Source organism: Paraburkholderia sp. CNPSo 3272 (assembly GCF_024206495.1).
Lineage (GTDB): Bacteria > Pseudomonadota > Gammaproteobacteria > Burkholderiales > Burkholderiaceae > Paraburkholderia.
Genome location: NZ_JAMBPQ010000033.1, coordinates 1 through 57,671 on the forward strand (window position 1 = coordinate 1; position 57,671 = coordinate 57,671).

Consider the following 57,671-nt stretch of genomic DNA (forward strand, 5'->3'; position numbering starts at 1 on the left):
CCGCCGGATAACCCAGATGGTGTCCAAGTTCGGCACCCAGCGCCCGCTCGATCAGCGCCTTCTTGAACGCGGCTGAAGCGGCGTGCACCGCTTCGGCGGTCATGGGTCCCTTCACGAACTGGTCGATCAGCTCCTTCGGAATGGACGGTAACGCTGTCTGCGCTTCGGTAGTTGTCTTGGGTTTGCGTGGCATACATGCTCCTTGAGCTACATGTTATGCCTTGAACACAAAATCTATGACAGACCCCCGCACGAGCCGTCATTGTGAAACATCAGTACGTGCGCTTTGGCCGTTTTGCCCTTCTTGAAGCGATCTACAAGCTTTCTGTATCCCTTCAGTGCTGCGCCCGACGAAAACAACGTCTCATCCGGGTGCCAGTTGTCGATATGTCCACCCCACCAGCATGTGTCGGCTTGGCCAATAAGCGCGACAAGCACGCGACGATTCGCTGCCACTTGCCTGGCATGGAGAATCGCCTCCTCCAATGGGAGCGCTACCTGCATTCTTTGCATCTGGCTCAGAAAAGTTTAGAGGGCTGAGGCACAGATTGCCGCATCCGCTGCTGGCAATCGGCCACCAAAAAAACCATTAATGGTGACACGATGTCTTGCCACCGATGCAAGGCGACGCGAAACATTGCACAACAATACGAATCCTCGTCATTGAGGCGTCCCGCAGTGGCCGCGAGGGTCGCTCGAACTGCCACGACGCTTAAGTCGGTTGGCTGTTCCGTTGCTCCCCGAACCCCGGGTATCGGGCCATGCGAGCTTCTGGCCTGCGCGCAGACCCGTGCCGGCGTCGGCAATCGTAAAGTCGGGATGCAGTCCCTGCCTCTGCAGGTCCAGCAGATGGATGGCCCAGTTATCGCCATCACGGTGGTCTTCGTCAGCCAGCAGATAGCAGTAGGTGGAAGCCGCATCGATGCCGGTAAGAACCGGCCGGGTCCCCTGAAAGATCTCGTCGTGCAGTCCCACCCGGATGGCCGACAGGTCGATGCTGTTGTTGATGGCCATCGCCCGCTGCGCGGCACGCTGGTGAACATTGTGCACGGTGCCCAGGCTGATGGACACGCCCAGCAGGTCGCTCATGAATTCGATGACGCCGCGCATCGAGGCGTGACCGATCATCGTCAGTGCGAGGATGACCTGCTCCAGCCATCGTCGGGTCACCCGCAGCGAGAACAGGACCTTGTCGGCGTCTTCGTCCATTTGCGTTGGCGAAAAGGCTTCATCCAGCGCGGCGCTCGCCTTGCGCATCTGGCGATAGACGAGTGGACGGCTGACACCGTGGCGGGCGGCCACGGCGCTGACGGGTTCAGCGCCCGCCAGGGCGCGAACGGCCATCATCTTGCGGTCGCAGCCAGCCGGTTTTACGGAAACAGGGCAGACGGATGAAGTCATGGGGACGCCAAAATTAAAGTGGGCCACATTACCCGCACTTTCATTTCTGCCCTGCCTGTGTAACGCCGGGATGAACCACGCCGGGTGTGGTGGATTTCAGGCAGCCCCTTTGCATCCGTTTCGATCGGCAGCATCTTCCATTGACACCCCATATAGAGCGCCTTCAGGACGTAGTTGAACATCCTCTGTAACGGCAACGTCGGCGGCGGGCCGCGCCGGCCCCGGCTCAGGTGCGGCAAGACAAGTTGCCCGAACTGCGCTTCACTCAATTTCGTGGGAATCGCCTGCCGGCCATGGTTTGCAGCCATTTTCGCATCCGCAAAGCCCTGACTTTAACCGCTCCCCCCTCGCCAGCTCCGAAAGCCATTCCCGGTGGGGCTCGCAGACAAATTCGGCCCCTTCGGAAAACCCGCAATCAGTTGAGCAAGGACTTCTACTCGACCAGCCCGCGACAATCGGCGCCGTCTCGTCTCGAATATCTCGCGATGCCGAACCCCGGTTACCGCGAGACGTAACAGTAAGTCATATCAAAGAGGCGACACGTACTTGCGAACGTTATTGATCCACGGAGCGCGTGCTGTCATCCACGCGGCCCGACGCAGGAGCGACAAGGAAGGATGGCTATCCCGTTTGCTGCAGCGACGCAATTCCAATGTGGCCGCCGTTGCGCTGGCCAACAAGAACGCGCGGATCGTGTGGGCTCTGCTGACTCACGAGCGAACGTCGCGACCCGACCATGAGTCCGCGATACCAAATATTTAGCCTCGAACGGCACGAAGTTCGTAGCGAACGGAGGGACACTTCCACCGATTGCCAAGGCAATCATGACGTGATGGCAAGACAGGTCAGACCGTGACGAGCCAAACCCAACACTGTCAAAGAGCACCAGGCTCGCCAAGTTGATCGGGACCTCGTCAGCATATTCCATCAGGGACAGCCGGCCTGCGCTCGGCACTGAAGTCCGGATGCATGGCTGCAATCACGACCTTTGAACCATCACAACGTGAAGCTTGGCAAACCGGGGGCGTCCATGCATGACAGTGCCATCGCGACACCTTATATCAAACGGTGTTGCGCTTCAGATTTGAGGCCGCCTGCGGGCGTCCGCAATGAGCCCCTCGAAATGCTCTTCAATATCGATAATTTGTATCCCATGGATCGACAACCAGTCTTGATTGAAAACCGTGTCCAGGTACTTGGTACCACTGTCACAGACTATTGTTACGATACGCGATCCAACCGGTGCGCGTCGAGCCACACTGAACGCCTCGTAGACCGCCCCCCCCGTTGATCCGCCAACCAGCAAACCGTGCCGCTGGGCGAGATAATGGCATGTCGAAAAGGCCATGCGGTCGCTCACTTTGCGGCCCGAATCTATTACGCCGTAGTCAATGGCCAGTCCCACTTCAGCACCTTCAGGCGTGCCAGTCCCCGATTGGAGGTAATCTAGACCCTCACCGCCGAAGATGATGCTTCCGGCGGGCTCAACCCCGATTACTTGGAGCTCAGGAATACGCGTCCGCAACTGGCGTGCAGAACCACATAGTGACCCGCCGGTACCGATTGCGCAAACAAGATGCGTAATTGTTGGGCCCAGGTCGTCAAGCAATTCTGCAGCGAGTCCAGCATAACCGGCTGCATTTGCGGGATTGTTGTGCTGTTCAGTCCAATAGGCGCCTTCTTCACAGGAAATTCTCATTGCCTCTCGGTCCCGTATATCAGTCGCTAAAACACCGTCTCCGCCGCCAACGATCTGGACATTGCTTCCGAACGCACGAACAGTAAGAATTTTATCAAGGCTTGCGTGAGAGTCCATGAGAGCTGTGAAGTTTATTCTTCGCACAGCTGAAATCATCGCCAATGCGCTAGCCGTATTCCCAGAAGAAGATTCGACTATATCAGAAGCATCTTTATTCAATGCACGTGGACGATGGTTTAGCATACTCAACGCCATCCGGTCCTTCATTGATCCAGACGGATTGAACATCTCCAGCTTGAGATAAAGGTTAACTTCCTCACCGCGCAAAGGAATTTTGAGCAGGGGCGTATGCCCGATGGTATCTAGTATGCTATTGACGATCATCTATCTACTCCCAATCTTGGTGAAGTTTCGCCTATCCCAGCGCTGTCATTCTCGACGGGCGCACGCTGCAGTCGGCCTGCGAGAGGGAACCTCGCGCAGGTTACGACGGTTACAAGCGGAAACAACGCAGCAAAGTTCACATGACAGTTGATACATTGGGACAGTTGCTTGCTGTGCATGTGACGCCGGCCAACGAACAGGAGCGCGCGCAGGTCGGGGAACTGGCGCGTCAGGTTTAGCAGGCCACGGGCCAGACGGTCAAGGTAGCGTTCGCCGATCAGGGATATACCGGTGAGGAGCCCGCGCAGGCAGCGCTTGATGAGGGAATCGAACTTCAGGTAATCGAGTTGGCGGAGGCGAAGAAAGCCTTTGTTCTGTTGCCACGACGCTGGGTAGTGGAGCCCAGCTTCGGCTGGCTGAACCGATTTCGGCAGCTTGCGCCAGACTACGAGCGCTTGCCCGAGACCCTCGCCGGGCTGCACTTTGTAGTCTTCTCCGTACTGATTCTGGTTCATTTCGTATACCTGATTAATAGAGCACCTAACACGCTAGAGATGCACGATGGGGCGATCGGTTGAACAATCTTTCGACTTCCTTCTACAGGCTCTATAACAATGCAAAGAGCATTCACCATCTCCGCGCCGAAATATCCTTCCAGTATTTTCCCGGTTCATGTCACGCAAAAATGCGTGCGGTGAGGAAAACGATCTCCGGCATCGACTACTCCCCGCCTCTTGGCTTCCCGCTTGTCCCCCTTGTCACAGCGCAATGAGGCCAGTCAACTTCATACCCTCAAGAAGGATCCGAATACGGAAGGCCTTTCAGTGAGGCAACGACTTGCGCGCTGGCTTTCGGCGCATTCCGCACAGTCAGATGAACGAATAGCACCTACGTGCCCCGCCACCCAAGCGGGACGATCAACAGCGACCTTATGCGCGTTATCCCGCCATTGAAGTTGGCTTGTCCTGACCTAGCAGGTTGCGGAAATACACCCTCGACGGATGCGGCCTTCCTCGATCTCCGCGGCCGCCGTCGCTAAATCTTTCGCATTGTGCAATTTCAACGCGAATCAACCTTTTTAAAGCGCTGTGAGGCCGACTTCTGGCCTCATTGGCGCCTTTTCCCGCCACTATGGACGGAACTGTGCCAGCGATCGCATGCGCACGAGGTTGTAGGCCGCCATGTTCAACACGAACATCTGGTCCACCTTCTTCAAGCCACGCACCATCACCTGGCGCATGCGCCCCACGGTCTTGGCCCAGCCGAAACCTTGTTCGACCAACTTACGCAGTGTTTGCGCAACGTGCGGCGTGACCTTCATCTGCTGGCACGCCTCGATGAATTCCTGTGCGTCGTAACCCTTGTCTGCACCCAGCGTGATTTCCGCGTCCGGATCCTCTGCCGCCTGCCGTGCGTCGTAGATCATGATCTTGGCCGCTTCACGCTCAGCATGCCCATCGGCGCGTGTCACGCGCGCGTTGACCACCAGGCCATGCCGGTTATCGGTCAGCGTATGGCCCATGTACCGCAATTCGCTGGCCGTTTTGCCTTCGCGATAGAGCTGCGCATCTGGGTCGGTTCTCGACTGATGTGTCTCGTTGCTGCGTTTCTCGCCCTTGAAATCGCCCGCACCGCCACCGTCGTTGTCCTGATCGTCGCCATTCTTGCGTACAAAGCTCTTGTGTCCGGCCCACGCCTGGATCAGCGTGCCGTCCACGCTGAAATGCTCACCCGAGAGCAGACACTTCTTCCCGGCGATGGCCACCACTTCGTTGAAGAATTCGATGATCGCATCGTGCTTGATCAGGCGCTCGCGGTTCTTCGTGAAGACCGTCGGTACCCACACCTCGTCGCCCATCGCCAGGCCGATGAACCAGCGAAACAGTAGGTTGTACTGCACCTGCTCCATCAGCTGACGCTCTGAGCGGATGCTGAAAAGCACCTGAATCAGCATGGCTCGCAGCAACTTCTCTGGCGCGATACTCGGCCGCCCACCTTTGATGTCCGCTTCGTACATCTGGGCGAACAGTCGATCCATCTTCGCCAGCGCTTCGTTCGCCATCACGCGGATCGAACGCAACGGATGCCACTTGGGGACGAAGTCGTCCAGCTTGCGCATGGAAAACAGACTCTCGGTGAATGTGTCGGCGCCGCGCATGATCTCCAGGGGACAAGTAGTGGTCCATCTATCAACGCCTCACGAGCTCTATGCGATGACGTGTTTAAGCGGTATTTCAGCGGCCTGCTAGTTGGTACGCACGGTAGTAAGTCCCGCTATGGACCTGTCTATCCCAGCCATAGTTCGAATCGACTATTCAGAAGATCGTGCACCAAATTTCTGAATAAAGATATTGCGTCCTCCAAGCCAAGGCTATGAAGTCTGGGACAGCGCATTATCTCAGGTCATTGAGCGCGATCGCACAATTCGGCAAAGTGCCATTCAACGCATGTCGAGTGGTCTTGAAACTCATCAAATTTCCAGAAAGACCAGCATGGATGATACGATCAATAACCACTGGCGCAGGATTATCCCAGTAGGTGACATTCAAGTTGGGATCATCATAAGAAAGCAAAATACACGGAACAAACGACAAGTCTAGCTCCTTGGCGCAGAAATAGCGATGATGGCCGTCCATAATAATGAAATGGCGGTGCTCTACCAGAATAGGTGTGGTCCACTGTCCAGTTTCCGCGATTAATTTACCTAGCGTCTGTGCGCGTGGCACGTTGATATTCTCACTTGGACGAAGTTGACTTACTGGCAGTATGTCGAGCGTGTAAGTTCCGATAGCTTTCGAGGATGACACGGGCTTCTCCTAATATCAGCGTTTCTCCCTAGATTAGGCAATGCATGTATCGTGCCATACGAAGAGGTCCATATAATTCAACCGGCGGTCCTTGATAGTAGTGTCGCGTGTCTGACATTGTCGGAAAACCGTCTTCTTTAAGGCAATGCTGATCAAGTCTACCGTTCACGACTGTCACGCGTTATAGCGTGAGCATGCAACGGCGAAAGCAAAAAACGATGAAGCAACTGACACTGGCGATGGCTGTCGATCAATGCGCGGGATTCGGGGCGCAGCGCAAACCTACGCGACGCGAAGTGTTTCTCGATGAGATGAACACGATCGTGCCGTGGGCGCAGCTGTGCGCGGTGGTGGAGCCGTTTTATCCGAAACGCGGCAATGGTCGCCCGCCGATTGCGCTGGAGCGCATGTTGCGAATCCATTTTGTGCAGCACTGGTTCAATCTCGCCGACCTTGCATGCGAAGAGGCGCTGTACGACAGCCTCAGCCTGCGCCGTTTCGTCGGCATTGACCTTGCTGTACGACCAGCAGTTGCCTATCCAGACATGCGTAACCGGTAACGGTTGGGTGTGAAGCTCTGGAGACAACGCGCCTCGCGACTGACGGTTCACCCCGGCGACGGGGGATAGATCGACACTGCCAGCCGCCGTGCGGTGTGAGGTGCCAGGCAAGTTCTGCATGCGCAACATAAGTGAACTGTTGATAAACCTCGTTAGTACGAATGGGCCAAAGCGGCTGTTAGGCCCTGACCAAAAGGTGTGCAGCCGGTTGCTTCCGTCTTGTCAGGGAGTACGTCGTCACAAGGGCTGCCGGGGGAGAGACAGGCGCTAGACAGACAGGGAACATTCGGGTCGGCAAGGATGGGAACGTGGTAAGCCCAATTGTCCGCCCACGCTAGTTTTTTTGGGGGGGCAAAGGCAGATGACTCGCAAGGGAAACTGTTGGACAAGTGGGTATGAGAACGCGGAAAAAGCGAAGGGTGGTCGGTAATAGGCCACATAGGGGTTCAAAATTTGCCCTGATCTGAAAGGATGCAGACTTCCGCGTGGTGCAGTTGTCGTAGGCCTACATTTGAGATTCCGCGCAGGGCAGCTTGTGAGTAGCCGGACATGTTCCAGGTTCAGCGCCCTTGCCCTCGGTAGCGAGGTGAATCAACGATGTGACGCGTACGAAGGTCGTATGCAGTGCCGGTGCGACCGGCGTCAGTACGACGCTTAATGCTGTGCTCGAGCCGTATGCGGGGAAAGCCCGCAAGTACGGTTCTTCGGGGGCCCCGCTGCCGAGAGGCAGGGGGCTACCCAATCATCCGCTGCCACAGTTGCTGCACGGTGAGGAGCAACGCGTCTACGGTGACAGCGCATACGCGAGCCAGAAAGCACTGATTCACAGCAAGGCTCCGAAGGCACGTGACTTCACCAACAAGCGCACGCGTCGCAAGGACGTCGTCGACGAAGTGGCGCGGCGCAAGAACCGCAACAAGTCGAAGATCCGTGCCCGGGTCGAGCATGTGTTTGCGGTCGTGAAGCGGCTGTGGGGCTTCACGAAGGTTCGTTATCGCGGGCTGTCGAAAAACGCCAATCGCGCCTTCGTTGCGCTCGCGCTGGCCAATCTTTACATGTGGCGAGGTCGCTCGACAGCACAGGTGCGCCCGTAGAGGGCCAAAGACGGGCGGCAAGCCCGTGCAGGGCCCCTCAAGGAGCCCAACATGAGCAGGAATGCTCGCTTTTACGGCTGTTATTCGCGATCTCAAAAGTTTTCACATGCCTTGGTCGCAACCCGTTGTGTTTACACGGCTTGATCAGCGTAGCCCTAATGCCGGCCTGCCCGAAAGACATGCTCCCGACGCCCCTATCCCGGAACCCGCACGATACGCCACTTATATGGTGCGTGCGCGCCGGGAGGCGCGCACGAAGAGCATGCCAGATAACAACATCGCGGAGAACGTGCCGCGTTGTGTAAGCCTGGGTCGGAAAATTTTTTATTCGCCGGCTCAGACAGCGGCGGCGAACGGGCAGCCGCGATGTTACGCACGGATTGGCACTTGCATACTCAATGACATCGATCCGCGTGCCTACCTCGACTATGTGCTGACCCATATCGCCGGTCACAAAATCAATCGCATCGACGAGCTCCTGCCTTGGCATGTCGCCGACAAGCTACACACGCCAGGCAGTCCGCCAGATGCCGCTACCTGACCGGCCGCTCCAGTACACCATCATGCTTTACGCGCTCGCGAAAGGGCGAACGGCCCAACTGAGCCGCTTACGGCGAGGACGCCCTGCAGCGCTGACATCCTGCACAGCGAGCGTCGGCGTCACGCCGAACAGACCAACCTATGCGCGCACCCGCTCTTCACGAACACGCCGCTCGAACATTGGCATCAACGTCGCTTCGATCCACCCCATGCCATCCGACTAGCCAGTACGGCCAGCGGGTGACGCAAATCGATCATCGCTGGAGGCGGCTGCGGAAGAAATCGGGCGTGCTCATCGGCAGTTCTCAAGCCCGGAAGATATGTCCATTCCATTTTGATTCTGGGAGTCTCGCAACCCCTGATCCACGCCCATTCCAACTCCCCGTCTGGCCCCACGCCATTCTGCAGACCGAGTACGTACACGCCTTTGGCAAGACGTCATGCTTCGATCGCAGCATGCCACTTCCGCACAAATCCAGTGTCGAGGCGGCGGCGCTAACGCGCAGGCAAGCTCTACCAGCGGCGGCGTGCAAAGCACGAATCCAAAGGTGCATCGGATCGCCGCCTTGCAGCGTGTATGGTTGATTCCATCTCTTGACTTTAAGCCCTTCCAAAAGAATTTGTTTTCGGAGTACAAGCTCACATTCAAGAATGTAGAAGCCATTGGCGCCAAAATGTTGAACTGACGAGTTCGACATTAAGACATTAAATTAATTTTCGACCCACTCATGCTTCTGTCCCAGCCGTCATCCAGAACGGAACCCGCAGTTGCGCGTAATCCGACTCGCTGCACCCAGTATCGCGCTGATCACATCTTTCAGATCGAGGTCGGGGCTGAAATGCATTGAGTATGCGACGCTGATCGCTGCCCGCACCTGTCCGCTGACGTCTCCGACGGGAGCGCCAACTGACGAGATGCCCTCGACCTGTTCGTCCTCAATCAACACATATCCGTCAGTCCGGATCCTGTGCAAAGACGCGACGAGTTGCTCCGGGTCAGTAATTGTCTTGGCCGTGCTCTGCTCCAGCGGTTCCGTTCGGAGCAGTTCCAGCGCCTTCTCGTCAGGAAAAGACGAAAGGATAGCCTTACCGATGGCCGTGTTGTGCAAACCAATTGGCGACCCGGGAAGCACCCTGACGGTGACCGGTCTCTTTCCGTCGATACAAAGCAAGTACATCGGGGTCTTGTCCTGGAGTACTCCCAGATAGCCGTCGATGCGCATGCTGTCCGCCAAGTGCTGGAGTTCTTTGCGGGCCTCGAGCAGCAGCGTGTCCCGAGCCATCAGCCCTGCGCCCATATTCAGGGTTTGATACCCAGTACTGTACTGCCTGGTCACAGGGTCGCGCCGCAAATAGTGCTTTTCCGTCAGCGTGTTGAGCAGACGTTGAACGATCGCCGGACTTAGCCCGAGCTGACGCGATATCTCACGGGTACCCAAGGGTTCCTGCGACGCATTGAGCAACTCCATTACGTCGAGGCCTCGTTCAAGTGACTGGATCTTCATTGAGATCTTGTCTATACGAAGGTTGATGGCCTGCAAACAGCCGGTGTGAGTCTGCTGATCCATTACTTTACCTGATAGAGCTCCCGCGATGAACAGGTCAGCAGTTCGTGCCCGTCGTCCGTAATGATAGCTGTATCTTCAACCATCATGCCGCCCCAACCGAGCTCGTAGTACGGAGTCTCTACGCAGAACACCATGCCGGACTCAAGCAGCACGTCGGAGCCGGGAGCGATCGACGGAAATTCATGGGATTGCAAGCCGATACCGTGTCCGCAGTGATTCCGCTGATATTCCGGCAAAGCGCCTTTGCGAACGGCATCAATAGCGATGTTGAAAATGTCGCTAACCAACGCTCCGGGTCGCAATGTAGCAATTTGTGCCTGTTCGCCCGCCAGCAACGCCGCGTAGCGCTGAGCCTGTTCGTGAGACGGCGCGCCGACAGTCAGCGTGCGCGCCATGTCTGAGCAATACCCATTTACTGTACAACCGATGTCCATGCGCACGAGATCCCCGGCTTCGAGGCGTTTGTTGCGAGCATAGGCGTCAACGCGGGAACTGCGCTCGCCTGAAGTCACCACGACGAAGCGCGGGATGCCTCCCCCTCGAACGATAGTACCGGTGATTTCGTGTGCAATATCGAGCTCGGTGACGCCAGCGCGGACCATCGGCACGACGGATTCGAGTGCCCTATCAGTAATGTGTGACGCGTGGCGAAGAAGGGCGAGCTCGGCTGGCAACTTCGTCGCGCGCGCGCGCTTCAGCGACGGTGCCCCGTTCTGGAAGGCTGCCTGTGGGAACTGCTGCCAGATTGCCCGCGTCAGCCTTTCGTCCCGCGTATCGAGGCCGGCTCGTACCCCACGGAGATCAAAGCTTCGCAAGGCGGACACCACCGTATCGACGTAATTTGCGCCTTGCGCGGGCATGTCCGCATAGCTCGCGACTCCCGCCGTTGCGCCCACATAGAAGGTGCCATATCGCCAGATGCAGGAGGCGTCATCCAATTGCTCGAGAGCGGCAGCTGCGTCGCTCGCGCCCGTAATCAGGACCACTCGATCGCGTGTGGCGATCGCTGCCTGCGCATACGGTCCGGCATCCTGGAGGATGCTTCGATAGCCTGTCAGGTAGCCCACGTGAACGGGGTCCATGGTGATGATCACGTCAAGCTCTGGCGCGGTCGAGAAGAATTTCACCCTGCAGGCAGCGGCCAGGTCGGCGGTTTGTTGCTCAAGAAGCGCCAGGTCGGTGTAGCTCATCGGTTCCTCCAGTTAAGGGCTTGATGCAAGCATGAGGGAATAAACTTCGGAGACACAATCCCCGAGGAGCATTAGCCCAATGAGGCTGATACTGAAGTCATGCCATACCAGCGCCAGCATCAAACTTTGCCTCCACTGAGAGCCAATGAAGGGCGACGCCACAACGAACATCTTTATTTTCGCCTTTCCCTAATCCCGTTCATTGACGGTGATCAATTCTCACGACCATTTTGCCAGGTACTATCGTCTCCGTCGTTCAATTTCCGTGAGCTTCAGGAAGATCCATCGCGAGATTCCACGCGTGCAAACCCAGCGACGCACGTCGCTTCGCCTTTGTCTCATATGCTAACCACTCGTTCTTCGGACAGACCTGCGTCGGCCTCACCGGATCGGCTTGCCAACGTCGCAGCCCTGTTCGGCTTACTGTCCATGCTTTGTGTGCAGTTTGGTGTCGCACTGTCCGTGCCGACGATGGATGCGTTCGGTACGTTCAGCACGATCTGGCTCAGGCTTGCATGGGCGGCCGTCATCCTAGCGCTCGTCGTGCGTCCAAAGCTGCATCGTTACTCCTGGAGACACTGGGTCGCAGCTGGCGCACTGGGCATTGCAATGGCCGGGATGACGTTGTGCTTGTTCTCGGCAATCGAGCGAATACCGATTGGCCTGACAGTTACGATCGCCTTCCTGGGCCCGCTGACGGTCGCCACGGCCAGCGCGCGGCGACTGCGGACCTTGGTCTGGTCGCTTCCCGCGGCTGCCGGCGTGCTGTTGCTTGCCCATGACTCCGCAGGGTGGATCGGCGACCCCATAGCCATGCTGCTCGCCGCAGGCGCCGGGGCCGGTTGGGGAAGCTACATCGTATTGGTGAAGAAAGCCGGCACGCTCTTCAACGGACTCGAAGGCCTGTCAGTATCGCTCATAGTGGCTGCCTTGGCGGTCACGCCGTTTGGGATCGCTGAGAATCGTTTGCATGTCCCTCCCCTGCAGTTGGCCACGACGGCTGGGCTCTCGCTACTTGTACCGCTACTGCCCTATGCATTGGAAATGGTGGCTCTAAGGCACATGCCCGCCGCTTCGTTTGGCATTCTGATGAGCCTAGAACCGGCGATCGGTACACTAGCGGGCTTCGTGGTGCTTGATCAGGCGATGACAGCACTGCAACTCGCGGGCACTGCGCTCGTCCTCAGCGCGAGCGTCGCCGTGACTGTTAGACGACCTCAAACTTGAAGTGGAACCGCCGAGGTAAAGTTCGCGACCAAGACTGAGATTGCTCTGCAACAGATGAAAACGCTGCTGGCCTCTGGCGCGCCCAGGTATTGCGTGTTAGCGGATGCCGGCTACGGGGTGGATAACGCGTTTCGCCAGCGTCTGAGCGATCTGGGCTTGCCCTACGTGGTCGGTATCACCTCGGCGGTCGTGGTCTGGCCGCCGGCGGTGCCGCGGCGCACGCGCAGTCGACAACCGGCGAACGTCAAGGACCTGGCGCATTCGCTGCCTTCTGCCGCCTTCCAGACGATCAGTTGGCGCGAAGGTTCGAACGCAACGCTCAGTGGACGTTTTGCAGCCGTGCGTGTGCGTCATGCCGGCGGCAATAGCGGCAAGGCGCGTCTGCGGCCCGAGCAGTGGCTGCTCATCGAGTGGCCACCTGGAGACGCTGACCCATTGAAGTACTTCCTGTCGACCCTTCCGGCTGACGTTGCACTGGAAGAACTCGTCGCCCAGGCACACATGCGCTGGCGTATCGAACGCGACTACCAGGATTTGAAGCAGGAGCTGGGGCTCGGGCATTACGAAGGCCGAGGATGGCGAGGCTTCCACCACCATGCCACGCTAAGTATCGCGGCGTACGGGTTCCTCGTCTCTGAACGACTTACTGCCGGCGCTTCCGTCAGCGCCAAAAAAACTTCGCTTCCCGCCAGGCGCCTTCGCTTCCTGCGGATTACATCCCACTGGGGAGCCCTGCGCGCACAGCGCCACGTGGCTGATTCGATCACCACGATTCGTCATCAACTCAGCTTCCTGTTGATCGCAAGACTCGCAATGTGTCCATACTGCCACCGACGAAATCAAAGGTTTATCTTATGACACAGTAAGATTTCTATGGGGCATTGGAAGTCAAGCCCTTTTACGATGTGCTTTCCTCGATTCGACGACCTCCGTTTGAGATTCTGAGATATCTGTTTCTGTTCGGATTCCTTTGTATGTGACTGCTCTTCAGCAAGTTAGAGGCCGGAGTGTCTGATATCCGGGCGGTCTGCCCGGTGTAACTTCTATCCGTGCCGGCATCAGGCCGGTCACCACATACCGCATGCGCAGAGCGCTGGGACCACTCCGTTACCAACGCACCCCATCTAAAACTACGGTTACCCGCCGGGCAACCCTCTTACTGTCCGGGTGCGCAAACCTGTCTGCCCTGTGTTCAATGACTGTCGTCGCTCAGGTTAAAGCTCCGCCGCTGCCACCAGTTTGAGCTTTGCCCCTGCCGGAATCTCGCCATGTTCGAGATAGCGCCATATTACGATTGCAAGACGGCGCGCAAGCGCGACAATGCCGATGCGTCGCGAACGCTTCCCCGCACCGCCAAAGCGCTGGTTGAACCATTTGCTCAGCTCGCTGGCCGGCTGGAAGCGTAGCCAGCTCCATGCAAGCTCCACCATCAGCCACCGCACCCGCTTGTTGCCCGCCTTGCTGATGCCCTGTTCGACTTCACTGGTGCCGCTTGCATAGGGCGTTGGCGCCAGGCCCAGGCAGCCGGCGCGCTCGCGGCGATTGGCAAACCGCCGCCATCCAAACAGTTCCTTCACGAGTGTCCACGCACTGCCGGTGCCAATGCCTGCCAGCCGTGCCAGCCCGGCAATGGCCGGTTGCCCGCCGTTGCGCACCTGACGGGCCTGCGTTGTCTCAAGCGTCCTGATCTGCCGGGCGACAAGAGCGAGTCGCTCGATCTCACGTTCAATCTCGGCGCGCAGGTCCGGCAGGAGTTGCGCAGCGTGCGGCCCACCAGCCTCCCCAGGTGCGTCCACCGATGTGTTCAGTGCGCAGGTTGTGCAGCACGAGCAGCGAGCGGACACGGTTGCTGTGCGCCGTGCGCTCCTGCCGAAGGCGGCCGAGTTCCCGATGCACGCGTCGCTCATCTTCCTGCTCAGGGCTCGGGATACGTGCGATCGCCCATAGCCGCCGCTCGCCTGCGTGGTAGCGCATCAGCATCGAGAGCAGCCGGTCGGCGTCGAGCCGGTCGGTCTTCGCGCGGCGTGCCCGCCGGCTTACCTCGATGCTGGCAGGGTCCACCACCAGGTTGGAGATCCCTTGCGCGCTCGCCCAGCGGTGCAGCCAGAAACCATCACGTCCGGCCTCGTAGCAGCTGCGAACCGGAGCGTCGTCGGGCAGGCGGCAGCGCACCTTCGCTCTCGCAATCGCCTTCAGGACTGCCGCGGTATCGCCGGCAGCCACCGTACACCGGCTCGGCGAGCGAACGCCGTCGCCAAGACAAAGCTTCCAGCTCCTGTCGCCCAACTCAAAGGCGACATACAACGAGCCGACCACCTTTGCATCCTGTCCATTACGGGCTGTCACGGGGCGGCGTAATCGAGCCGGGGATGGGCGGCGTAATGGAGCCAGCAGAAACGGGGGTAAAGCGCAGATTCGAACGGGCTCAAGAATGCGGTTTTTTGCCCGATTTGGCAACCGCGTTTTCACTGCTCGCCGGCATCGGTTTGGGCTTGCGGAAGCTCTCGCCCTCGATCACGACTCGATAGGCGCCGTGGCGTAGCCGGTCCGGCGTCGCGGCACCCAGGATGCGGTTGTCGGGGAACGCATCACCCCATTCACTCAGATCTAAATTCGACGTGACGATCGAAGCCGCGCGCTCATATCTGGCGGCGATCAGGTCGTGGAGGTCTTCGTCGTGCGGTGGGTGCAGCGGTTTGACGGCGAAGTCGTCGATGATGAGCAGCGGCACACGCACGAACTGCTGGAACTTGCGCTCGTACAGGCCCGTGGCGCGGGCCGCGTGCAGCTTCTTGAGCAGATCTGTCTGTGAGATGAACAGCACGTCACGCCCTTGCCGGGCCGCGCAGTGGCCCAGTGCCTGCGCCAGATGTGACTTGCCGACGCCTGTTCCGCCGACCAGCAAGACACAGACCTTCTCGTCGATGTAGCGGCCGGTAGCGAGATCGTGGATATAGATCCGGTTGAGCTTGGGCACCAGATCGAAGTTGAACGTCTCGAGCGTCTTGCCCATCGCGAAGCCGGCACGGGCAAGTCGTACGCCCAGCTTCTTCGTGTCGCGTCGCGCGATTTCATCGTGCAGCAGCATGGCGAGGAACTCGGTGTAGGCAAGCTGCCCGTCGATGACTTCGCGGTTTCGCTGTTCGAGCGAGTCGAGGATACCGGAGAGGCGCAGCTGCTTGAGGATAGTGTTCAGTTCGGGGCTCGGATTCATGGCCGGCTCAATGGATCAGAAGGGATTGAAGGTCGCGGCCGAAGCGGCCACCGTTCACGTAGGTGTCGGTGGGCGCCGCCGTGGTCGATGGCGTCGCAGCCTCGCTGTCGAGCCCCTTGTCGAGGATCGTCTTGATGGTGCGATACTGGGGGCTGGAGAACGCGAGCGCACGCTCGCACGCGGCGTTCAGGCGCACATCGCCAACCTGCTCGCGCAGCCTCACGATGCCCTGTGCGCCGCGCAGGTTCTCAAGCACCGTGTTGTTGAACATCGCGAGGATGACGGCATGGCAGGCAGGCCCGATATCCTTCGCACGCGCCAGGCACCACTGGGGATCGTGCTCGAGCCAGGCCTGTGGCTCGGGCGGCTGGTGGTCGCGCACGGTGTGGCGGTCCCCCGGCTTGCGTAGCCTTGGATGGGTTGCGACGAGCTCGTGCCGGTGGAACGCCTGCACGACCGTGTCGGTGGCCTTGAGCCATAGCTGCTTGCAGACCAGCGTGAAGGGCACTGAGTACAGCGCCTTCTTGTAGACAACGTGGCCGTCCGTATGCACCTTGACCTCGGACCACACGGCCAGTACTGGCGGCACCAGGCGCGTGAGCAGCGGCCGCTCGATCGCGAAACGCGTGAGCGGTTGCTCGTGTGTAGTGCCGTGATCGCGCACGCCGGCCTGCTGCAGGATCCTCTCGCGCAACTGACGGTTCGCATCGGCCAGATCGCGGAACTCGCGTAGTGGTACGATGGACTTCTTGACGTACTTGACTCCGGATTCAACGATTCCCTTCTTGGCTGGGTCGTGCGGCGGACATGGGTCGATGCGGAAACCATATGCTTCGGCGAGCCCCGCGTAGGAACGCTGGACTTCGGGGCTATGCATGCAGTGCCGGATGATTGTGCACTTGGCGTTGTCGATCGTCACCCGGGAAGGACAGCCCCCGAACCATTCAAAGGCGCGGCGATGACAGGCCAGCCACGTCTCGACGGTCTGGTCCAGTACAACCTCGGCGTACTGATGCCGGGACCAGCACAGGGTCATGACGAAGATCCACGTCTTGAGCGGGATACCGGACTCGTGCGTGAGCACGGGGCCGGCGCCGAAATCAACCTGGGCGGCTTCGGCGGGGGCGAACTCGAGGATCGTCGTCGCCTTGACGACGCGTTCGGCCGCAATCCGGCGCAGCATGCGTTTAACGGCGTCGTAACTGCCGGTATAGCCGTGATTACGCTGAAGGGCTGCATGGATTGTGGTGCCCTGGACGCCGGCGTCGAGCCACTCGCGAACCTGCTCGCGGTACGGCTCCACCGTGGGGATGCTACTGCGTGGCACCTGTCTCGGTACGCCGTTGAGGACGCTCGCGATCTCTGCGTCTTCCGGCATGGGCTGCGCCGGATCGAGCCAGCCTCGCGTCTGGGCTTCCTGCCGTAGTGCTGCGAGCTTGGCTCGGCCCATCAGGCGTCGCCGCGCGATGTCGCGGTCGGAATCACCGCGCCGCATGCGCACGAGGATGTGACGATATTCGAACAACTCAAACCTCCTGTTGGCCATAGGCGCTCCGTTCAAATGAACGAAGCGTACCGACTTGGAAAGTTCGAATTGCGCTTGTGCCCGCTACCGCTGGCTTCTACACGCCGCCCGATGGGTGGCTCCTTTACGCCGCCCATGAGGTGGCTCGATTACGCCGCCCCTGGACTGGCTCCATTACGCCGCCCATCAAGTGGCCCGATTACGCCGCCCCCGAATTGGCTCTATAACGCCGCCCGCTGACACGGGCCATGCCGGACGTGTCCATTTGCGTGCTCCCATGAAGAAAACGGTTTGCACATTCCGTTTTACTCCTCAGGCTTCGTTTCTGCTGCCCTCATAGACAGTATGACTTTCGCTGCGCACGAAGCTGACCGCCGCGCGGAGGTGAAGCGCGGGTTAGCAACGAATGCCAGAGCCGCAAGAGTATGGTCTAAGCCAATACTCAACAACCTGTTTCCGGCACGGAGGTCAGCGTGAAAAACGATAGCACGGTATTTGTCGGCCTGGACGTCCACAAGGATTCGATTATGGTCGCGTATTCGGCCGGATTAGGAGAGGTAGAAGTCCTTGGCAAAATTGGAACGCGAGCGGCTGATATCGATCGTTTGTGCAAACGCATGCAGTCAAAAGCGTCGAACGTCGTATTTGTCTACGAGGCCGGACCGTGCGGCTATGGCCTTCATCGCCAGTTGACCGCGAAGGGGTACCCCTGCATGGTCTGCGCGCCGTCACTGATTCCCCGCAAGCCCGGCGAGCGGGTCAAGACCGACCGCCGCGATGCGGCGAAACTGGTACGCGCACTTCGAGCTGGAGATCTGTCGCCCGTGCACGTGCCCACCGTCGAGGACGAAGCGTTTCGTGACCTGGTCCGCACCTGGGGCGCCGCCAAACAGGATCTGAAGCAGGCCAGGCAACGTCTCAAAGCCTTCCTGCTCGTCCACGATGTGCGCTATACCGGGCGCGCCGACTGGGGGCCGGCACACCGGCGCTGGATCAGCAGTTACTCGTTCGATTCGCACTGGCAGCAGCTTGCGTTCGAGGAGTATCGCCGGACCATTGAAGACCGCCTCGCGCAGTGCGAACGACTCGAGACGGCCTTGCGCGAGATGGCGCCACAATGGCGTTTCTATCCGGTGGTCAAAGCGCTCCAGGCGCTACGTGGCATTCAGTTCACCAGCGCCATCGGCTTGCTTGCCGAGCTCGGTGATCTGTCACGCTTCGATCACCCGCGGCAGCTCACTGCATGGCTTGGTCTGACGCCATCCGAACATTCCTCGGGCCAGAGACGCAGGCTGGGCAGCATCACGAAGGCCGGCAACGGCCATGCGCGTCACCTGCTGGTTGAAGCGGCATGGTCATACCGTCACCCGGCCAAGGTAAGCGCCGTCATCCAGCGACGCCATGAAGGACTGCCCAAGGCCATCATCGATCGCGCGTGGGATGCACAGTTGCGGCTGTGCAAGCGGTATCGCAGGCTGGTCGCACGTGGCAAGCATTCCAACGTCGCCGTAATCGCGATTGCACGCGAGCTGGCCGCATTCGTCTGGGAAATCGCGCGAATGACCTCAAATCCGCCCGAGTGGAAAACACAGGCGCACTGATAGCCGCACCAATGCGAATTCAAAATCCAACGGAAGGAACTGTCTGCTGAGGACGGCGCAGCACGGTCCGTGAACAATCCGCGAAGATACTACGAGACGGCCTCACGGCCAGACTCTCGGACATAGAGCGCGGCAGGTTCACAAGACGGCACCCTGTAATGTGGTAACCAACCCACGGATATCAGCCGGATCCACCGTCGACGTTACAGGCTGCGCCGCCCTCAGCGGATTCACCGAAAAGCGAAAAGACGCTCACAACAAAACCTTGTGGTACTTGACAGCAAAAGTCATATCAGTATCTAACAGCGGCTACCTCGGCATGGTAAGGCAGCTGCAGCACGTGAATTATCGCGACCGTTAGTCCCACTCGTACATGGACGCGTTGCCTGACTTTGATGCGCTCGCCCGCGCTTACGGGCACGTCGGCTTTCGCATCGAGCGACCGTGCGATGTCGAGCCGATCCTTCGCGAAGCTCTTTCCATGAAGCACCGTACCGTATTCATGGACTTTGCCGTCGATCCGTCCGAGAACGTCTGGCCTATGGTTCGAGCGGGCGCGGGACTGACGGACATGCTGATGAATTCGTGCGATGTCGACCGCTAGTTGAACATGGCCAGAATTTCCGGCACCGCGGTGCCTGCTGCCTGCTGCCTGTTCCGGCCTTGAGGCATTCATGAGACACACTACGAATCGATCGTTGCTCTCGCTTTGAAACGCGATTGAGAGATTACAGAAGTGCATGTAACAGAGATTAAGGTGCCTGACATCGGCGACTACAAGGGCGTCCCCGTCATCGAGGTGCTGGTTGCGCCGGGTGATGTAGTACGGGAAGAGCAATCGCTGGTTACGCTGGAGTCGGACAAGGCCACCATGGATGTGCCGAGTCCTTTTGGCGGCGTCGTTCGTGAAATAAAGCTCAGGGTCGGAGATGCCGTGTCGGAAGGCTCGGTCATCCTGCTCATGGAGCCGCACGGCGCGGTGCCCGAGGTGGTGACCAGTGAGGCGGCCTCCCGGGCGAACTCCGGGCCCCATGACTATCCACACATTATAAATGAACTGCCTGAACCGGCAGGCCGTCCTTCCACCCCTAGTCCATTGCGTCATTGAAAAAGCACCTTATTTGGTATTCAATGAAACGCATGGAAAAGATGAATTTGACCACGCTTGAGCGCAAACAATTGCTGTCAGCAACTCGTAGCCAAACGGTGCGCGCAGCGGACGCGCGGCGTGCACGGCTGATCTTGATGCTTGATGAAGGCGAAGCACGTGAGGCGATCATGCAGCGGCTGCGGTGTGACTCGCGCTTCATTAGTATGCGGTCGATAAACGACGCCCTTCCATGGAGTGGCTGAAGGTCTGAACCTAAGTGTCCGCGTGGACACATGCACTCAGACCTCTATGACCGCAAATCGAGACCTCCGCAGCAGACTGGTTGTTGGCCAGAAACGGGATGGCCGGCGCGAATTTGACGAGAACGCCATACGCGAACTGGTCGCGCTATGCCTGAGGCCCGGCGTGTCGATCGCGCGGGCCGCCATGGATCATGACGTCAATCCAAACCAGTTACGCCGCTGGATCGCGCGCTATCAGCCGCAGATGCAGCACGGTTGTCCAGCGTCAGACTCAATGGTGATCGACGGTGTCTCAATCGATGTTCCTGCTCCGGCGCTCAATAGCCCCGGCAATGTAAGTGCCTTACCCGCTTTTGTACCCGTCGTATCTGGCCCGGTATCGTCGTTGACGCAGTGTGATCCGGTGCCGTCGATGGTGCTCGCGCTGCAAGTTCGGTTACCCAACGGTGTTGAACTCGACTTCGGTGAGGCGAGTGTCGAAGAGATCGCAACGATCATCCAGATGCTCGGGAGGATGCCGTGTTCCGGTTCGACGAAAATCTGAAGGTCTATCTGCACCGTGATCCAGTAGACTTCCGCTACGGCATGAACAGCCTGTCCATTCTCGTCGAACAGGTCATGCAACTAAACCCGATGGACTCCTCTCTTTACATCTTTGGCAACCGGCGTCACGACCGCATCAAGATACTCTTCTGGGATGGTAGCGGCTTCTGGCTTATGACAAAACGTCTCGAGGCAAGCCGTTTCATGTGGCCCGACAACAAGGCCGAAGTTGTAACGATGACGACCAGCGTGTTGCACGCGCTGCTGGACGGCGATGACATCACTACGGTCCGTCGGCATCCGAAGCAGGAATATCTGCGTGTGAGCTGAACAGTTGGTAGCCATGCTGGTCTAATCAGGCATGCCGGACAACGTGACGATCACCGCCGAGGAACTGAAAGCCTTACTCGCCGAACGCGATGCTGCTCGTGCATTGCGCGAGGAACAGGAGGCGTTACGCGGAGCCCTGAGGCTCGTGACGGCCGAACGCGATCTTGCCGAGGAGCGCCTGCGGGCCTACCGTCACGAGTTGTTCGGCGCGAAGAGCGAAGCGCGGAATTCAGATCAGCTTGGCTTGTTCAACGAAGCGGAAGTGCTCGGCTCAGGTAACACGCCCGCCCTGGAGGAAACTCCAGAATCGACGGTCGCGGCACATACGCGCAAGAAGCGCGGTCATCGTAAGCCGCTCGATCCCAACCTGCCGCGCGACATTGTGCGGCACGAACTTCCCGAAGACGAACGCTTCTGTGCAAACGACGGTTACGCGCTCGTCGAGTTCGGCGTGGAGATCAGCGAGCAGCTGCACGTAATACCCGAGCAGCTTCGTGTGATCCAGCACCAGCGCGTCAAGTATGCATGCCCGTGCTGCGAACTTGGTATCAAGGTGACGCCAGCGCCACCGCGCATCATACCTCGCGGGCTGCTGAGCGAATCAGCACTCGCGTGGATTGCCACAGGAAAATATCAGTTTGGTATGCCAATCTATCGTCAGGCTGGTCTACTGCGTCGTTTCGGCGGCGATATCTCGTCGAATACGCTCGCCGCGAGCATGGTCCGTGTCGGCCTCGCGACGCAGCCCGTGATCAACCTGATGCGCGACGCGTTGCTTGATGCCGATCTGCTCTACTGCGATGAAACGACGCTCCAGGTATTAAAAGAGAAGGGACGCAGACCACAAACCAAAAGTTATATCTGGGCACAGATGACCGGCACAGGGATCCCCATCCGCTGTTTCAGCTATACGCCGGGACGTGGAACTAGGCTGGCCGACAAGCTATTCGCCGGTATCCGCAAGGGCGCAGTTCTTATGACGGACGGTTACGAGCCCTACAACGACATCGCGCAGCGCTACCAACTCGAGCACCTCGGATGCTGGGTGCACCTGAGACGGTACTTCGTTAAAGCCGAAGAAAGTGTACCGAAAGCGGCGCGCACACCAGATCTGCTCGCGACGCGCTTCATCAAGCTGATTGGCAAGCTGTTCGCCGCGGAGGCACGCAGCGAAAAATGGGAGGCTGATCGACGACAGCGTCTGCGACGACGATACAGCGCTCGGGTACTCGACGCCATTCACGCGCTCGCACTCGAGCAGTCTCGGAATGTCGTACCAAAAAGCCTGCTCGGTAAGGGGCTGACCTATCTGCGAGAACAGTGGCCGAAGTTGATCCGCTACATCGAGAACGGCAGTTGGCCAGTTAGCAATAACGCGTGCGAGAACTCAATTCGCCCCTTCTGTGTAGGGAGGCGCTCGTGGTTGTTTGCGGACACCGTGAACGGCGCAAACGCGAGTGCGAATCTCTACTCACTGGTCGAGACGTGTCGGGCGAACCGTATCGATCCATACCGCTACCTCACCTGGCTGTTCCAGCGCCTACCACTGGCGACAACAATTGACGATTACGACGCACTGCTTCCTTGGAAGCTGCCGGTCGATCTGCGCTGATCCACGCTCCTGACTCACCTCACGTTCTTCGTCATGCGACTCTGTGTGGCGTCGATGATGGATCGCATACCTTCATTACCCGTTGGTCGAGTCGGTTTTTGGCGGAGCGGTTGGGAGGCCTGTACGCGCGCCATCCGGGACGAGCTCCTGTGCATCCGCCTGAAAAGCTCGAGGCGCGGGTTCTGAATCTCACGCTTAAGCACCGGCCCTCGGACGGCTCGACGCATTGGAGCAGCTATAAGCTTGCGGCGGCTCTGGGCGATGTAGGCGCCTCGACGGTACAGCGCATCTGGCGCAAGCACGGCGTGCGCCCCCATCGACTCGATACGCACATGGTCTCAAACGACCCTGACTTCGAGACCAAGGCTGCAGACGTCATCGGCCTGTATCTGAACCCGCCCGCACATGCGGTGGTGTTCTGCGTGGACGAGAAGACGGCAATTCAAGCTCTGGATCGTAAGGATCGGATGCTACCGCTGTCGCCAGGGCGCGCCGAGAGCCATGGCTTCGAATACAAACGTAACAGCACGCTTAGCCTGTTCGCTGCGCTCAATACGGCAACCGGAGAAGTCATCGGCAAGACCGCACCGCGCCATACCAGCGAACAGTTCGTGGCCTTCCTCACCGACGTTATCGCCAGCCAGCGGCCCAAACAAGAGATTCATGTGATCTGCGACAACGTCAGCAGCCACAAGACACCGCGCGTGCACGAATTCTTGCGACAACACCGCAACGTGCGGTTGCATTACACGCCAACCTATACCTCTTGGCTGAATCAGGTGGAAAACTGGTTCTCGCGCATCCAGCGCGATGTAATTGCGCGAGGCATCTTCACCACGGTGAAGGATTTGGACCGCAAGCTGATGCGCTACATCCGCGAGCACAACAAGAATCCCAAGCCGATCAAATGGAAATACGATGATCCATCACGACGAATTCGGCCAGTGCCATTTCAATGACGCAGTCGACTAGTCGCCTGTCAAATATGCCGGCAGTCACTTCGATCCACAGAACAAGAACCTATCGACATTCAGTAACCGACAGGAGGCGGCCCCCACAACTTTCGTGACGGCCGCCTCGAGCCACTTAAAACTTGTGGCTTATTCCGACTAGAGCGACGGTCTGGTTTTGACCAGACGATGGATCAACCGCTGCAATGTTAGCTACAGCAGGCAGGCCGCGCGAATCGGTTCCCGCTGCACGCTGATACACCACACCCCCATAAAAGTCGGTACGCTTCGAAATGCTGTAGTCGAATCCGATGTTTACCTGATGATAAGTGGCGGATGTGACGCCCGATGAATGCGTATAAGAATACGATACCCCGATCAGCGTCGCAGGCGAAAACTGATATGTTGCGTTGAGTTCGCCGATATTAAATGTTTGCGTGCCACGATATGCATTTTCCGTGTCTGTCAGTCCTTCCACCGGCGTTCTCCCCAAATCTCTAAACTGGGTATTGCTGTAGACAGCGCCGAGTGTTGCGGGGCCAATACTATAAGATGCACCGACAGAAAATATCCGCTCGGACCCCGCTGAGGCGAATCCCGAATCAACCGGACTCCAGAAATTCGATCCGGTCGTACTGGATCCAGCATTGTTACCGTAAAAAGAATAATTCGGATTATTAACTATAAGATAGCCGATGCCGACGCGTAGGTTTTCATTATTGTATCCTGCACCTAATCCGATGATGCTGTTCTGTTTTGTCGAACCGGGAACACCGCCAGGACTATACATTACTTTCCCGCTCAGCCCCCTGTACTCGGGAGTGGCATAGATGATCGCATTGTTTATCCACCTGAAGTCGTCCAGATTATCGACATCTGCCGGGTGCGCCCCGGCGCCCGAACCGTTGAACGCCCAGGTCCCACCCGCCGACAGTTCACCGGTGTAAGAATCGCCAGCGGAGTATTGACGTCCTAACGTCACCTTGCCGTAGGGGCCGGAAAGGCCGACAAACGATTGTCGACCGAACAACGTGTTACTGTTCCCCATCGCCCCCGAATTTAAGGAGAAACCACCCTCCACGGCGAACAGCGCAGCCCATCCGCCCCCTAGGTCCTCATTTCCTTTTAATCCCCAACGATTGGAATTCATCGCGCCGTCCATCAAGGCGTATTGATGTTTTCCGCCATCGTTGGAATTGAACATGAAAGCGTCGTCCACGACCCCGTAAATGGTTACGCTGGATTGAGCATGGCATACTGTTACAGACAACCCAAGTACAGCTGCAGCAAAAATCCTATTCATCATATCTCCTCCGCCTCCGATATCGCCAATCTAAAAATCAATTCGCCTCTTGATATTAGTTATACTAACTTAATCGACAAGAAATAAACTACTCGTAAAATTAAGTCTCGCCACCAAGCCAAAGTTAGCGACGGCACAAAATTAGTTACTATAGAGTAAATGGGCAGCACATTAATAACTTTGCCGACCACACAAGCAGGCAGTCAACCCAACCTTTAGCACCTTTTACACCACCAGCAAAACCATCAACACAAAATAACTGACGATTTCCAACGGCACCTTGCCAACCATCATCACCGAGGATATCAAAAGTACCCCTCCTCGATAGAACAAAATTAACTAAAGGGCTGACAACAATCGCTCGATATCACGCCAAAGATCGAGCGGACTTTCCAATCCGACGCTGAATCTCAAATACGTTGAATTACAACTGCCCGCTCCAAAGCTACGTTGCCCATCGAGCGACATCGGTGCAACGAGGCTTCGCGTCCCTCCCCATGACGCGCCGATTGCGAACAATTCAAGACGACCCAGTGCCCGGTCGATTTGCGCCGTGTCTTGCATCTGCAGTTGGACAGAAAATACGCCAGTACTCCCCTGAAAGTCCCGCTTCCAATACTCGTGTCCGGGAGACTCCGGAAGCGCCGGGTGAATAACACGGGCAATTTCAGGGCGGTCCTTCAAGCGCAGTGCGAATTCCAGGGCGGTCGACCCGACGTGTGCCAGGCGCACTGACATGGTTTCAATGCCACGCAGCGCTAGAGAGCAGTCATCAGGCGATACACCTATGCCCAAATTTGCGAGTTGTTCTCTTACCTGCAGATAAACATCCATCGACGCAAAGCTCAACGCACCCAGCAAAAGATCGGAATGTCCGCCGACATACTTGGTCAACGCTTCAGCCACGACGTCCACGCCTAGCGAAATCGGCTTGCAAAAAATCGACGTTGCCCATGTGTTATCGCAACCGGTCAACGCATCATTTTCTTTCGCGATACTTACTATTTCACGGATGTCACAGACTTCCATTGTTGTCGAACCCGGAGCTTCTATCCAAATCAGCTTTGTCCGCCCAACTCTGATAGAGCTGCGCAGAGACTGCAGGTTCATCGGGTCGTAGATGTCGAACGCGACTCCATAGCGCTGCAGGACCTCCTCCGCAAAATCCTTCACCGGCGGGTAGACGCTATCGGGAATCAGGACATGATCGCCGTGCGCCAATAGAGTCAACATGAGGACTGATATAGCGGCTTGCCCTGACGGAACAAGGACGGAACGAACGCCCCCTGCGAGTCGGGTCAGTTGTTCCTCGAGTGAACGGGTCGTTGGTGTCCCCATCAACCCGTAGCTATATCCGTCCGGGAACTGAAGGGAACGATCGCGATAACTTTGTGCGCTTGGGAATACGATCGTGGACGCCCGATACACCGGCGTAGAAAAGCTCCGAAATCCCTCGGTGCTCGCGCCAGTCCTATGAACGCACAGAGTCGATTGTTCAAAAACATGATCTGCCATTTTTGCGCCACCTCACAGCACTTTTGAGAGAAATTCGCGCGTTCGTTCTTCACGCGGATTGCCAAGCACCTGGGCCGGCGGCCCAATTTCCAGGATTTTCCCGCCGTGCATAAATGCGACGCGCTTGCTTGCCTCACGAGCAAACCCCATTTCATGGGTAACAACAACCATCGTCATCCCATCGCGGGCGAGATTCCTGATGGCGTCCAGCACCTCACGTACCATCTCAGGGTCAAGCGCCGACGTCGGTTCGTCGAAGAGAAGTGCACGCGGCTTCATGGCCAGCGCGCGGGCGATCGCGACGCGCTGCTTCTGCCCGCCGGACAGTTTTTGCGGCACTACACCGGCCTTCTCAATCAGGCCCACCTTAGCCAATAGCTCCTCAGCTTCTTCCCTCGCCTGCAGCTTTGACATCCCCAGCAACCTCGTCGGTCCGAGAGTCACGTTCTCGAGTGCCGTCATATTGCTAAACAGGTTGAAGTTCTGAAACACCATGCCGATCTTTCGACGCAATTTGTTTACGTCGTACCGCCTGCTTAGCACATCTTCGCCGTCGATATGTATGGTTCCAGCGTCCGGCGTCTCGAGTAAATTCAGACAGCGGAGGAACGTTGATTTTCCAGATCCAGATGCACCGATTAAGGAAACCACCTCGCCCTCGGCGACCGACATGCTAACGCCATTGAGCACTTGAACTGATCCAAACGCTTTTTCGACACCGCTCGCAGAAATCATGGAGACACTTTCGGCTGCAACCTGGTGCGCGCTAGCACCTGGCTCGGATTGACCTCCGAGCTCAGAAAGAAGACGAATTGGCGCATTCATCGAGAAACCCTTCGTTCGAGATAGCCGGTCATGCGTTCGGCTATGAGGTATATGACAAGATACATGCCGCCCACTATCGAGAGGACACGGATCATGTCAAAATTCTGCATGTAAATGTTCTGCCCAGCGAGTGTGAGTTCCGTTACACCTATAACAGACAAAAGCGACGTATTCTTGAGCGTGATGCTAAGCTGATTCGCCAAATTCGGAATCATGGTTCGAAATGCTTGCGGAATAATCACCAGTCTCATGGTTTGCCAATGACCAAACCCGATTGCACGTCCAGCCTCCATTTGCCCTCGATCGACTGCCTGAATCCCTGAGCGAAAGACTTCGGCCAGAAACGCCGCCGTGTATAGCGCCATGGCAATTCCGCCGGCAATTGTTGCGGGTGTCCGAACACCCGTCAACACGGGTAGACCAAAGTAAACTAGCAAAATTTGGACGAGTAGCGGCATGCCGCGGATGACGGTTCCATATGCTCCGGCAAGCGAAGCCGCTAAGCGGAACTTGGACATTTTCATAAACGCGAGAGGCAAACCTAGTACGCCGCCGAAAATCATCGATGTCGCTGTCAGGATCACCGTTAGTTTCAACCCCTCCCAAAGAGAAGGAAGGTAATCCCAAAGCCAATTCAAATCTTTCATGAGTAGCTGCACCTCAATTCATGTTGTAAGTCTTCGCAATGGCATCCAATTCGCCGCTGGCTTTCAATTTCGCGATGCCCCGGTTGACGATTGCGACCCACTTGCTGCCTTTCGGGAAGGCGAACGCGATACCTGTCGGATCTAGCACAGGACTCACGATCTTGATCGTAGGCTTGGCACCTTCGATTCGCAATTGATAGTTCACCAGTGCGGAGTCGTAGATCATCGCGGCCACGTCACCCGATCTCATCGCAAGTTGCATACTTGCCGGATCCTGGAGGATGCGCAGCGTGACGCCCCATTCAGCCGCGTGCTCACGCGCTACTTTCAGTGCGGCAGAGCCCTGTTCGCAAGCAATCGTTTTGCCCTTGAGTTCGGCAAGGCTCTTGATTGCACTGTTCACCGGAACTACGACGAGAGCACCTTCGACGAAATAAGGCGTCGAAAAGTCCACAATTGCCTGACGTTCCTTCGTAATGAAGATACCGCTTACGGCGATATCGAGTTGTCCAACCTGGAGTGCCGGAATCAAACCGTCGAATGCCATCTGCTGATAACGCATATCAAGATTTTCTAGCTTCCCTACCCTCTGCAGGATGTCGTTGCTAATTCCAAGAAATTTGCCCCCCTGGATATACGAGAAAGGTGGGGCATCGGGCGCAGCTCCGACAGCCAACTTAGCGGTCGTCACGTTGCCGTCCGCCAGCACGGCAGCCGAATGCCCGAACACCGCAGCCGCGACGCACACGAACATCGCAGTACCAAGCCTCTTTTTGAACATCGTCGATCTCCTCCAGGAAAGGTAAGTGACAGACCCACATCCTGCTGTCCGTCTGTTCCGAATATCGGTTCACTGTTCCGTTATTATCGACGTCGGGCACGGGCAACGTTATGGGGGTTAACGAGCGCTGACACATGGTTTGCTTTATCGGAACGTCGTTCCTATAATAGGTACAGTCACCAGAACGGAGAAATCCATGAGCTTTGTCGATACTCTCGAGCAACACACCCTCAGCCTTGCCTTCTCGTGCAGGCAAAAACTCTTCTCGGCTGCGCCGGAACTTGACGCAATCATCACTACGGACCCTGTCCACGTCGGTTACCTGACGGGCTACCGGAGCATCCTTCAGGACGCTGGTCCATATGCGCAAGCCGCGATCGCAACACGCGATCGGGTGGCCCTGATTACTGGCGCGAGCGATGCAGCCGCTGCTTTGGAGGAATTGGAAGACCCATCGTGCATCTGGCGATACGGCGTCTTTTACGTCGGCGCAACGGCCAGAGTGGCCGGCTATGCAGACATGCCGGCACCGGGTGACAATTTTGTCGATACGATCGTGTCCGCATTACGTAGCTTCGAAATCCGCGGCGGCCGCGTGGGCCTGGACACGCGCGACGAAAAATTGGCACGGATAATTTGGCAGCAATTCCCTCAGGTGGCATTCCAAAACGGGGCGCCTTCGTTAAAGCGAGCGCGCGCAACGAAATTGCCAGGCGAACTCGCATTGCTGCGTCATGCCTCACGCATCACCGACAAAGCGCTCGAATCCATCGTGCCTATGATTCGAGCTGGCGTCACGGAACTCGATATCTCAGGCGAAATTAACGGCGCTATCGTTCAAGGGGGGGGCATCCCGCGCTTCGTCGTAGTTACGTCCGGCGAGCGCAGCTCACGGGTTGATGCCTACGCTCGCGCCAAGCGCCTTGAGAACGGAGACCTCGTGCGCATGGACATTGGCTGCACCGTACAGGGATACTGTTCAGACATGGCCCGTACTCTGACGGTTGGGGGCCCAAGCGATCAACAAGCCGAGCGCTACGCGGCACTGCTTGCCGGCGAGCAGGCGCAAATTGCGGCCTTGAGACCAGGCGCGTTGGCCAGCGACATTTACAAGATCGCTATCGACACTGTTCGGCAAGGTGCGCTGCCGGATTACCAGCGGAGTCACTGTGGCCACGGCATCGGTTTGCATTCCCATGAATTTCCCCCCATCGCCCCCAATTCGAACGTCCTACTCGAACCGGGCATGGTCTTCTGCGTCGAGACCCCCTACTACGAACTCGGTTGGGGCGGCATGATGGTGGAAGATACGGCTATCATCACGGATGACGGACACGAGCTTTTGACCCATTCGACTCGGGAACTATGCCAAGATCGGGTAAAGTAAGGGCCCATCGCCCAACCCGACCATCCATAGGCCGCCAGGCTTTCGTATAGACAAGACCCAATGAAGAGTCAATCACTTGAGCGCGGCCTCGACGTCATGGAGCTACTCAATGCGTCGCAGGAGCCGATGGGGCCTCGAGAAATATCCCGTCGGCTCGGTTTAAGTCCGGCCATCGTTCAGCGTCTCCTCAACACCTTGACCGCAAAGCATTATTTGAGACGAGACCCTGTTACGCGTCGGTACAGTATCGGGTACCAGACGTTGAATATGGGGGCAGCGCTGATGGCGCGAGACACGTTGTTGTTGGAGGCCCGCGGAGAACTCCAGTTGCTGGCTGACAGCATGCGTATCGATGGTTATCTTGGCGTGCTTCAGGACAAAACCCCAATGTATCTGCTTTGTGTCGACGGCAAGGGACCAGTGACCGTCAGGGTACAACCCGGGTCTCCTATTGGACTACACAATACGGCCATTGGTAAGGCCATCCTTTCGTCCTTCCCTGACGACCAGGCCCTTGAACTGCTGCGACTAGAACCGCTGGAGCAGAGCACGGCCAAGACGATTACCGACCCGGAAAAACTTGTTGCGTCCTTGCATAAGATTCGGACCGACGGATATGCTCTGATCGAGGACGAACAGGTTATGGGGATCTCCTCAGTAGGCGCCCTCGTCGGGGATGTCAGCGGGCAGATGCGGACAGCGATCAGTGTCGCTTACTCGAAGCACTTCAGCCCTGAACTCAAACGACAAAACGTGATTGAGGCTGTTGTCGCCGCAGCGAGTCGGATCACGCGCAATTGCGGGTTTCATTCTGGCTGAGACAGACAGGCGCCACGCCACCCGCCGAAACACTGGTGGCCATCGCTGCAGTCGGGTTTCTGGTGATCACAGGATCGGACTATCAGCAGTTCGTCATCGTGGCGCGCCGACCACGCGATGCGTGGCTAGGCTGCGTACTGGCGAGCCTTTTCCTCATGGCGACCGGCTTTCTCCCGGCCGCAACAGTCGTCGCAGCACTTCATGCCGGCAAGCTGTCCGGCCTGACGGACACCGCGAGCGCGATCCCGTGGATCATGCTGCAAACGCGACCGCGCCAAAGCGGGGGCTCTATCCCGCGATAGCGTGAGCATGATCGTTGACAGCGAGCGCCGGATACCATCGCTCGAAGCATGAGCGCAACTGCTCATTCAGAACTGCTGTCCTCACCTGCAGAAGGCCCTGCGCATGAGCCGGTCGCCACGCCATTTGCTGCCGCTTCACGAAGCGCTTGCTGACCACCTGGTTGACAGCCGACTCGACGAAGCTCGAGGTGATCGGCTCGCCATGACGGTAGCGGTCTCCGTAGTTCACTATAAAGCGCTGGTTGTTCTCGAGGTAACCGACGAACTCCTCCAGTTTGGCCAGCAGCCTGGCCTCCTCGGGACTGCCATCCGTAGCGAGTTCCCAGCCCAGGCTTTCGAGCCGCTGGAGCGCCGGATAAGGGCAACCGTGCCAAAGGTGCCACTTTGCACCGCGCAGCCCATCGACCAGCGCGTCGACGGATCGCCGTTCGTCGCGGTCCGGCAACCCCTTGATCATTTGTTCGAGATTCTGCACACGCATGGCGACGTGAAACCAGTCGAGTACCCTCTCGCCACAATCGCCTAAGTCCAACTGGGCGCGCCGCACGGTGTCGCCGCCGTCGGACAGGAAAGTTACCGGCTGGTCGGCGCCGACGCCTTCCTGCGCGAGAAAGGCCAGCATTCGATCGGCAGGCTCGTGCTCGAGTGTGTGAACGTAAGCGGGAGACCGCGCCAAAGCAGGGGCGAAGTCGAGTTGCAGCGAGTACGGCCGATAGGAAGTCTATAGTGGGTCAATGGACTCCGACCCTTCCGATCCGCCTTCAGTCCTCCAGTTGCGAATCAGTCTGCGCGGTGTCAGCCCGCCGGTCTGGCGGCGGGTGCTGATTCCCGAGCGGGTCACGATTGCGCAACTGCATCATGTGATGCAGCTCGCCATGGGCTGGAACGACGAACACCTGCACCGGTTCATCATCCGTGGCTGGCGTTATGGTGGACATCATGACGGCGCGTTGCAGTTCTTCGACGGCCCAGAAACCCTGTCGCTGGCAGCGTTTGGCCTGCACGAACATGAGCGCTTTGTCTACGTGTACGATTTCAACTCGTGGTGGTTACATGACGTGCGCGTCGAGCGGCGAACGTGCGACCAGCTGTCAAGACCACCACCTCGCTGTATCGCCGGCGCCGGGCGCTGCCCTCCGGAAGATACCGGTGGGTCCGAGAGATACATGGACGCTGTGGAAGTTTATGGCGAGCACGAATTTCTCGAGTGGATTGAGACTTTACGCGAAGGCCAGATTGACATGGACGATCTGCGCATCGAGGCCGACGAATTGTTGATCTGGCTGGACGGGCGTTTCGACCGTCGGGCGGCGAATGAACGCCTGCAGACGCTGGCGCGGTAAGCTGTCCGCCCAGGCGATGTGCCCAGCGTGCCGCGCGTCAAACAAGATGAGAGCAGCGCGTCAATCAGGATGAGAGCACTGGCGTTGCGGCAGCGGTGGAGGGCGTAGCCCGGAACCGCTGCCGCAACGCCGCGCCGAGGAGCCCCCCGCTGTCGGGGTGCCTTGTCGGTGGTCGCGGTAAATCGGGTATGAACAGCTCTTCCATGTAGCGAAGGGAGGCTGAGTTGCCCGGCCGACACGTGAACGACCATCAGATGAGGCTCTACATGAAGTACAGACTCAAGGAGGGGCCGTCCCAGGCGGCTGCGCGCGCTGGGTTCAGCGCCGCCACGGGCTATCGCATCGAAGAGGACCCGCGATTGCCGTCGCAGAAGAAGGTCCCGCGCGGGCGTCGGCGGGCCGATCCCCTGGTCGCGATCTTTGACACGGAGATCGTGCCACTGCTCCAGTCCGCTCCCGGCATCCGGCCGATAGCCGTACTGGACGAGATGCTTCGGCGCCATCCCGACCTCCGGGGCAACGTGCGCCGCACACTCGAGCGGCGTATCCGAGACTGGCGCGCACTCCATGGCGAGGAACGTGACGTCATGTTCCGTCAGGTACACCAGCCCGGTCAGCTAGGCTTGTCCGACTTCACAGAGATGGACAGCCTGGGCGTCACCGTGGCGGGTGTCACGCTGGACCACCGCCTCTATCACTTCCGGCTGGCCTGCTCGGGCTTTGAGCACGCTCACGTCATTCTCGGCGGCGAGAGCTATGTCGCGCTGGCCGAAGGGCTGCAGAACGCCATCTGGGCACTCGGGGGCGCGCCGCGCGAGCACCGCAGCGACAGCCTGTCGGCGGCGTTCCGCAATCTCGATGCCGACGCGCGCAAGGATCTGACCACGCGTTACGATGCGCTGTGCGCCCACTACGGCATGCAGCCCACACGCAACAACCGTGGCGTTGCCCACGAGTATGGTGCGGTAAAAAATATGTCACAGTGGTTCTCAACAACCACCCATCGTCTATCGCGTTGACGTTTCCATGACGACATAATTTTCAGGCTGATACTGATATTCCACTGATCAATGATGGGGGAATATCATGTTCGAGACTCTCTTTACGCGTCCGCATGTTCTTGCTGCCCACAATCTCGCGCCCTGCGTGGAATCCAGGAAGCGCTTCCTCGTACATTGTCAGGAACAGGGTTATCCGCTCAGGTCGATTCGGAAGATCGCGTGGATCCTGCTGGTTTTCTCACAGAGCATTGATCTGTCCCGCCCGCGGTTAATGACGCACGAGGAAATCGCGTTTGCGGTTGACCATCGGATTCGACTTCTCCGAAGTGAGCGCACGAACGAGTCCCGCAGCTCGCGGCTTCTGTTCATCCATACCGCCACGGCCTGGCTGCGTTTTCTGGGGCGTCTGGAGGAACGGCATCCTATAGAAGAACCATTTGTTCGCTATGTCGAGCACTACGTCGATTTCATGCGCGACCAGCGAGGACTTTCCTCTGCCACGATTTCAACCTGTCGTGATGAGATCGGCCATTTTCTGGCAATGGTCTGTCGCCCTGACAAGGCACTCGATGCTCTCACCATCCACGATGTCGACACCTACCTCGCCTATCAAGGCAACCGCGGCTGGAGCAGAGTCTCATTGCACGCGCTTGCGAGCACGCTGCGCAATTTCTTCCGGTACGCAGAAGGACAAGGGTGGGCTACCAACGTTGCGTCGGGCATTGAGGCACCTGTGGTGTATAGAGAGGAGGGGTTGCCGCTCGGGCTGAACTGGGATGACGTGCAAAGGTTTGTCGCCAGCTTTGTCGGCGAGAGCACGATCGATCTACGCAACCGTGCGATGATCATGCTGCTGGTTGTTTACGGACTGAGGCGCGGCGAGGTAGTACGGCTCCGTCTGGAGGACATCGACTGGTGCGGCGAGATCCTTCATGTCAATCGTCCGAAGCAACGCTGCACACAGCAATATCCGCTGGTGGCAACCGTTGGAAACGCCATTCTGCGCTACCTGAAGGAAGCGCGTCCACGAAGCGACCATCGAGAGCTCTTCCTGTCGGTCGAGGCGCCGATCCGACCGCTGTCACCCGGACGCGTAAGCGGCATTGTCCGCTCGCGTCTCACGACGCTGGGCATCGATATTCCGCGGCGTGGCGCACATTGCCTGAGGCACGCCAACGCCCGGCACTTACTCGACGCGGGTTTTGCGCTGAAGGAGATCGGTGATCACCTCGGCCATCGCAGCGCTTCGTCGACGAGAATCTATGCGAAGGTCGACCTGACCGGACTGCGGTGTGTAGCCGAAATCGATCTGGGGAGTCTGCTATGAAGCTCTCCGAACTCGTCGCCCAATACGTGAGCCACAAACGGGCGTTGGGCATGCGCTTCAATTCCGAGGCGGCCACGCTTGCCTCATTCTGCCACCGGGTTGATGGCAACATTGATGTGGAATCGGTCACGGTCGGACAGGTACAGGACTTTCTGACAGGCAACAGGCCGCTGACTAACCATTGGCGGAAGAGAAGGTCTGTACTTGACTGCCTGTTTCGTTTTGCTCTCTCGCGTGGATATGTCCAGGCTTCGCCGCTTCCTCGCTACAGTCCGAGATTGCCGCCACCGCTGACACCCTATATTTATTCGCAGCAGGAATTAAAGCGCCTGCTCGACGTGGCGTCGGCGGCATGCAGTCCACGCGGTCTGCTGGATGCATATGTTTTGCGTGCACTCATTCTCATTCTGTACGGCGGTTGCCTCCGCCATGGCGAAGCCTTGCGGCTAACCATGCAGGACGTCGATCTCGACGAAGCCGTCCTGCACGTGCGCGAGAGCAAATTCTATAGATCCAGGCTGGTTCCGCTAGGCGTAGATCTGAATAGAGCGATGCAAACTTATGCCCGGCAACGCAACCAGAGATTTGGGCAGGCACCGGATGCGCCGTTCTTCTGCTTACGCGATGGTCGCCCCCTGAGCCAGAAAGCTGTGCGCAAGGCCTTTCAGCGACAGCGTACTCTGGCAAATATCCAACGCGAAGGCGGTGCGTCCTGCCAGCCGAGGCTGCATGATTTGCGACACTCAGGCGCAGTGCACCGGCTAATCGCCTGTATCGCTGCGGCGCGGATTTGCAACTGTTGTTGCCGCAGCTCGCGACCTATCTCGGCCACATCGATCTCGCGGGCACCCAACGCTACCTTACCCTGACGCCCGAGTTGCTGAATGCAGCGAGCACGCGCTTTGAAACATACGTCCTTGAGGTGCAACATGAATAACTCATCCCTGCTGGGTCCGTGGATCCGACGTTTCCTGATTGAGTATCTGGTGGGCGAACGTAACCTTGCCGTCAATACGCAAAGAAGTTACCGCGACATGCTCATGCTGTTGCTTCCGTATTTAGCCGCCAAGGTCGACAAGCGGATCGATCGCCTGACCGTTGATGATCTCTCCGCGCAAATGGTCCGTCTGTTCCTGACGCACATGGAAGAACAACGCCACTGTACGGTCAGCACACGAAATCAGCGGCTTGGCGGCATCCATGCGCTGGCTCGTTTCATCGGCGAACATGCGCCTGAATACGTCGACTGGTGGGCACAGATTCATCTGATTCCTGTCAAGAGAACCAGTCGGCCGGAGATCAGCTACCTTAGCAGGCAGGAAATGGACGCCCTGCTCGCTGCCTCTGACGTCAATACAGCGCAGGGGCAGCGCGAACATGCGTTACTGCTCTTCATGTTTAACTCAGGAGCGCGTGCAAGCGAAGCTGCGCAGCTCAAGATTGGCGACGTTGACTGGCACACGTGCTCGGTCAGCATCGTCGGCAAGGGGAACAGACATCGCCGCTGCCCGCTCTGGAAATCCACACTCGATGCGTTGCGCTCAGAGTCCGAGGGGAGGGCCGCAGACGCGCCGGTGTTCCTCAATCGATTCCACCAGACGATGACGCGCTCCGGCATTCATGCATTGGTCAAGCGCTGCGCTATCCGTGCTGCAGCCAACGCGCCGTCGCTTGCCGGCAAGAATGTGCACCCACATGTGATTCGGCATACGACCGCCTCGCTACTACTCCAGGCCGGTGTCGACATCAATACGATACGCGGCTGGCTTGGGCACGTTTCGTTGGAGACGACCAATATCTACGCCGAGATCAATCTGGAAACAAAGGCGCGGGCGCTAGCGACATGCGAAGTGGAAGGCGGTGCCGAAGGACAAAAGCAATGGCGGGATCAGCCCGACCTGATGACCTTCCTCCGCACCTTGTAACCGAATAATATGTGCTGTTCGCTTTCCACAAAGGTACCGCCTTGGCCTAGTTCGTAATCGAGCAGCACATATTTTTTACCGCACCATACTCGTGGCCCAGACCGCGATTGTTACGCGTGCCCTGCATCTCGTAGTGATCGAGCAGCGCCTTGTAACGGGTCGTGAAGTCCTCCTTCTCGCTCAGGTTCTTGAAGGCGGCTGACAGGCTGTCGGTGCGATGCTCGCGCGGGCAACCTCCCGCCTGCCATAGAGCGTTCTGCAAACCGTTGGCGAGGGCTTCGAAGCTCTCACCACCCTCAACGACGCAGGCGTACTCCCAGCGCGAGAACGCCAGCACGAAGTGATACAGCCGGTGCTCGAAGGGCGCGCCGCCAATCGTCACGCACAGCTTGCTCATATCGGTGAAGTCAGACAACCCGCGCACGCCGGGTTGATGCTCCTGGGGGAAGAAGATCTCCTGGCTGGGACCTTCGAGCGCCCGCCATTGAGAAATGCGTCGTTCCAGCGTGCGACGCATGCTGTCGGGATAGCAGCCCGGGTGATCATCCTGCAGCTTGCGCAGGATCGTGATGCCCATCAGATGAGGGGCGTTGCGTAGTAACGGCACGACCTCGCTGTCCCAGACATCGACGAATGGATCGGGACGCGTACGCCAGGAGCGCCGCGGCTTCTGGGATGGCAACGTCGCGTCACGCTCGATGCGGCGTGCGCTGCGCACGCTTATTCCTGCCTTGGCGGCCGCGACTTCCTGCGGATGGTGTTTGCGCTTGTTCATGTAGAGGCGAACCTGTTGGTCGGTGATGCGGGTTCCAGACATGTGCTGACCGCTTCTTCTTTAGGAATCGATCAGCCATCCTATTTCCCCGCCGACGCGGCGCCGCCGGTGGTTCGTCGCCTCCGGCGGCTACGCCGCCTCCGACTCCTCACCACCGGCCAAAACCAACGTCAACGACCGGCCAAGCTAATTGTCGCCGCCCAAGTTTGCATTTCACTCACAGCAGCCGTCCTGAAAAGTGTCGAAGTCCCATCCCGGACTGTATGAGGCCGGTGGGCATCGCGGAATCCACCATTGGTTGGATCGTTCTCCAAGCGCGCCTGCAAACCAGGAAGGTCCCCGCCGGTGTTTACCCTCAACGCGGCACACGGCTATTGACGCCCGGTTATTGAACCGTAACTATACCGACTGGCCGGTATAGTTACGAGTGACAAATGAAGGTTCTAATCGATACAGTCAAACGCGTCGGTACCGAAATGAAGCTGTTTTTCCTGGTCCGCGACGATGGCTCCCCTTTTGCCTCGTACGTGCCCGGCGCTCACATCGACGTGACTACCCCCAGCGGCGCAGTGCGGCAATACTCGCTTTGCGGTAATCCCCGAGACACCTCCACCTTGTCCATTCTGGTCAAGCCGGAGTCGAGAGGTGGATCGGAGTCGATCCACACACTATCGGCAGGCCAGACGCTTGAAATTGGCATACCGCGCAATGGTTTTTCGCTTGTTGACGACGTCGGACCACATCTGCTGTTCTCGGCCGGAGTCGGGATTACGCCGATCCTGTCGATGGCCCATGAACTGGACTCCTTGGCGCGACCCTACACCTGGCATCACTTCACTCGTAGCGACGATTCTGACGATCTGCAAGAAGCGCTTTCACTCTCCAGATTCGAAGGCCGCCTCAAACTCTATCTCGATCTGGATCGGCATCGTATCGCCGCTGAAATGGAACTGGCGCTGAAGGCCGAAGCCGCATCCAGATTTATCTACGCCTGTGGGCCCGATGGCTTCATGTCCACGCTTTCCGGGTTGTCATCTCAACTGCTCCCCAGCGCTTCCGTACATACCGAAGCATTCGGTGCTGCCACCCCGGACGCAAACGCCCGCCCCTTCATCGTTCACCTTGCAAAGTCGAACGCGACGCTCGAAGTGGGCGGCCATGAAACCTTGATCGAGGTGCTCCGCCGCAACGGCGTGTCCATTGCAAGCGGCTGCGAGCAGGGTGTTTGCGGAATGTGCGCGACCGAAGTGATTTCCGGGTCGGTCACCCATCTGGACGACGCTCTCTCGGATGAAGAGAGGAACGCTCAACGCCTGATGTGCCCTTGCGTGTCCCGAGGGCACGGATATCTAACGCTGAATCTCTGAATTTTGGCCCCGCATAACCGAACCATTGATGAGGAACATATGTCGACCGTCGAACTGCAGTCCGCAACCCACGAGTGGCGAGAAGGTTTCTCGCTGCCACGAGATCTCTATCGCGATGCGGCCGTCTTCGCTCGCGATATCGAAGCGCTGGCTACGTCCCAATGGCTGTTGGTGGATCATGAAAGCCGTATTGCGCGGCCAGGCGACTATTTCACGGTCGATGTCGGCAGCGAGAGCATCATCATTGTCCGTGACAAGGACAACTCCGTGCACGCACACTACAACGTGTGTCGTCATCGTGGCTCGCGTATCTGCCTCGAGAAACAGGGCAGCGCTCGGGCACTGACGTGCCCATATCATGCCTGGACGTACGATCTCGCTGGCAATCTCAAAGCAGCGCGTTATATGCCTCAGGACTTCCCGGCTGCAGAATACCGACTCAATCCTTGTAACGTACGTGTCTTCAACGGCCTGATCTTCATCAACCTCGCGAGGGACAAGGGGCCTTCCTTCGAGGACTTCATTGCGCGCTTCGGTCCGATACTTGAGCGACACGATCTGACCAGCACCAAAGTGGCCGTTCGGCAGGTATTTCCGACGACCGCCAACTGGAAGCTCGTCATCGAAAATTTCTTTGAGTGCTACCACTGCAAACCGGCCCACCCCACCTATTGCTCAGTGCACGACGAGATGAAGATGCTCGCGTTCGGCGCGGGGCCTGGTTCGTCGGATGGGCTCGCTGCGAAGTACATGGAGACGTTCAGCGCGTGGGAAGCAGCAGAGCGTCACGCAGGCCGACAGACCGACATGTTCGCAGACGGACCTGACACACCCTACTTCCAGTCTGCGGGCCGCCTACCGATCGGAAGGGGCAATGCAACCGAGTCTCTCGATGGCAAAGCTGTAGCTCCGCTGATCGTCAAAGAGCGAGAGTACGACGGCGCGCAGACGGGATGCGTATTCAATCCTGTGAGTGTGCTACTCGCCAACAGCGACCACGCTATCGGTTTCCGGTTCAATCCGCGCGGACCTCTTTCGACCGACGTCGAAGTCTTCTGGCTTGTCTCGAAGGATGCTCAGGAAGGCGTCGACTACGATCCGGAGAACATCAAGGCAGTGTGGACAGTCACATTGCTGGAAGACAAGACCATAACCGAAAACAATCAAGCGGGGGTCTGCTCCAGCACCTATCGCCCCGGTCCGTATTCCGCTCAGGAAAGCAAGATCGCAGAGTTTGGTTCATGGTACACGCGCTTGATTGGACTGAACAAAGCATCCGCCACGCACGGCTGAGAACACATTCAGCCTTAAGACTGATTGTCGCTCGGGTCAACGGCCCAGAAAATCTGTCTCCGACAGCGACACAAACCCGACTATCAAGGCGACAGATGGCAACGGACAATCAGGGCGACAAGCATTTTCATTCCCGCGAGTCGATGGAATACGACGTGGTGATCGTTGGCGGCGGCCCCGCCGGGCTGTCTGCCGCGATCCGCCTGAAGCAGCAGGCCGCGGAAAGAGGCGCTGAAATCGGCGTCTGCGTGCTGGAGAAAGGCTCGGAAATCGGGGCGCACATCCTCTCGGGCGCGGTCATGGATCCGCGTGCCCTGAACGAGCTGATTCCGGACTGGAAAGAGCAAGGCGCGCCGCTGAACGTGCCCGTGACCGAGGACAAGTTCCTGTTCCTTACGGAAACCGGCGCGAAGGGCGTGCCGAACTGGGCGCTGCCCGACAACTTCAAGAACCACGGCAATTACGTCATCAGCCTCGCCAACGTCACGCGCTGGCTGGGTCAGCAGGCCGAGGCGCTGGGTGTCGAAATCTTCCCCGGTTTTCCCGCTGCCGAAGTGCTCTACAACGACGATGGCTCGGTGAAGGGCGTCGCCACCGGCAACATGGGCATCGGCAAGGATGGCGAACCCACCGAGAACTTCCAGCTCGGCATGGAGCTGCACGCCAGGTACACGCTGTTCTGCGAAGGCTGTCGCGGTCATCTGGGCCGTCAACTGAACGAGAAGTTCAAGCTGGGCAAGGACTCGGACCCGCAGGTCTACGGCATCGGCATCAAGGAGCTGTGGGAAATCGACCCTTCGAAGCACCAGCCCGGCCTCGTGATCCACACGGCCGGCTGGCCACTCGAATCGGATACGTACGGCGGCTCGTTCCTGTACCACATCGACAACAACCAGGTGATGGTGGGCTTTGTCGTCGGTCTCGCGTACCAGAATCCGTATCTCTCGCCGTTCGAGGAATTCCAGCGCTACAAGACGCACCCGGAAATCCGCAAGTACCTCGAAGGCGGCAAGCGCGTCTCGTACGGCGCTCGTGCCATCACGGCAGGCGGCCTGATGTCGCTGCCGAAGCTCGTATTCCCGGGCGGTGCGCTTGTGGGCGACGACGCAGGCTTCCTGAACGCCTCGCGCATCAAGGGCAGCCACGCGGCCATCAAGACCGGCATGCTGGCTGCGGACGCGGCGTTCGAAGCCGTCCAGGCCGGTCGCCAGAGCGATGAACTCGCGGCCTATCCGGAAGCGTTCAAGCAGTCGTGGCTCCACACGGAGCTGTACAAGGCGCGCAATTTCAAGCAGTGGATGAGCAAGGGCCTCTACCTGGGCACGCTGATGGTGGGTATCGAGCAGAAGCTCATGGGCGGCAACGTGCCCTGGACGCTGCATCACCAGCACCGCGACCACGAGATGCTCAAGCCCGCTTCGCAGTGCAAGCCGATCGAGTATCCGAAACCTGACGGCAAGCTCACGTTCGACCGGCTCTCCTCGGTGTTCATCTCGAACACGAACCACGAAGAGAATCAGCCTGCGCACCTCACGCTCAAGGACGCGAGCGTGCCCGTGAACGTGAACCTGCGCACCTACGCGGGCCCCGAAGCGCGCTTTTGCCCCGCGGGCGTGTATGAGTTCATGAAGAACGACGACGGCAGCGACCGCCTGCAGATCAACGCGCAGAACTGCGTGCACTGCAAGACCTGTGACATCAAGGACCCGACGCAGAACACCGTCTGGGTCACGCCGGAAGGTGGCGGTGGCCCCAACTATCCGAATATGTAGGTAACCTGCTTCCCGATCCCGACGACTGATGGCTCCGATATACTGTGAGGATGAGTATCAGGATCGGGTAATGCGGCCAAACAATCGCGACACAATTCTCAGGGCTGCCGAAAGGCTCATTCTTCAGCATGGCGTTGGCGCCTTGACACTCGAAGAGGTAGCGTCCGCCGCCAATATGAGCAAAGGCGGCGTCTTTTACCACTTCAAGACCAAGGACGAGCTTGTTCATCAACTGCTCGTGTTCGCGTTCGCCAACTTCGAAGCTTCGGTCGACAGCATGGCTCGCGACGACAATGAGCCAGGAGGATGGTTGCGTGCATACGTACGCGCCACGTTTGATACGAATTCGATAACAGAAGCCGAAAGCCTCGCTTCTGCCGCGCTGATCGTCGCATACTTCGGAAAGGACAGCGCCGTGAAAAAGCTGTATGAGAACGCTCACGGTAGATGGTCACAGCGCGCGAGAAACGATGGTATCAGCCCGGCAACTGCGGACGTCATCCGCATGGCGACCGATGGACTATGGCTCGCGGAAGCGCTTGGCGCGTCGCAATTCTCGAAGGCTCGCAAGCAGGAGTTTGTTGCGCAATTGCTTGAGTTGTCACGCCACGTAGCACAGTAACGGCCACCGCCTACACCCCGACTCGAACTTCTGGACGATGCGCGGGCATCAGAGTGTCCTGCAAAACCATCGTACGTGCGCACGACTGGTGGAAGGGTGGGGTTTCGGCCATCCGCCGGCACCCAGCTGCACGGGGATCATACCTGCGGGTCGTCGCAGGCGACGACAACTCGGACCAACTTCCGGCGCCCACATCAAGGCCCTGTCTACAATCTCTCGGCACTCGACGTCCTCGCTCGCAAGGGGGAGAACGTCTCGGCCGCAGGTGACCAACGTCGCGGTCAGGAGGTCAGGCGACGCCGCTCCGGGTCATACGGCGCGCGGTCGACGACGGTTCCGGTCACGGTTGCGCTTCCGTCAGTAAGCTGTATCTGGACCTGGGTGCCATTCGAATCCAGCCCGGATGGCAGATAGGCAAAAGCAAAAGTCTTGCCGATATGGAATCCCGGATCGCCCGACGTCACCACGCCGACCTGTTCACCATTGTGGAGAACCTTCTCCCCGTGCACGATCGGGTGGATTGCCCCGGTGTCGATCAGCCTCAGATGCTGCTTTGGACCTGCCGACTTGACTGCTTCCAGTGCGCCGCGCCCGACGAAGTCACGATCGTCGAACCTGACGGTCCAGCCGAGTCCGGCCGACAGAGGGTCGGTGTCTTCGTTGATATCAAGGCCGTACAGAAGATAGGACTTTTCGATTCGAAGCGAGCGCATCGTCTTCATCCCGCACGGACGGATGTCGAACTGTTTTCCCGCATCGGAAACGCGACCCCAGACATACTCCGCGTATTCGACCGGGTAGAACAGTTCAAATCCAAGCTCACCCGAGTATCCCGTTCGGGAGATCATGGCTTGTGGCACGTCTCCCAGTTTCCCATGCGTAAAGTTGAAATACTTGAGCGCATCGGCTGAGATATCTGCATCGGTCAGCGCACCGAGAAGTTCTCGTGACGACGGCCCCTGGACAGAGAGATACGCATTCGAGTAGCCCAGGTTGGTCACCGTCACGCTGCGCCCACCAATGAGCTTGCAAACGGCCGTCACTACAGCCTGAACGCGTGACGGCGTCGGAGACAGCCAGAACCTGTTGCCGTCGAACCGGAAACAGGTCAGATCGTCGATGATCCCACCCTTCTCGTTGCAGATTGAGCTGTAGATCACGCCGCCATCACGCATGCGCCGTACGTCATTGACCAGTGCCTGCGCAAGCAGCGCTTCGGCATCCTTGCCACTGATCTCAACCCCGACCTGGTAGTACACGTCGAACATTCCAGCGCGTTCGCGCACCGCCTTGTGTTCGTCGGCAATAGAGGTAAAGAAATTCGGCGTGGCGAATCCGCCGCGGTCCTGCAGCTTCGCGCCCGCAGCGACGAGCTTGTGATAATACGGTGTGTGTTTGATCATTTTCGCGTTAATGAAAAGTTAGTCGAGTGCCTTCACCAGCGCCGGCACAACCTCGAACAGATCACCTTCGATACCTAAATCGGCTACGCTAAAGATCGGTGCTTCCGGATCTTTGTTGATCGCCACGATTACCTTCGAATCCTTCATGCCCGCCAGATGCTGAATCGCGCCAGAGATGCCGACCGCGACATAGAGTTGGGGGGCAACGATCTTGCCGGTCTGCCCAACCTGATAGTTGTTGGGTGCAAATCCTGCATCGACTGCCGCGCGCGATGCGCCAAGCGCAGCGCCCAGCTTGTCGGCGAGCGGCGCGAGGACGCCCTCATAGTTTTCACCGCTACCGAGTCCGCGGCCTCCGGATACGACGATTTGCGCCGCAGTAAGCTCCGGCCGCTCTGACTTCGTCAGTTCGCGGCCCACGTACCGTGATACGCCCGCGTCGTGTCCAGGCGAAACCGATTCGACCGTCGCGCCACCTCCGATTGAAGCCAACGGAAATGCAGTAGTGCGTACGGTGACTACCTTCATGGTATCCACGGACTGCACCGTCGCGATGGCATTCCCGGCGTAGATCGGCCTCTCGAAAGTGTCCGCGCCAAGCACCGCGATTACATCGCTCACCTGCGCCACATCCAGCTGAGCAGCGACCCGCGGGGCAATGCTCTTCCCGTATGCTGTCGCGGCAACAACCAGGTGAGAATACTGGCGCGTCGGATTACGAAGCACCTCGAGTACCGCACTTTCGACATTCTCTGCCAAACCGTTTTCCAGGTGCCCCGCGTCCGCGTAAAGCACCTTGCTGACACCCGCCACGCTCGTGAGCTGTTCAGCAACGGCGGCTGCGTTGTGACCTGCGACAAGAACCTCGACTGCACCATCCTCGAAGGTCGAAATGACCGAAGCCGCCGAAATTGCATTTAGTGTCGCCGGGGAGAGCGAGGTGTTGTCGTGTTCCGCAATTACAAGAATCGTCATTTGCTGTCTCCCTTTACTCAAAGTACCTTGGCCTCACGCAGCCTTTCAACCAGCTTCGTTACATCTGCGACTTTCTCACCAGCGCTGCGCGTCGGCGGTTCCGCAACCTTGAGAGTCTTTAGCCTCGGAGACACATCAACGCCCAGCGACTCGGGCGTCGTCGTCTCGAGCGGCTTCTTCTTTGCCTTCATAATGTTGGGCAACGTCACATAGCGAGGTTCGTTCAGTCGAAGATCGGTCGTTACCACCGCAGGCAGTGTGAGGGCTACCGTCTCGGTTCCACCGTCGACCTCTCGCGCAACGGTTGCGTCTTTTCCCTCCAGGGTAACCTTTGAGGCAAAGGTACCTTGAGGCCAGCCGGCCAACGACGCGAGCATCTGACCAGTCTGGTTGGAGTCATCGTCGATCGCCTGCTTCCCGAGGATGACGAGTTGCGGCTGCTCCTTGTCGATAACAGCCTTCAGTAGCTTTGCGACCGCAAGGGGTTGCAGATCCGCGTTTGTGTCGATCAGGATTGCGCGGTCTGCGCCGATTGCCAATGCAGTGCGGAGCGTCTCCTGCGATTGCGCGGGCCCAGCAGATACAGCGACAATTTCCGTGGCTACACCCGCTTCTTTCAGCCTGACAGCCTCCTCCACCGCGATTTCATCGAACGGATTCATCGACATCTTCACGTTGTTGATGTCGACAGCAGTCCCGTCCGCGCGCACCCGGACTTTCACGTTCGAGTCGACGACTCGCTTGACGCCTACAACAATTTTCATACTTCGATCCTTTCATTCACCAGTCCACTCCCGAGGCACGGGCGCCCGCGCCCGCGATTCAGAAGATGTCGACTGCAGTCGCACCTACCGACCGGCAAGCGGCCAGATACGTGTTCGCAAGCAGACACGCGATCGTCATCGGCCCTACCCCGCCAGGAACCGGCGTGATATTCCCTGCCACTTCCGACGCCTCGGAAAAAGCAACATCACCAACCACCCGATGACCCGTGCCATCCAGCTTGTCGACCCGATTGATCCCGACGTCAATGACACACGCCCCGGGTTTGATCCAGTCGCCCTTGATCATCTCCGGGCGGCCGACTGCAGCAACAATGATGTCGGCCGCTCGCGCTACCGACGCGATATCGCGCGTACGGGAATGGGCGATGGTCACCGTGCAATTGTTGGCAAGAAGCAGTTGAGCCATCGGCTTCCCGACAATATTTGAGCGACCGATAACGACTGCAGTCTTTCCCGAAAGGTCTCCCAGTGCATCCTTGATCAACATCAGGGACCCCAAGGGTGTACATGGCACGACGCCGCCCTCCCCGGAGGCGACTTGTCCCACGTTTTCAGGATGAAAGCCGTCCACGTCCTTGCATGGCGCGATGCTCTCAATGACCGCCTTTTCTGCGATGTGAGCCGGCAGAGGAAGCTGGACAAGTATTCCGTGCACAGCAGCATCGGCATTAAGCTCCTCGATCAACGAGAGCAGCTCTGCCTCGGAAGTTGTTGCAGGCAACTTGTGCTCGAACGAGAGCATTCCCGCTTCCACAGTCTGTCGTGCCTTGTTCTTTACGTAGATCTGACTCGCGGGGTCTTCGCCAACGAGGACCACAGCAAGTCCCGGCGTCACGTTGTGTTCGTGCTTAAGGCACGCGACCGCCGTCGCGATCTTTCCTCTAAGGGACTGCGAGAACGCCTTCCCGTCAATCAGCTTTGCTGCCATTGATGACCTCAACCTTCGTCTGGCTAACGATGTGGATCAGGAAAAGACAATCGTCTTGTTCCCATCGATAAATACGCGCTCCTCGAGGTGCATGCGGACCGCGCGAGCGAGCACCTGACATTCCACGTCGCGGCCGATTGCCTGCATTTCTGCGACTGAATAGCGATGGTCGATGCGACGAATGTCCTGCTCGATGATCGGACCTTCGTCGAGGTCACCGGTTACATAGTGAGACGTTGCGCCGATCAGCTTCACGCCACGCTTGTGTGCCTGTGCGTATGGCGATCCGCCCTTGAAGCTAGGCAGGAACGAATGATGAATATTGATGCAGTTACCGTGCAGATCACGGGCAATGTCGTCGCTGAGGATCTGCATGTAGCGCGCCAGCACTACCAGTTCGGCCTTCCTCTCCGCTACCAAAGCGCGCAACGCTGCTTCCTGCTTCGCCTTGGTTTCCGGCGTGACCGGCAGGTAGATAAACGGAAGGTTGTAGCGGACTGCGATGTGTTTGAGCGTCTCATGGTTCGAGACGATTGCGACGACCTCCATGTTGAGTTCGCCTGCTTCCCATCGATAGAGAAGGTCGCGCAGGCAATGGTCAAACTTGGAGACCATGAGGACCGTGTTTCGCGGCCGATCCGAACGACGCACTGTCCACTCCATGTTGAAACGCGCGGCAAGGTTTTCGAATCCGATCAGCATGTCGCGGTCGTCATCGGCAATCTCTCCTTGCGCCTGGAACACCGCGCGCAGGAAGAACCGCTGCGTCTCTTCGTCGTCGTACTGCGACATCTCGTTGATGTAATAGCCATGCGCGGCAAGGTAGCCGCTAATTGCTGCCACGATTCCCACAGCTGCCGGGCAGGTGACCCGCAGCACATAGGTATTCGGAAGTTTGGTGGTAAGGGTCATGATGCGTCGCGTTATCTATAAAGTGAGCAAAACGAAGGGAGGCCGACTCAGAGCGTTGCGCGTTCGCGCAGGAACGACTCGGCGCGCTGAGGCTCGCCGAGCTCACGGCCGTAGGCTGCGCCCGCATATACCGCCGCCGCCACTGTTCCCGGGGCGAGCGCGTCACCAATGAGCGTGACCGATTCAATGCCGGCGTCACGCCACTCGTCCTTGCGAAGTTCCATGGCGTCAAGCAGCCGGCGATTGGGTTCCCTCAGCGTCACAGGGATCACCGTTCCGCAGGCAAGCGAAGTCAGGCGTTTGCCGGAAGCCACGACGACCGATCCGTCCTTCGCCTCCTTGATCTTGCTCTTCGTGACACAAACGATTCCCGCATCTTCAAGCCGTTCTTCGAGTCGCCTCAGTTCGAGTGTGTAGTACGACCACTGCGAAACGTCCGCGAGGGGAGTCACCAGGGTGACGTCGTGCCCTTTCGCCTTCAGCCATTCCGCAACGCCGTGACCCACGTAGTAGTGGTCGTCGTCATAAACCACGACGGGGCCCGTCAGCGCGGGCTCCCGCAGCGCGGCTTCCGGAGAGAGGACGGTAACGCCGCCACCGAAAGAAAGTCCGTTTGGCGTGCCCGGTCCGGCGCCATCTGTCCTCCAGCTCGCGCCGGAGGCAAGCACGACCCGGTGCGCGCCAAATTGCAGGATGTCGTCAGCTTCGACCGGCGAGCCGCGGTAGATCTGAACGTTGCTCATCCGCTCAAGCTGATAGACGCGGTAATCTCTAACGCGAGCCAACGTCTGGCAGCCAGGTAGCTTTGACTCCCACTCTATCCGTCCTCCGAGATAGCTTTCACGCTCCACCAGGGAGACTTCTACGCCGCGGCGCGCAAGCGTCAGCGCGGCCTCAAGGCCTGCCGGGCCTGCACCGACAACCAGAGCGCGCTCCTGCTTCGACACCGGTTTGAGTTTTTCGGGGTGCCATGCCTTGCGCCACTCTTCTCCGATTGTGGGGTTCTGCGTACACCGGATCGGTACGCCATACATCTCGGTTGACGCGCAGACGTTGCAACCGATGCATTCGCGAATTTCATCGATCTGGCCGGTCCTGATCTTCTCGGGTATGAACGGGTCCGCAATCGAGGGACGGGCGGCACCGATGAAATCGACCAGGCCGCTCTTGATTCGCGACACCATCGCATCTGGGGACGTGAAGCGCCCCACACCAACCACGGGCTTGCTCGTCAGCTTCTTGACAAAGCCGATGTAGTCGTCCTGGAAGCCCTCCTCGGCGAATCTTGCCGTCGACGAGTCGAAAGACCAGGGGCTCACGTTCACATCCCACAGATCCGGGAGTTCACCCAGCGCTTCGATGACCGCCCGACCTTCTTCCTTCAGCGAGATGCCGCCTGTAAAGTCGTGAACCGCAAACCGGACCGCAACAGCGCACCGCCCGGCAGCCTCGTCGAGCGTATCTTCGATTAGCTCCTTCAGCAGTCGCATGCGATTCTCGAGCGAGCCGCCATACTCATCGGTCCGCTTGTTGTAGCGGGTGGAGAGGAAGTGCAGAGGCAACGCGCGGTCGTGCGCCGCGTACACATAGACGATGTCGTAGCCCGCATCGATCGCGCGGCGCACGGCCCGCCGATGCGATGCGCGAAACGCCTGGATGTCGGCAACGGTCATCGGCATCGACTGCGTCGGAACGTACGCTGATGTGCACTTCAGACTGCCCGGACCGAGCGCGGCGACCCGGCTGTAGAGATTTCTCGCCCCTAGCCCGAGATGCGCCAGCTCGACCGCCGCGAGTGCACCATGTCGATGAATCTCGGCCGTTGCGAGTCGATGGCATGCGACGTCGTGTTCGTCCCACAGCCTGTCGTTCTGGTGCCCCATCATGTCCGAGGTCTCATCGATCTCACAAACCCCGGTACACACGACTGACCATCCCCCCTCTGCCTTCATCGCCCGCAGTGATGCCGTGGCGTGCGGCTGGGCGAAGCCCATACCGGCGCTGTGTGCAACCGCGAAGAACCGGTTCTTCGCTATCACAGGCCCGATTTTGACCGGCGTGAACAACGCTGCATACCGGCTGTCTACCATTTCGTCTGTCATGCTGACTCCAACTTCAGATTGTCCTCTCGCATCGCCGGGGACTCGAGGTTCACTACGACTTCAAGCGTTCGCTCTTCGGGTCGTAAAACGATGCGAATTGCAGTTCGATCGGGTAACGGACGCCCGCCACTTCGACTTCGAAGCCCCCCTCGTTCAGCCAGTTGGCCGTCACGCCGCCGGTATGGCGCACCGCGACCATCCCGAGAGACGCGCCAATGCGGAAGCCCCATGCGCCTGATGTGACATAACCGACGATTTCCCCCGCCTTCCATACCGGTTCGCTACGCAACAGGAACGGGCCCTGTTCAAGCGACGCGCCGGTGACTCGCGCATTCACGAGCCGACTTTCCAGCGGATCAGCTTCTATCTGCCGGCGAAGCGCCTCCTGTCCGACAAACGGCGTTGGCTTATCCATGGCAACCGCAAAGCGCAAACCTGCCTCCAGCGGAGTGTCGTCTTCGCCGATGTCGTGGCCGAAATGCACAAAGCCTTTCTCGAGACGGCAATGGCCCATGGCGAAGAATCCCGCATGACGCAGGCCGAGAGGCTTGCCAACGCGATGAAGCTCGTCATACACGTGACGGCAGAGATCCGTCGTGGGATAGATCTCGTAGCCGAGTTCGCCGAAAAAGGAGCGACGCAGCACCCAGGCACGGCCATAGCCAACGTCGATCTCTTTTGCGACCCCGAACGGCAACGCCGAGTTCGAGAGATCGACATCCGTCAACGCTTGCAGGATCTCTCGTGACTTCGGTCCTGAAACCGAGAACATGCCGAACTGGCTGGTCACGTCGAAAATCGTCACGTTCAGGCCACTTGGAACGTGCGACTTAAACCATGCCCTATCCCGCTCCTGGCTCGGGTGGCCCGTGATGACGAAGAAGTCAGTGTCGGACTGACGCGTGATCGTAATATCCGCCTCGATGCCGCCACGCTCATTGAGCCACTGCGTGTACACGGACTGTCCAACCGGCACGTCGACTTCGTTGGCCGAAACCGCGTTCAATGCTTCGACGGAATCCGGTCCGGTAACGAGCAATTTTGCGTAGCAGCTCTGATCGACGAAGATCGCCGCGTCGCGCGCCGCGAGACACTCCTGTTCCACCAGAGGAAACCAGCTCTGATATCCCAAGCTCGGCTCGCGCGCCACTGGGGCAGCGGGATCAGCGTAGTAGAGCGGCATTTCCCAACCCACACGCTCACCCATTACTGCGCCAGCGGCGATCAGTCGGTCATGGACCGGCATATGGCGCACTCCGCGCGCGGTCTCGAACTGATGGCCGGGCCAATGCAAGGTCATGTGCAGGCCGATCGACTCGACGACCCGCTCGCGCAGATATCGTGTGTTCGACTGGAACCGCATCGCACGCTGCGCGTGAAGTGCACCCATGCCAACGGGGGGAAGACCCTGCATGATCCATTCGGACATCACCTTGCCGGCGCCGCCAGACGACAGAATCCCGTTCGAGTTGTAGCCCGCCGAGATGAACAGGCCATCTACTTCCGACGCCGGTCCCATGTACGCGCGACCGTCCGGGGTGAAGCTCTCTGGTCCGCAGAAAAAGAGCTGGATGCCGGTCTCCGTGAGTCGCGGCACACGGGCGAATGCTTTCTCCAGCAGAGGCTCCATGTGCTCGAGGTCCGGCGGAATCTCGTCAAATGAGAAAGTCGTCGGGATGTCGGTACCGGCGGCTGGCCATGCCTTCCCGGATGCCTCGAACCCGCCGACGAGCAGTTTCCCGGCATCTTCCTTGTAATAGGCACGCTCATCGGCAACGGTAAGGACCGGCGTCTTTCGGTCCAGACCAGGCATGCTTTCGGTGACGATGTAGAAGTGCTCGGCCGCGTGGAGCGGAACGGGCACGCCAAAGCGCTTCGCGAACTTGTGGGACCACATGCCACCCGCGACCAGAACCCGCTCGCAGGCAATCTCGCCTTTCGTCGTCTTCACCCCCACCACTTTCCGGTTGCGGATGATCAGATCTTCGACCGGTGTCTCTTCAAATGCGCGTGCGCCGCGCAGCTTCGCTCCCTTGATGAGCGCGTTCGTCACATCAAGCGGATTTACCTGCCCGTTCGACGGAACAATCATCCCGCCAAGCACATCCTCGACACTCAGGAGGGGCCATGACTCCTTGATCTGGTCGGGCGTGAGATAGTGGGCCGCCACGCCGAGGCGCTTGGCGGCCGACACCGCACGCTTCACAAGCTCGTGTCGCTGCGGCGTAAGCGCGATGGTCATCGAACCATTTTCCTTGTAGCCAGTCCCCTGACCGGTTTCAGCTTCAAGGGACTTGAAAAGGTTCGTCGTATATTGAGCCAGCTCGGTCTGAGCCTTTGAGTCGCGCAGCTGGCCCACAATCCCCGCCGCATGCCAGGTCGTTCCCGATGCGAACTTGTCGCGTTCGAGAAGAACGGCTCCTTCAATGCCGGCCTTGGCGAGGTGATAAAGCGTCGATGCACCGATGATGCCACCGCCAATGATTACTACCGGTGCCCGCTCAGGAAGCCTGTCCGTCATTTTCTTTACTCCGCGTTTCATTCCGGCCGTCCAGCCGAAGCGTCCTATAACCGTTAATGCTCACACTTCCGCGTGCTTCGCCGAACGCACACCCGCCGCGATCTTGCCTTCGCTTACCCAACGATCGAAGACCTGAAGCGCCCCGTCGACAAAGAAGTCGTCGTTGATATGGCAGTCCAGCTCGATGAAATTGACCGGCGGTTTGACCGCCGACCTGACCTCCTCGAGAAAAGCCTGCAGGCCGTCCGGGTCATGTAGAGGTTGACCGACACGGTCCCACTGCTGTATCCCCCACGTGGGCAGCAGAAATGCGGTCGGCCCAGCGGCTTTGTTGACCTTATCGGCAAGTACCCGGGCGGCAGCGCGCCGCTCCTGCGGCGTCATCGTCACGGACGCAATCAGCCGGTTGTGTGCGTGATAGAGCCGATCTTCGTACACCTTGGGCAGGGGCTTCCACGTCTGCACGTCAATCATGTCGCTTGCGCCCGGCGAGACGAGTTGAGGGATTCCAAGCCGTCCCGCGGCCTCCAGTCGGGACGGCCCCGCGGTGACGACAGATCCATGCACCTCGTTACCCAGTTCGCACAGGGCAAAGTCGAACACGGCCACGAACTGCTTCTGCGCGATCAACGCTTCCATCGCGCGACCACCCATGCCGGTGCAATGGAAGACGACGGGCTCGTAGCCTCTCTCCTCCAGTTCCGCCGTAAGTCGCACCATGTAGCTGAGGCAGGACTTGCCCAGGGAACCAATAGCCACCTTCGGTCGATCTGCCCGTGAGGGCTCGACTGTCCGGCACGCACCCAGAATGGCTCCCGATGCCTGGCTCAGGACCGCCTTGCAGACGTCGTTTAGTCCATAGAGGCCGCCGGCCCAAAGAATCATCATCAGGTCGGGAGCCAACCGCTCGGGAGGAATCAAATGCGAATAGGCCACCGTCGATACAACGAACTTCGGCAGACCCAACGGCAGCGCCGCAGTCACGTCAAGCGCGAGGTCGGTACCCATCGTGCCCCCGAGGGCCAGGACGCCGTGGATCTGATTCGAGCGGTAGCGCTCGATCGCGATGTTCACAGCGCCCTCTGCCATCGCCGCCATGGCTTCATTCTCGTCGCCGCAAGCGGCAATCTCTTCGAGCGTCTTACCCGCGGCCTGTGCGACGTCGCTGTTGCTGATCTGTGGCTCAAACGGCGCTTGCCCGAGAACGCCGACATCCATTACGATGGCGCGAGAGCCTTGCCTCTCGATGCAGTCCTTCATGAAGAGCAGTTCGTCTGCCTTGGTGTCTGCCGTACCAATCAGGAGAATACTCAGTTGCTGCGTCATGGCACCTAGCCCTCCACAGCCTTGAACGACGCCTCGAGGACGTCACACATGAAATCGATTTCCTGCCGGTTAATTGTGAGCGCGGGCGAAAGAATGATGTTCGGCCCCGAAGTCCGGACCATGAGGCCGCGATCATAGGCTTCGCGAGCGACGCGGCTGACCTCTTTGGCACCCCGTCCGAAGGGAGCCTTGGTCGTCTTGTCCGCTACCATCTCGAGACACGCCATGAGGCCAACGCCGCGGGCGTCGCCGATCAGCCTCGACTGCTTTCCCAATTCCGCGAGCCGTTGATGGAGATACGCGCCCTGTTCGGCAGCATTCGCCGCCACGTTCTCGCGCTCAAGCAAATCCAGTGCGGCCAGAGCCGCCGCTGCGGCAACTGGGTGTGCGCTGTACGTGTAGCCGTGTGAGATCGCCGCCATCGACGCGTCGCCGGCCCGGAATGCGTCAGCGACCTTTTGCGAAATCGCGGTCGCCCCGAGCGGCACATAGCCAGAAGATATGCCTTTGGCCAGGCACCACAGATCAGCCTTCACATTCCAGAGGCGGGTGCCGAACAGTTGCCCAGTACGGCCAAAACCGGTCACAACTTCGTCTGCGATCAGAAGCACTCCATACTTGTCACAGATCTCACGGACCAGCGGCCAATAGTTCGCCGGCGGCACGATCACGCCACCGGCGCCCTGCACCGGCTCGGCAATGAATGCAGCAACCGTGTCAGGTCCCTGAAACTGGATCTCGCGCTCGAGGAGCTGTGCACAGATTTCACCCAGCTTGACCGGGTCCTCCGTGTACGGATTTCGATAAACCCAAGGTGTGTCGATATGGAAGCAGCCGGGCAGGAGCGGCTCGTACGCCCGTCGGAAGTTCGTGTTGCCGTTGACGCTCATTCCACCGAAGTGCACCCCGTGGTAACCCTGCTTGAGCGAGATGAACTTGGTCCGATCAGCCTGACCCTTGATCTTCCAGTACTGGCGCGCGAGCTTCAACGCCCCTTCCACCGCGTCGGAGCCACCGCTGCTGAAGAAAACCGATGAGACACCATCGGCCTCCATCATCCCGACGAGACGAGCCGACAGTTCGATTGCGCGCGGATGTGTGGTGCCTCGGAAGGTGTTGTAGTACGGCAGCTCATCCAGTTGGGAGACGATGGCATCGCGGATTTCCGTCCGGCCGAACCCGAGGTTCACACTCCAAAGGCCGCCAACACCATCGAGCAATTTCTTTCCATCCGCGTCCCAGATCCAGCTTCCCTCTCCACGTGTGATGATGTCCGGGGGGGTGTCGATCATGGCCTGCGGGTGAGCCATGGGATGCCACAGGTATTTCGCGTTTGCCGCCTTCAGCTCGTCGAGCTTCATCTTTGTCATGTCAGTTCCTCCACCGATAGATTGAGCCGCGTGGCAATAGCGGCAATGTTTCCGTTGATGTCGCGCAGGTCGAAGAACTGCACCTGGAGCCCCGCTTTCACCGCACCGACGATGTTCCGCATCTGATCGTCGACAAAGAGGATGTCCTCCCCTTTCATGTTCAGGGCGTCCATCGCCAACTGGTAGGCCCGGCGATCCGGCTTCAGAATCTCTGTGTGTGTCGCGTCGACGATTGCCGCCATATCCTTGAGCACAGACATCTGCGACAGAAACTCCGCGCCGTAGAACAACTCCAGCTCATTCGACAAGATTCCGATGAGGATTCCGTTCGCACGTGCACGACGGATAAGCTTCACCATCGCCGGGCGCACGACAGCGTTCGGATCCGTCTGCCGTGTACGCGTGAGCATCGCGCGAACATCCCAGTCCCGCTCGCCGATAGATGCCCCCATCTCACGTGCGCGCATTGCCCAGTAGTCCCGCTCGGTGATTTCGTCGCGCTGCATCGACTGCCAGAGCATGTCGGTGGACGGATCGATCGGCCCAAGCCAGGCCAGCGTTCCCGGAGGAAGGCCGAGCGTCGCTTCCGTTTCACGGTGGCGCTCGAATACCGACACACTGATAACGCTCCCGAAATCGAGTAGAAGTGCCTTCGGGCGGTGTTGAGGGACTAGGGCGCGCCGCTGGTCAGTCGCGTCCCGACCCTTCGGAACTGAAATGGAGTTCACGATTTAGCTACCGAAACAAGTTTGAGATCTGTGTATCCCAGCAGACCTTCGAGGCCACTCTCATGGCCCAAGCCGCTCTCCTTGACACCACCAAACGGCGTCTCGGGTTGGGACACTCCAAAATGGTTGATTCCAACCATGCCGGCCTCGAGTTGCGCACTAAGGCGATGCGCGCAATCGAGGTCGGAAGTAAATCCATAGGCCGCGAGGCCGACCGGCAGCCGGTTGGCACGCGAGATCGCATCACCCAGGTCATCGAATACGTCGAGCACCGCGATGGGACCGAACGGCTCTTCGTTCTGTACCCGGGAATCCAGAGATGCGTGCTCGATCACCGTCGGCTCGAAGAAGAACCCGGGCCGCGCTATGCGCTTGCCGCCACACGCAATCGTGGCACCGCGTTCGGCCGCATCGTCGACGAAGGCTTGCATCTCGCGGACACGCCGCTCCTCGATTAGCGGACCGAACTGCACACCTTCTTCGAGACCGGAGCCAATCTTCAGCGCGGACGCGCTGCGCACCAGTTCGTCTCGAAACGATTGATATTGCGTGCGATGAACAATGAAGCGAATGGGAGATGCGCAAACCTGCCCGGCGTTGCGGAACTTGGCCGACACCGAAAATCTTGCGGCCTTCGCCCCGTCGTAGTCCTTGCACACGACTACCGGCGCGTGACCACCCAGCTCCGCTGTATAGCGCTTCACGTGTCGCGCCGCCTGCTCCCCAAGCAGCTTCCCTACCCGAACCGACCCCGTGAAGGAAATCTTCGCGACGTTCGGGTGCTCGATGAGCGACGATGAGATGAATGCAGGGTCGCCCGCCACCATGTTGACAACGCCTTCCGGAATGCCAGCGTCAACCAGGCATTGCACGATCAGCATGCAGGTCGCAGGCGTCTCTTCCGCGGGCTTGATAATGACGCTGCAACCCGCTGCGAGCGCGCCGCCCAGCTTTCTCGACGGAAGGTTCGCGGGGAAATTCCACGGTGTGAATGCGGCGACAGGTCCGATGGGAACGCGCGTGACCGTCTGGCTCAGTACATTTTCCAGTCTGGCCGGGACCCCCCGAGTAGGCATCCGCTTGGCCTCCTCGGCCAAAAAGTCGATGATGTCTGCGGAGAGCGTGACTTCCCGGACAGCTTCAGCCAGCGGCTTTCCCTGCTCGAGCGTCAGAACAGCTGCGATTTCTTTTGCCCGTTGACGCATCAGCTCGGTGGCCTTTGCGATGATGCGGAAACGCTCGAACGGGAGCATGGCCGACCAGCGTTGGAAACCGCGGCGCGCCGCTTCAGCGGCGCTGTCGAGTTCGCCGCGTCCGGCAACCGGCAGGTGACCGACTACCTGTCCGTCGGCTGGATTGATAACCGGCAACGTACCGCTGTCGGTACGATCGATCCATTTGCCGTCAATCAGCAGTTTGAGGTTAGGGTATGACATGGTGCGAGCCATAAGAAGTTGTTAAGAACATTCTCGGTCTCACCCCGGTGGTCAACAATCAACCTTTGGTTGGATTTTGAGGGGCGCGGCTTCCCGCGCAAAAGAAGATATCTGAGTAATTTTCGGAGAGAGTGTCCGAACAGTAGAGTCTTCCCCGACCATTCCAATAACGCTAATTTCGAATGTCATCCTCCAAGCGTTACTGGGCGGCCATCACACTCCGAACAGTCTTGCCGTTCGTTGAGACCCGTTTGATTACTTTGTCAGTGTCGTCTGCCAGTTTCTTTATTTCGGCCGCGACCACAGAAAACCCTCGCCGTTGTTCGCCTGCACGAGCAGCTTCGACACGAGCGTTAAACGAGAGGATGGAAAGTGCACGGATTGTCTTCTGTATGTCGTCAACATCCAAAAGAATCGCGTTCGTCGTGCCTGTCATGGCAGACGGACGTTGTTCAGTCGCCATCTGGGCCGCGCGCTCCCCCTGGACTTCGATAACCAGTCCCTCCAGGTAAAGCAGGGCGCCACCTTCGTCAAACACGCCTCCGCCCACGTCCCGCACCCAAACCGTGTCACCAGATGCGCG

46 protein-coding genes and 14 pseudogenes (1 of these 60 running past the window's edge) are annotated in these 57,671 nt (G+C 58.7%); 29 read left to right on the forward strand and 31 right to left on the reverse strand.

Annotated elements, in window-relative coordinates:
• Positions 1-193 (reverse strand): annotated as a pseudogene (locus tag M3I53_RS28655) (IS256 family transposase); the annotation flags it as partial.
• 71 nt (positions 194-264) lie between these two features.
• Between M3I53_RS28655 and M3I53_RS28660 the strand changes: the two are divergent.
• Positions 265-540 carry a hypothetical protein gene (locus M3I53_RS28660; protein WP_254319220.1) on the forward strand — a complete coding sequence of 92 codons (276 nt, stop codon included), beginning with the start codon at positions 265-267 and terminating at the stop codon, positions 538-540.
• A gap of 120 nt (positions 541-660) precedes the next feature.
• Here the strand turns inward: M3I53_RS28660 and M3I53_RS28665 are convergent, their stop codons facing one another.
• Positions 661-1,401 carry a hypothetical protein gene (locus M3I53_RS28665; RefSeq protein WP_254319221.1) on the reverse strand — a complete coding sequence of 247 codons (741 nt, stop codon included), beginning with the start codon at positions 1,399-1,401 and terminating at the stop codon, positions 661-663.
• Entirely contained in the window at positions 1,398-1,709 is a 312-nt protein-coding gene (locus tag M3I53_RS28670) for a transposase (RefSeq protein WP_254319222.1), read from the reverse strand. Before M3I53_RS28670 ends, M3I53_RS28665 begins: the two co-directional genes overlap by 4 nt.
• Before the next feature lie 220 nt (positions 1,710-1,929).
• Here M3I53_RS28670 and M3I53_RS28675 point away from each other — a divergent pair.
• Positions 1,930-2,163 (forward strand): annotated as a pseudogene (locus M3I53_RS28675) (IS110 family transposase); the annotation flags it as partial.
• Between the two features lie 316 nt (positions 2,164-2,479).
• Here M3I53_RS28675 and M3I53_RS28680 read toward each other — a convergent pair.
• Entirely contained in the window at positions 2,480-3,484 is a 1,005-nt protein-coding gene (locus M3I53_RS28680) for a PLP-dependent cysteine synthase family protein (RefSeq protein WP_254319223.1), read from the reverse strand.
• 29 nt (positions 3,485-3,513) lie between these two features.
• Here M3I53_RS28680 and M3I53_RS28685 point away from each other — a divergent pair.
• Positions 3,514-4,062, forward strand: a pseudogene (locus M3I53_RS28685) (transposase); the annotation flags it as partial.
• Positions 4,063-4,613: 551 nt separating this feature from the next.
• Here M3I53_RS28685 and M3I53_RS28690 read toward each other — a convergent pair.
• Both M3I53_RS28690 and M3I53_RS28695 read right to left on the reverse strand, forming a co-directional pair.
• On the reverse strand, positions 4,614-5,642 hold the full coding sequence (locus tag M3I53_RS28690; protein ID WP_254319224.1) for an IS5 family transposase: 1,029 nt from the start codon (positions 5,640-5,642) through the stop codon (positions 4,614-4,616).
• Between the two features lie 235 nt (positions 5,643-5,877).
• Entirely contained in the window at positions 5,878-6,291 is a 414-nt protein-coding gene (locus M3I53_RS28695) for a ParB N-terminal domain-containing protein (RefSeq protein WP_254319225.1), read from the reverse strand.
• Between the two features lie 218 nt (positions 6,292-6,509).
• Between M3I53_RS28695 and M3I53_RS28700 the strand changes: the two are divergent.
• The 4 genes and pseudogenes from M3I53_RS28700 to M3I53_RS28715 form a co-directional block, all read left to right on the forward strand.
• Positions 6,510-6,818: pseudogene (locus M3I53_RS28700) on the forward strand (transposase); the annotation flags it as partial.
• A 776-nt stretch (positions 6,819-7,594) separates the two neighbouring features.
• A pseudogene (locus M3I53_RS28705) lies at positions 7,595-7,945 on the forward strand (transposase); the annotation flags it as partial.
• Between the two features lie 268 nt (positions 7,946-8,213).
• Positions 8,214-8,486 (forward strand): annotated as a pseudogene (locus tag M3I53_RS28710) (transposase domain-containing protein); the annotation flags it as partial.
• A gap of 439 nt (positions 8,487-8,925) precedes the next feature.
• A complete protein-coding gene (locus M3I53_RS28715) occupies positions 8,926-9,171 on the forward strand; it encodes a hypothetical protein (protein WP_254319226.1) in 246 nt (81 codons plus the stop codon).
• A gap of 60 nt (positions 9,172-9,231) precedes the next feature.
• Here M3I53_RS28715 and M3I53_RS28720 read toward each other — a convergent pair whose 3' ends face one another.
• Together M3I53_RS28720 and M3I53_RS28725 are read right to left on the reverse strand one after the other, a co-directional pair.
• The gene (locus M3I53_RS28720) at positions 9,232-10,053 is read right to left on the reverse strand and encodes an IclR family transcriptional regulator (RefSeq protein WP_254319227.1); all 822 of its coding nucleotides are present in this window, start codon (positions 10,051-10,053) and stop codon (positions 9,232-9,234) included.
• Positions 10,053-11,243: a Xaa-Pro peptidase family protein gene (locus tag M3I53_RS28725; RefSeq protein WP_028209172.1), complete on the reverse strand. Its 1,191-nt coding sequence runs from the start codon at positions 11,241-11,243 to the stop codon at positions 10,053-10,055. The genes M3I53_RS28720 and M3I53_RS28725 overlap by 1 nt, the downstream gene beginning before the upstream one ends.
• A gap of 342 nt (positions 11,244-11,585) precedes the next feature.
• Between M3I53_RS28725 and M3I53_RS28730 the strand changes: the two genes are divergently transcribed.
• Positions 11,586-12,470, forward strand: coding sequence for a DMT family transporter (locus tag M3I53_RS28730; protein WP_028209171.1), 885 nt, complete (start codon positions 11,586-11,588; stop codon positions 12,468-12,470).
• Positions 12,471-12,482: 12 nt separating this feature from the next.
• Positions 12,483-13,336, forward strand: a pseudogene (locus M3I53_RS28735) (IS701 family transposase); the annotation flags it as partial.
• Positions 13,337-13,684: 348 nt separating this feature from the next.
• Here the strand turns inward: M3I53_RS28735 and M3I53_RS28740 are convergent.
• From M3I53_RS28740 to istA (M3I53_RS28755), 4 genes are all read right to left on the reverse strand, one after another.
• Positions 13,685-14,266, reverse strand: a complete 582-nt coding sequence (locus M3I53_RS28740) for a transposase (protein WP_254319228.1) — start codon at positions 14,264-14,266, stop codon at positions 13,685-13,687.
• Entirely contained in the window at positions 14,196-14,693 is a 498-nt protein-coding gene (locus tag M3I53_RS38495; RefSeq protein WP_254319229.1) for a hypothetical protein, read from the reverse strand. Before M3I53_RS38495 ends, M3I53_RS28740 begins: the two co-directional genes overlap by 71 nt.
• A gap of 202 nt (positions 14,694-14,895) precedes the next feature.
• Complete coding sequence (gene istB / locus M3I53_RS28750; RefSeq protein ID WP_254319230.1) at positions 14,896-15,684, reverse strand: IS21-like element helper ATPase IstB; 789 nt, start codon at positions 15,682-15,684, stop codon at positions 14,896-14,898.
• Positions 15,685-15,691: 7 nt separating this feature from the next.
• Complete coding sequence (gene istA / locus M3I53_RS28755) at positions 15,692-17,209, reverse strand: IS21 family transposase (protein ID WP_254319231.1); 1,518 nt, start codon at positions 17,207-17,209, stop codon at positions 15,692-15,694.
• Between the two features lie 473 nt (positions 17,210-17,682).
• Here istA (M3I53_RS28755) and M3I53_RS28760 point away from each other — a divergent pair, with 473 nt between their 5' ends.
• From M3I53_RS28760 to M3I53_RS28795, 8 genes and pseudogenes are all read left to right on the forward strand, one after another.
• On the forward strand, positions 17,683-18,810 hold the full coding sequence (locus M3I53_RS28760; RefSeq protein WP_254319232.1) for an IS110 family transposase: 1,128 nt from the start codon (positions 17,683-17,685) through the stop codon (positions 18,808-18,810).
• A 283-nt stretch (positions 18,811-19,093) separates the two neighbouring features.
• Positions 19,094-19,414, forward strand: a pseudogene (locus M3I53_RS28765) (thiamine pyrophosphate-dependent enzyme); the annotation flags it as partial.
• A 132-nt stretch (positions 19,415-19,546) separates the two neighbouring features.
• Positions 19,547-19,789 (forward strand): annotated as a pseudogene (locus tag M3I53_RS28770) (biotin/lipoyl-containing protein); the annotation flags it as partial.
• A 152-nt stretch (positions 19,790-19,941) separates the two neighbouring features.
• A pseudogene (locus M3I53_RS28775) lies at positions 19,942-20,124 on the forward strand (IS630 family transposase); the annotation flags it as partial.
• An 85-nt stretch (positions 20,125-20,209) separates the two neighbouring features.
• Positions 20,210-20,707, forward strand: a complete 498-nt coding sequence (locus M3I53_RS28780) for a transposase (RefSeq protein WP_133187342.1) — start codon at positions 20,210-20,212, stop codon at positions 20,705-20,707.
• Complete coding sequence (gene tnpB / locus M3I53_RS28785; protein WP_254319233.1) at positions 20,683-21,036, forward strand: IS66 family insertion sequence element accessory protein TnpB; 354 nt, start codon at positions 20,683-20,685, stop codon at positions 21,034-21,036. The genes M3I53_RS28780 and tnpB overlap by 25 nt, the downstream gene beginning before the upstream one ends.
• A gap of 31 nt (positions 21,037-21,067) precedes the next feature.
• Positions 21,068-22,648 (forward strand): IS66 family transposase, encoded by a 1,581-nt coding sequence (locus M3I53_RS28790; protein ID WP_133187338.1) that lies wholly within the window; start codon positions 21,068-21,070, stop codon positions 22,646-22,648.
• 71 nt (positions 22,649-22,719) lie between these two features.
• A pseudogene (locus M3I53_RS28795) lies at positions 22,720-23,607 on the forward strand (IS630 family transposase); the annotation flags it as partial.
• 127 nt (positions 23,608-23,734) lie between these two features.
• Here the strand turns inward: M3I53_RS28795 and M3I53_RS28800 are convergent.
• From M3I53_RS28800 to M3I53_RS28820, 5 genes are all read right to left on the reverse strand, one after another.
• Positions 23,735-24,904, reverse strand: coding sequence for a porin (locus tag M3I53_RS28800; RefSeq protein ID WP_254319234.1), 1,170 nt, complete (start codon positions 24,902-24,904; stop codon positions 23,735-23,737).
• A 336-nt stretch (positions 24,905-25,240) separates the two neighbouring features.
• Entirely contained in the window at positions 25,241-26,416 is a 1,176-nt protein-coding gene (locus M3I53_RS28805; protein ID WP_051482105.1) for a PLP-dependent aspartate aminotransferase family protein, read from the reverse strand.
• A gap of 12 nt (positions 26,417-26,428) precedes the next feature.
• Positions 26,429-27,151, reverse strand: coding sequence for an amino acid ABC transporter ATP-binding protein (locus M3I53_RS28810; protein WP_254319272.1), 723 nt, complete (start codon positions 27,149-27,151; stop codon positions 26,429-26,431).
• Between the two features lie 86 nt (positions 27,152-27,237).
• Entirely contained in the window at positions 27,238-27,888 is a 651-nt protein-coding gene (locus M3I53_RS28815) for an amino acid ABC transporter permease (RefSeq protein WP_028209166.1), read from the reverse strand.
• Between the two features lie 13 nt (positions 27,889-27,901).
• Positions 27,902-28,669 carry an ABC transporter substrate-binding protein gene (locus M3I53_RS28820; RefSeq protein WP_028209116.1) on the reverse strand — a complete coding sequence of 256 codons (768 nt, stop codon included), beginning with the start codon at positions 28,667-28,669 and terminating at the stop codon, positions 27,902-27,904.
• A 196-nt stretch (positions 28,670-28,865) separates the two neighbouring features.
• Between M3I53_RS28820 and M3I53_RS28825 the strand changes: the two genes are divergently transcribed.
• Genes M3I53_RS28825 through M3I53_RS28835 form a run of 3 tightly spaced genes read left to right on the forward strand, consistent with a single transcriptional unit; the run spans position 28,866 to position 31,177 of the window.
• A complete protein-coding gene (locus M3I53_RS28825) occupies positions 28,866-30,056 on the forward strand; it encodes a Xaa-Pro peptidase family protein (RefSeq protein ID WP_254319235.1) in 1,191 nt (396 codons plus the stop codon).
• Between the two features lie 60 nt (positions 30,057-30,116).
• Complete coding sequence (locus M3I53_RS28830; protein ID WP_028209118.1) at positions 30,117-30,875, forward strand: IclR family transcriptional regulator; 759 nt, start codon at positions 30,117-30,119, stop codon at positions 30,873-30,875.
• 35 nt (positions 30,876-30,910) lie between these two features.
• On the forward strand, positions 30,911-31,177 hold the full coding sequence (locus M3I53_RS28835; protein ID WP_254319236.1) for a hypothetical protein: 267 nt from the start codon (positions 30,911-30,913) through the stop codon (positions 31,175-31,177).
• On the opposite strand, the pseudogene M3I53_RS28840 reads toward M3I53_RS28835, so the two are convergent.
• Positions 31,164-31,838: pseudogene (locus tag M3I53_RS28840) on the reverse strand (ISKra4 family transposase); the annotation flags it as partial. The gene M3I53_RS28835 and the pseudogene M3I53_RS28840 sit on opposite strands and share 14 nt — an antisense overlap.
• 73 nt (positions 31,839-31,911) lie before the next feature.
• On the opposite strand from M3I53_RS28840, the gene M3I53_RS28845 reads away from it, so the two are divergent.
• The 5 genes and pseudogenes from M3I53_RS28845 (at position 31,912) to M3I53_RS28865 (ending at position 36,773) form a co-directional block, all read left to right on the forward strand.
• Positions 31,912-32,520 (forward strand): plasmid pRiA4b ORF-3 family protein, encoded by a 609-nt coding sequence (locus M3I53_RS28845; protein WP_254319237.1) that lies wholly within the window; start codon positions 31,912-31,914, stop codon positions 32,518-32,520.
• A 254-nt stretch (positions 32,521-32,774) separates the two neighbouring features.
• A pseudogene (gene istA, locus M3I53_RS28850) lies at positions 32,775-33,494 on the forward strand (IS21 family transposase); the annotation flags it as partial.
• A gap of 112 nt (positions 33,495-33,606) precedes the next feature.
• Entirely contained in the window at positions 33,607-34,848 is a 1,242-nt protein-coding gene (locus M3I53_RS28855; protein WP_254319238.1) for a tyrosine-type recombinase/integrase, read from the forward strand.
• Positions 34,845-35,717, forward strand: a complete 873-nt coding sequence (locus tag M3I53_RS28860) for a tyrosine-type recombinase/integrase (protein WP_254319239.1) — start codon at positions 34,845-34,847, stop codon at positions 35,715-35,717. Before M3I53_RS28855 ends, M3I53_RS28860 begins: the two co-directional genes overlap by 4 nt.
• A gap of 60 nt (positions 35,718-35,777) precedes the next feature.
• Entirely contained in the window at positions 35,778-36,773 is a 996-nt protein-coding gene (locus tag M3I53_RS28865) for a tyrosine-type recombinase/integrase (RefSeq protein WP_254319240.1), read from the forward strand.
• Positions 36,774-36,843: 70 nt separating this feature from the next.
• Here the strand turns inward: M3I53_RS28865 and istA (M3I53_RS28870) are convergent.
• Positions 36,844-37,590 (reverse strand): annotated as a pseudogene (gene istA / locus M3I53_RS28870) (IS21 family transposase); the annotation flags it as partial.
• A 392-nt stretch (positions 37,591-37,982) separates the two neighbouring features.
• Between istA (M3I53_RS28870) and M3I53_RS28875 the strand changes: the two are divergent.
• The 4 genes from M3I53_RS28875 to M3I53_RS28890 all read left to right on the forward strand — a co-directional run bounded on the left by M3I53_RS28875 (position 37,983) and on the right by M3I53_RS28890 (position 42,602).
• The gene (locus M3I53_RS28875) at positions 37,983-38,915 is read left to right on the forward strand and encodes a PDR/VanB family oxidoreductase (protein WP_254319241.1); all 933 of its coding nucleotides are present in this window, start codon (positions 37,983-37,985) and stop codon (positions 38,913-38,915) included.
• Between the two features lie 39 nt (positions 38,916-38,954).
• Positions 38,955-40,208, forward strand: coding sequence for an aromatic ring-hydroxylating dioxygenase subunit alpha (locus M3I53_RS28880; RefSeq protein ID WP_254319242.1), 1,254 nt, complete (start codon positions 38,955-38,957; stop codon positions 40,206-40,208).
• Between the two features lie 95 nt (positions 40,209-40,303).
• Positions 40,304-41,980 carry an electron transfer flavoprotein-ubiquinone oxidoreductase gene (locus M3I53_RS28885; RefSeq protein WP_254319243.1) on the forward strand — a complete coding sequence of 559 codons (1,677 nt, stop codon included), beginning with the start codon at positions 40,304-40,306 and terminating at the stop codon, positions 41,978-41,980.
• 70 nt (positions 41,981-42,050) lie between these two features.
• Positions 42,051-42,602 carry a TetR/AcrR family transcriptional regulator gene (locus M3I53_RS28890; protein WP_254319244.1) on the forward strand — a complete coding sequence of 184 codons (552 nt, stop codon included), beginning with the start codon at positions 42,051-42,053 and terminating at the stop codon, positions 42,600-42,602.
• A 281-nt stretch (positions 42,603-42,883) separates the two neighbouring features.
• On the opposite strand, the gene M3I53_RS28895 is transcribed toward M3I53_RS28890, so the two are convergent.
• The 12 genes from M3I53_RS28895 to M3I53_RS28950 form a co-directional block, all read right to left on the reverse strand.
• Positions 42,884-44,005, reverse strand: coding sequence for an aminomethyltransferase family protein (locus M3I53_RS28895; protein ID WP_254319245.1), 1,122 nt, complete (start codon positions 44,003-44,005; stop codon positions 42,884-42,886).
• Positions 44,006-44,023: 18 nt separating this feature from the next.
• Positions 44,024-44,980 carry an electron transfer flavoprotein subunit alpha/FixB family protein gene (locus M3I53_RS28900; protein WP_254319246.1) on the reverse strand — a complete coding sequence of 319 codons (957 nt, stop codon included), beginning with the start codon at positions 44,978-44,980 and terminating at the stop codon, positions 44,024-44,026.
• 17 nt (positions 44,981-44,997) lie between these two features.
• Positions 44,998-45,744: an electron transfer flavoprotein subunit beta/FixA family protein gene (locus M3I53_RS28905; protein WP_254319247.1), complete on the reverse strand. Its 747-nt coding sequence runs from the start codon at positions 45,742-45,744 to the stop codon at positions 44,998-45,000.
• A 58-nt stretch (positions 45,745-45,802) separates the two neighbouring features.
• Entirely contained in the window at positions 45,803-46,693 is an 891-nt protein-coding gene (gene folD, locus M3I53_RS28910) for a bifunctional methylenetetrahydrofolate dehydrogenase/methenyltetrahydrofolate cyclohydrolase FolD (protein WP_254319248.1), read from the reverse strand.
• Positions 46,694-46,729: 36 nt separating this feature from the next.
• The gene (gene purU, locus M3I53_RS28915) at positions 46,730-47,605 is read right to left on the reverse strand and encodes a formyltetrahydrofolate deformylase (RefSeq protein ID WP_254319249.1); all 876 of its coding nucleotides are present in this window, start codon (positions 47,603-47,605) and stop codon (positions 46,730-46,732) included.
• Between the two features lie 47 nt (positions 47,606-47,652).
• Complete coding sequence (locus tag M3I53_RS28920) at positions 47,653-49,707, reverse strand: FAD-dependent oxidoreductase (RefSeq protein WP_254319250.1); 2,055 nt, start codon at positions 49,705-49,707, stop codon at positions 47,653-47,655.
• Between the two features lie 52 nt (positions 49,708-49,759).
• The gene (locus M3I53_RS28925) at positions 49,760-52,249 is read right to left on the reverse strand and encodes an FAD-dependent oxidoreductase (RefSeq protein ID WP_254319251.1); all 2,490 of its coding nucleotides are present in this window, start codon (positions 52,247-52,249) and stop codon (positions 49,760-49,762) included.
• Positions 52,250-52,288: 39 nt separating this feature from the next.
• Positions 52,289-53,554: a Tm-1-like ATP-binding domain-containing protein gene (locus M3I53_RS28930; protein WP_254319252.1), complete on the reverse strand. Its 1,266-nt coding sequence runs from the start codon at positions 53,552-53,554 to the stop codon at positions 52,289-52,291.
• A 5-nt stretch (positions 53,555-53,559) separates the two neighbouring features.
• Entirely contained in the window at positions 53,560-54,915 is a 1,356-nt protein-coding gene (locus M3I53_RS28935; protein ID WP_375542601.1) for an aminotransferase class III-fold pyridoxal phosphate-dependent enzyme, read from the reverse strand.
• 5 nt (positions 54,916-54,920) lie between these two features.
• Positions 54,921-55,541 carry an HAD-IA family hydrolase gene (locus M3I53_RS28940; protein ID WP_254319254.1) on the reverse strand — a complete coding sequence of 207 codons (621 nt, stop codon included), beginning with the start codon at positions 55,539-55,541 and terminating at the stop codon, positions 54,921-54,923.
• Positions 55,542-55,648: 107 nt separating this feature from the next.
• Positions 55,649-57,088, reverse strand: coding sequence for an NAD-dependent succinate-semialdehyde dehydrogenase (locus tag M3I53_RS28945; protein WP_254319255.1), 1,440 nt, complete (start codon positions 57,086-57,088; stop codon positions 55,649-55,651).
• Between the two features lie 199 nt (positions 57,089-57,287).
• Positions 57,288-57,671: the 3' portion of a PAS domain-containing protein gene (locus M3I53_RS28950; protein WP_254319256.1), read on the reverse strand. The gene runs 201 nt beyond the window's last position; only the last 384 of its 585 coding nucleotides appear in the window; its start codon lies beyond the right edge, outside the window; the stop codon is at positions 57,288-57,290.

Excerpts from the sequence above, each read along its gene's own strand:
- M3I53_RS28825 (WP_254319235.1), top strand. The coding sequence starts at position 28,866 with ATGAGCTTTGTCGATACTCTCGAGCAACACACCCTCAGCCTTGCCTTC.
- purU (WP_254319249.1), bottom strand. The coding sequence starts at position 47,605 with ATGACCCTTACCACCAAACTTCCGAATACCTATGTGCTGCGGGTCACC.
- M3I53_RS28860 (WP_254319239.1), top strand. The coding sequence starts at position 34,845 with ATGAAGCTCTCCGAACTCGTCGCCCAATACGTGAGCCACAAACGGGCG.
- folD (WP_254319248.1), bottom strand. The coding sequence starts at position 46,693 with ATGGCAGCAAAGCTGATTGACGGGAAGGCGTTCTCGCAGTCCCTTAGA.
- M3I53_RS28875 (WP_254319241.1), top strand. The coding sequence starts at position 37,983 with ATGAAGGTTCTAATCGATACAGTCAAACGCGTCGGTACCGAAATGAAG.
- M3I53_RS28930 (WP_254319252.1), bottom strand. The coding sequence starts at position 53,554 with ATGACGCAGCAACTGAGTATTCTCCTGATTGGTACGGCAGACACCAAG.
- M3I53_RS28670 (WP_254319222.1), bottom strand. The coding sequence starts at position 1,709 with ATGGCTGCAAACCATGGCCGGCAGGCGATTCCCACGAAATTGAGTGAA.
- M3I53_RS28780 (WP_133187342.1), top strand. The coding sequence starts at position 20,210 with ATGACCGCAAATCGAGACCTCCGCAGCAGACTGGTTGTTGGCCAGAAA.
- M3I53_RS28800 (WP_254319234.1), bottom strand. The coding sequence starts at position 24,904 with ATGATGAATAGGATTTTTGCTGCAGCTGTACTTGGGTTGTCTGTAACA.
- istB (WP_254319230.1), bottom strand. The coding sequence starts at position 15,684 with ATGAATCCGAGCCCCGAACTGAACACTATCCTCAAGCAGCTGCGCCTC.
- M3I53_RS28935 (WP_375542601.1), bottom strand. The coding sequence starts at position 54,915 with ATGAAGCTCGACGAGCTGAAGGCGGCAAACGCGAAATACCTGTGGCAT.
- M3I53_RS28845 (WP_254319237.1), top strand. The coding sequence starts at position 31,912 with ATGGACTCCGACCCTTCCGATCCGCCTTCAGTCCTCCAGTTGCGAATC.
- M3I53_RS28715 (WP_254319226.1), top strand. The coding sequence starts at position 8,926 with ATGCTTCGATCGCAGCATGCCACTTCCGCACAAATCCAGTGTCGAGGC.
- M3I53_RS28905 (WP_254319247.1), bottom strand. The coding sequence starts at position 45,744 with ATGAAAATTGTTGTAGGCGTCAAGCGAGTCGTCGACTCGAACGTGAAA.
- M3I53_RS28890 (WP_254319244.1), top strand. The coding sequence starts at position 42,051 with ATGCGGCCAAACAATCGCGACACAATTCTCAGGGCTGCCGAAAGGCTC.
- M3I53_RS28665 (WP_254319221.1), bottom strand. The coding sequence starts at position 1,401 with ATGACTTCATCCGTCTGCCCTGTTTCCGTAAAACCGGCTGGCTGCGAC.
- M3I53_RS28925 (WP_254319251.1), bottom strand. The coding sequence starts at position 52,249 with ATGAAACGCGGAGTAAAGAAAATGACGGACAGGCTTCCTGAGCGGGCA.
- M3I53_RS28790 (WP_133187338.1), top strand. The coding sequence starts at position 21,068 with ATGCCGGACAACGTGACGATCACCGCCGAGGAACTGAAAGCCTTACTC.
- M3I53_RS28895 (WP_254319245.1), bottom strand. The coding sequence starts at position 44,005 with ATGATCAAACACACACCGTATTATCACAAGCTCGTCGCTGCGGGCGCG.
- M3I53_RS28690 (WP_254319224.1), bottom strand. The coding sequence starts at position 5,642 with ATGCGCGGCGCCGACACATTCACCGAGAGTCTGTTTTCCATGCGCAAG.
- M3I53_RS28815 (WP_028209166.1), bottom strand. The coding sequence starts at position 27,888 with ATGAAAGATTTGAATTGGCTTTGGGATTACCTTCCTTCTCTTTGGGAG.
- M3I53_RS28720 (WP_254319227.1), bottom strand. The coding sequence starts at position 10,053 with ATGGATCAGCAGACTCACACCGGCTGTTTGCAGGCCATCAACCTTCGT.
- M3I53_RS28830 (WP_028209118.1), top strand. The coding sequence starts at position 30,117 with ATGAAGAGTCAATCACTTGAGCGCGGCCTCGACGTCATGGAGCTACTC.
- M3I53_RS28810 (WP_254319272.1), bottom strand. The coding sequence starts at position 27,151 with ATGATTTCTGCGAGCGGTGTCGAAAAAGCGTTTGGATCAGTTCAAGTG.
- M3I53_RS28820 (WP_028209116.1), bottom strand. The coding sequence starts at position 28,669 with ATGTTCAAAAAGAGGCTTGGTACTGCGATGTTCGTGTGCGTCGCGGCT.
- M3I53_RS28920 (WP_254319250.1), bottom strand. The coding sequence starts at position 49,707 with ATGACAGACGAAATGGTAGACAGCCGGTATGCAGCGTTGTTCACGCCG.
- M3I53_RS28880 (WP_254319242.1), top strand. The coding sequence starts at position 38,955 with ATGTCGACCGTCGAACTGCAGTCCGCAACCCACGAGTGGCGAGAAGGT.
- M3I53_RS28855 (WP_254319238.1), top strand. The coding sequence starts at position 33,607 with ATGTTCGAGACTCTCTTTACGCGTCCGCATGTTCTTGCTGCCCACAAT.
- M3I53_RS28945 (WP_254319255.1), bottom strand. The coding sequence starts at position 57,088 with ATGTCATACCCTAACCTCAAACTGCTGATTGACGGCAAATGGATCGAT.
- M3I53_RS28885 (WP_254319243.1), top strand. The coding sequence starts at position 40,304 with ATGGCAACGGACAATCAGGGCGACAAGCATTTTCATTCCCGCGAGTCG.
- M3I53_RS28805 (WP_051482105.1), bottom strand. The coding sequence starts at position 26,416 with ATGGCAGATCATGTTTTTGAACAATCGACTCTGTGCGTTCATAGGACT.
- M3I53_RS28865 (WP_254319240.1), top strand. The coding sequence starts at position 35,778 with ATGAATAACTCATCCCTGCTGGGTCCGTGGATCCGACGTTTCCTGATT.
- M3I53_RS28725 (WP_028209172.1), bottom strand. The coding sequence starts at position 11,243 with ATGAGCTACACCGACCTGGCGCTTCTTGAGCAACAAACCGCCGACCTG.
- M3I53_RS28730 (WP_028209171.1), top strand. The coding sequence starts at position 11,586 with ATGCTAACCACTCGTTCTTCGGACAGACCTGCGTCGGCCTCACCGGAT.
- M3I53_RS28680 (WP_254319223.1), bottom strand. The coding sequence starts at position 3,484 with ATGATCGTCAATAGCATACTAGATACCATCGGGCATACGCCCCTGCTC.
- M3I53_RS28900 (WP_254319246.1), bottom strand. The coding sequence starts at position 44,980 with ATGACGATTCTTGTAATTGCGGAACACGACAACACCTCGCTCTCCCCG.